General features: G+C 60.3%; 45 protein-coding genes and 3 pseudogenes (1 of these 48 running past the window's edge). 27 read left to right on the top strand and 21 right to left on the bottom strand.

The window, feature by feature from the left end:
* The 3 genes from C0Z18_RS27005 to C0Z18_RS26995 all read left to right on the top strand — a co-directional run.
* Positions 1-886, top strand: the 3' portion of a protein-coding gene (locus C0Z18_RS27005; protein ID WP_102648504.1) for a helix-turn-helix domain-containing protein. 71 nt of this gene lie to the left of the window's left edge; the window shows 886 of its 957 coding nt (coding positions 72-957); its start codon lies off the left edge, out of view; the stop codon is at positions 884-886.
* A gap of 158 nt (positions 887-1,044) precedes the next feature.
* Positions 1,045-2,484 (top strand): APC family permease, encoded by a 1,440-nt coding sequence (locus C0Z18_RS27000; RefSeq protein WP_102648503.1) that lies wholly within the window; start codon positions 1,045-1,047, stop codon positions 2,482-2,484.
* A gap of 62 nt (positions 2,485-2,546) precedes the next feature.
* Positions 2,547-2,936 (top strand): hypothetical protein, encoded by a 390-nt coding sequence (locus C0Z18_RS26995; protein WP_146014109.1) that lies wholly within the window; start codon positions 2,547-2,549, stop codon positions 2,934-2,936.
* Between the two features lie 65 nt (positions 2,937-3,001).
* On the opposite strand, the gene C0Z18_RS26990 is transcribed toward C0Z18_RS26995, so the two are convergent.
* From C0Z18_RS26990 to C0Z18_RS26970, 5 genes are all read right to left on the bottom strand, one after another.
* Entirely contained in the window at positions 3,002-4,540 is a 1,539-nt protein-coding gene (locus C0Z18_RS26990; RefSeq protein ID WP_102648501.1) for a methyl-accepting chemotaxis protein, read from the bottom strand.
* A gap of 33 nt (positions 4,541-4,573) precedes the next feature.
* Positions 4,574-5,542: a WD40/YVTN/BNR-like repeat-containing protein gene (locus C0Z18_RS26985; protein WP_102648500.1), complete on the bottom strand. Its 969-nt coding sequence runs from the start codon at positions 5,540-5,542 to the stop codon at positions 4,574-4,576.
* Positions 5,543-5,571: 29 nt separating this feature from the next.
* Entirely contained in the window at positions 5,572-7,932 is a 2,361-nt protein-coding gene (locus C0Z18_RS26980) for an efflux RND transporter permease subunit (protein WP_102648499.1), read from the bottom strand.
* Positions 7,933-7,993: 61 nt separating this feature from the next.
* Positions 7,994-9,829: a DUF1302 domain-containing protein gene (locus tag C0Z18_RS26975; protein ID WP_102648498.1), complete on the bottom strand. Its 1,836-nt coding sequence runs from the start codon at positions 9,827-9,829 to the stop codon at positions 7,994-7,996.
* Between the two features lie 62 nt (positions 9,830-9,891).
* The gene (locus tag C0Z18_RS26970) at positions 9,892-11,253 is read right to left on the bottom strand and encodes a DUF1329 domain-containing protein (RefSeq protein WP_102648497.1); all 1,362 of its coding nucleotides are present in this window, start codon (positions 11,251-11,253) and stop codon (positions 9,892-9,894) included.
* 472 nt (positions 11,254-11,725) lie between these two features.
* Here C0Z18_RS26970 and C0Z18_RS26965 point away from each other — a divergent pair, with 472 nt between their 5' ends.
* The 7 genes from C0Z18_RS26965 to C0Z18_RS26935 all read left to right on the top strand — a co-directional run bounded on the left by C0Z18_RS26965 (position 11,726) and on the right by C0Z18_RS26935 (position 18,834).
* Positions 11,726-13,171 (top strand): aldehyde dehydrogenase family protein, encoded by a 1,446-nt coding sequence (locus C0Z18_RS26965; protein WP_102648496.1) that lies wholly within the window; start codon positions 11,726-11,728, stop codon positions 13,169-13,171.
* A gap of 51 nt (positions 13,172-13,222) precedes the next feature.
* Positions 13,223-14,566 (top strand): aspartate aminotransferase family protein, encoded by a 1,344-nt coding sequence (locus tag C0Z18_RS26960; RefSeq protein WP_102648495.1) that lies wholly within the window; start codon positions 13,223-13,225, stop codon positions 14,564-14,566.
* 92 nt (positions 14,567-14,658) lie between these two features.
* Positions 14,659-15,222, top strand: a complete 564-nt coding sequence (locus C0Z18_RS26955; protein WP_102648494.1) for a cytochrome b — start codon at positions 14,659-14,661, stop codon at positions 15,220-15,222.
* A gap of 672 nt (positions 15,223-15,894) precedes the next feature.
* Positions 15,895-16,464 carry a carboxymuconolactone decarboxylase family protein gene (locus C0Z18_RS26950; RefSeq protein ID WP_102648493.1) on the top strand — a complete coding sequence of 190 codons (570 nt, stop codon included), beginning with the start codon at positions 15,895-15,897 and terminating at the stop codon, positions 16,462-16,464.
* Between the two features lie 64 nt (positions 16,465-16,528).
* The gene (locus tag C0Z18_RS26945; RefSeq protein ID WP_102648492.1) at positions 16,529-17,305 is read left to right on the top strand and encodes an enoyl-CoA hydratase/isomerase family protein; all 777 of its coding nucleotides are present in this window, start codon (positions 16,529-16,531) and stop codon (positions 17,303-17,305) included.
* Positions 17,306-17,356: 51 nt separating this feature from the next.
* On the top strand, positions 17,357-18,028 hold the full coding sequence (locus tag C0Z18_RS26940; protein WP_102648491.1) for a peroxiredoxin-like family protein: 672 nt from the start codon (positions 17,357-17,359) through the stop codon (positions 18,026-18,028).
* An 89-nt stretch (positions 18,029-18,117) separates the two neighbouring features.
* Entirely contained in the window at positions 18,118-18,834 is a 717-nt protein-coding gene (locus tag C0Z18_RS26935) for an SDR family oxidoreductase (protein WP_102648490.1), read from the top strand.
* Here C0Z18_RS26935 and C0Z18_RS26930 read toward each other — a convergent pair.
* The gene (locus C0Z18_RS26930) at positions 18,811-19,743 is read right to left on the bottom strand and encodes a LysR family transcriptional regulator (protein ID WP_102648489.1); all 933 of its coding nucleotides are present in this window, start codon (positions 19,741-19,743) and stop codon (positions 18,811-18,813) included. The two genes, C0Z18_RS26935 and C0Z18_RS26930, sit on opposite strands and share 24 nt — an antisense overlap.
* A gap of 206 nt (positions 19,744-19,949) precedes the next feature.
* Positions 19,950-20,823: pseudogene (locus C0Z18_RS26925) on the bottom strand (oxidoreductase).
* 244 nt (positions 20,824-21,067) lie between these two features.
* Between C0Z18_RS26925 and C0Z18_RS26920 the strand changes: the two are divergent.
* Positions 21,068-21,697: a glutathione S-transferase family protein gene (locus tag C0Z18_RS26920; RefSeq protein WP_102648488.1), complete on the top strand. Its 630-nt coding sequence runs from the start codon at positions 21,068-21,070 to the stop codon at positions 21,695-21,697.
* 589 nt (positions 21,698-22,286) lie between these two features.
* Positions 22,287-23,246 carry a hypothetical protein gene (locus tag C0Z18_RS26915; protein ID WP_102648487.1) on the top strand — a complete coding sequence of 320 codons (960 nt, stop codon included), beginning with the start codon at positions 22,287-22,289 and terminating at the stop codon, positions 23,244-23,246.
* Positions 23,247-23,251: 5 nt separating this feature from the next.
* Here the strand turns inward: C0Z18_RS26915 and C0Z18_RS26910 are convergent, their stop codons facing one another.
* A complete protein-coding gene (locus tag C0Z18_RS26910; RefSeq protein ID WP_102648486.1) occupies positions 23,252-25,597 on the bottom strand; it encodes an HAD-IC family P-type ATPase in 2,346 nt (781 codons plus the stop codon).
* A gap of 205 nt (positions 25,598-25,802) precedes the next feature.
* Here C0Z18_RS26910 and C0Z18_RS26905 point away from each other — a divergent pair, with 205 nt between their 5' ends.
* A complete protein-coding gene (locus C0Z18_RS26905) occupies positions 25,803-26,189 on the top strand; it encodes a DUF302 domain-containing protein (protein WP_102648485.1) in 387 nt (128 codons plus the stop codon).
* Between the two features lie 233 nt (positions 26,190-26,422).
* Positions 26,423-26,872 (top strand): hypothetical protein, encoded by a 450-nt coding sequence (locus C0Z18_RS26900; RefSeq protein WP_102648484.1) that lies wholly within the window; start codon positions 26,423-26,425, stop codon positions 26,870-26,872.
* A gap of 405 nt (positions 26,873-27,277) precedes the next feature.
* Here the strand turns inward: C0Z18_RS26900 and C0Z18_RS26895 are convergent, their stop codons facing one another.
* On the bottom strand, positions 27,278-28,657 hold the full coding sequence (locus tag C0Z18_RS26895) for a carboxymuconolactone decarboxylase family protein (protein ID WP_233217511.1): 1,380 nt from the start codon (positions 28,655-28,657) through the stop codon (positions 27,278-27,280).
* Between the two features lie 92 nt (positions 28,658-28,749).
* Here C0Z18_RS26895 and C0Z18_RS26890 point away from each other — a divergent pair, with 92 nt between their 5' ends.
* A complete protein-coding gene (locus C0Z18_RS26890; protein WP_102648483.1) occupies positions 28,750-29,667 on the top strand; it encodes a LysR family transcriptional regulator in 918 nt (305 codons plus the stop codon).
* A gap of 802 nt (positions 29,668-30,469) precedes the next feature.
* On the opposite strand, the gene C0Z18_RS26885 is transcribed toward C0Z18_RS26890, so the two are convergent.
* Genes C0Z18_RS26885 through C0Z18_RS26875 form a run of 3 tightly spaced genes read right to left on the bottom strand, consistent with a single transcriptional unit; the run spans position 30,470 to position 32,605 of the window.
* Positions 30,470-31,162: a type 1 glutamine amidotransferase gene (locus C0Z18_RS26885; protein WP_102648482.1), complete on the bottom strand. Its 693-nt coding sequence runs from the start codon at positions 31,160-31,162 to the stop codon at positions 30,470-30,472.
* A gap of 3 nt (positions 31,163-31,165) precedes the next feature.
* Positions 31,166-32,161 carry a homoserine dehydrogenase gene (locus C0Z18_RS26880; protein WP_102648481.1) on the bottom strand — a complete coding sequence of 332 codons (996 nt, stop codon included), beginning with the start codon at positions 32,159-32,161 and terminating at the stop codon, positions 31,166-31,168.
* 18 nt (positions 32,162-32,179) lie between these two features.
* Positions 32,180-32,605, bottom strand: a complete 426-nt coding sequence (locus C0Z18_RS26875) for a VOC family protein (RefSeq protein WP_102648480.1) — start codon at positions 32,603-32,605, stop codon at positions 32,180-32,182.
* A 135-nt stretch (positions 32,606-32,740) separates the two neighbouring features.
* Here C0Z18_RS26875 and C0Z18_RS26870 point away from each other — a divergent pair, with 135 nt between their 5' ends.
* Positions 32,741-33,616, top strand: coding sequence for a LysR family transcriptional regulator (locus tag C0Z18_RS26870; RefSeq protein WP_102648479.1), 876 nt, complete (start codon positions 32,741-32,743; stop codon positions 33,614-33,616).
* Positions 33,617-33,863: 247 nt separating this feature from the next.
* On the opposite strand, the pseudogene C0Z18_RS33675 reads toward C0Z18_RS26870, so the two are convergent.
* A pseudogene (locus tag C0Z18_RS33675) lies at positions 33,864-34,013 on the bottom strand (LysR substrate-binding domain-containing protein); the annotation flags it as partial.
* A gap of 31 nt (positions 34,014-34,044) precedes the next feature.
* A complete protein-coding gene (locus C0Z18_RS26860; protein ID WP_102648478.1) occupies positions 34,045-35,181 on the bottom strand; it encodes a M20 family metallopeptidase in 1,137 nt (378 codons plus the stop codon).
* 174 nt (positions 35,182-35,355) lie between these two features.
* Here C0Z18_RS26860 and C0Z18_RS26855 point away from each other — a divergent pair, with 174 nt between their 5' ends.
* Positions 35,356-36,711: an aminotransferase class I/II-fold pyridoxal phosphate-dependent enzyme gene (locus tag C0Z18_RS26855; protein WP_158244303.1), complete on the top strand. Its 1,356-nt coding sequence runs from the start codon at positions 35,356-35,358 to the stop codon at positions 36,709-36,711.
* Between the two features lie 41 nt (positions 36,712-36,752).
* Here C0Z18_RS26855 and C0Z18_RS26850 read toward each other — a convergent pair whose 3' ends face one another.
* The 3 genes from C0Z18_RS26850 to C0Z18_RS26840 all read right to left on the bottom strand — a co-directional run bounded on the left by C0Z18_RS26850 (position 36,753) and on the right by C0Z18_RS26840 (position 40,274).
* Positions 36,753-38,681, bottom strand: coding sequence for a solute symporter family protein (locus C0Z18_RS26850; RefSeq protein ID WP_233217510.1), 1,929 nt, complete (start codon positions 38,679-38,681; stop codon positions 36,753-36,755).
* On the bottom strand, positions 38,678-39,022 hold the full coding sequence (locus tag C0Z18_RS26845; RefSeq protein WP_158244302.1) for a DUF485 domain-containing protein: 345 nt from the start codon (positions 39,020-39,022) through the stop codon (positions 38,678-38,680). The genes C0Z18_RS26850 and C0Z18_RS26845 overlap by 4 nt, the downstream gene beginning before the upstream one ends.
* Positions 39,023-39,353: 331 nt before the next feature.
* The gene (locus tag C0Z18_RS26840; RefSeq protein WP_233217509.1) at positions 39,354-40,274 is read right to left on the bottom strand and encodes a DJ-1/PfpI family protein; all 921 of its coding nucleotides are present in this window, start codon (positions 40,272-40,274) and stop codon (positions 39,354-39,356) included.
* 317 nt (positions 40,275-40,591) lie between these two features.
* Between C0Z18_RS26840 and C0Z18_RS26835 the strand changes: the two genes are divergently transcribed.
* Positions 40,592-42,133 carry a methyl-accepting chemotaxis protein gene (locus C0Z18_RS26835; RefSeq protein WP_102648474.1) on the top strand — a complete coding sequence of 514 codons (1,542 nt, stop codon included), beginning with the start codon at positions 40,592-40,594 and terminating at the stop codon, positions 42,131-42,133.
* Positions 42,134-42,403: 270 nt separating this feature from the next.
* Positions 42,404-42,920 (top strand): annotated as a pseudogene (locus tag C0Z18_RS26830) (IS66 family transposase); the annotation flags it as partial.
* Between the two features lie 352 nt (positions 42,921-43,272).
* Here the strand turns inward: C0Z18_RS26830 and C0Z18_RS26825 are convergent.
* From C0Z18_RS26825 to C0Z18_RS26810, 4 genes are all read right to left on the bottom strand, one after another.
* On the bottom strand, positions 43,273-44,952 hold the full coding sequence (locus tag C0Z18_RS26825) for a methyl-accepting chemotaxis protein (RefSeq protein WP_102648473.1): 1,680 nt from the start codon (positions 44,950-44,952) through the stop codon (positions 43,273-43,275).
* A gap of 72 nt (positions 44,953-45,024) precedes the next feature.
* The gene (locus tag C0Z18_RS26820; RefSeq protein WP_102648472.1) at positions 45,025-46,374 is read right to left on the bottom strand and encodes a spinster family MFS transporter; all 1,350 of its coding nucleotides are present in this window, start codon (positions 46,372-46,374) and stop codon (positions 45,025-45,027) included.
* Between the two features lie 225 nt (positions 46,375-46,599).
* Positions 46,600-47,820 carry a porin gene (locus tag C0Z18_RS26815; RefSeq protein ID WP_233217508.1) on the bottom strand — a complete coding sequence of 407 codons (1,221 nt, stop codon included), beginning with the start codon at positions 47,818-47,820 and terminating at the stop codon, positions 46,600-46,602.
* A 385-nt stretch (positions 47,821-48,205) separates the two neighbouring features.
* Complete coding sequence (locus tag C0Z18_RS26810) at positions 48,206-49,084, bottom strand: helix-turn-helix domain-containing protein (RefSeq protein ID WP_158244301.1); 879 nt, start codon at positions 49,082-49,084, stop codon at positions 48,206-48,208.
* 367 nt (positions 49,085-49,451) lie between these two features.
* Between C0Z18_RS26810 and C0Z18_RS26805 the strand changes: the two genes are divergently transcribed.
* From C0Z18_RS26805 to C0Z18_RS26770, 8 genes are all read left to right on the top strand, one after another.
* Positions 49,452-50,069, top strand: a complete 618-nt coding sequence (locus tag C0Z18_RS26805) for a hypothetical protein (protein WP_199189562.1) — start codon at positions 49,452-49,454, stop codon at positions 50,067-50,069.
* A 47-nt stretch (positions 50,070-50,116) separates the two neighbouring features.
* Complete coding sequence (locus C0Z18_RS26800; RefSeq protein ID WP_102648470.1) at positions 50,117-51,064, top strand: hypothetical protein; 948 nt, start codon at positions 50,117-50,119, stop codon at positions 51,062-51,064.
* A gap of 141 nt (positions 51,065-51,205) precedes the next feature.
* Positions 51,206-52,861, top strand: coding sequence for a thiamine pyrophosphate-binding protein (locus C0Z18_RS26795; protein WP_102648469.1), 1,656 nt, complete (start codon positions 51,206-51,208; stop codon positions 52,859-52,861).
* A 323-nt stretch (positions 52,862-53,184) separates the two neighbouring features.
* A complete protein-coding gene (locus tag C0Z18_RS26790) occupies positions 53,185-54,165 on the top strand; it encodes an AraC family transcriptional regulator (RefSeq protein ID WP_158244300.1) in 981 nt (326 codons plus the stop codon).
* Between the two features lie 59 nt (positions 54,166-54,224).
* Positions 54,225-55,958 carry a methyl-accepting chemotaxis protein gene (locus C0Z18_RS26785; protein ID WP_102648467.1) on the top strand — a complete coding sequence of 578 codons (1,734 nt, stop codon included), beginning with the start codon at positions 54,225-54,227 and terminating at the stop codon, positions 55,956-55,958.
* 42 nt (positions 55,959-56,000) lie between these two features.
* On the top strand, positions 56,001-56,267 hold the full coding sequence (locus C0Z18_RS26780) for a hypothetical protein (RefSeq protein ID WP_102648466.1): 267 nt from the start codon (positions 56,001-56,003) through the stop codon (positions 56,265-56,267).
* Positions 56,251-56,688, top strand: coding sequence for a hypothetical protein (locus C0Z18_RS26775; protein WP_146014108.1), 438 nt, complete (start codon positions 56,251-56,253; stop codon positions 56,686-56,688). The genes C0Z18_RS26780 and C0Z18_RS26775 overlap by 17 nt, the downstream gene beginning before the upstream one ends.
* The gene (locus C0Z18_RS26770; RefSeq protein WP_102648464.1) at positions 56,685-57,500 is read left to right on the top strand and encodes an NAD-dependent epimerase/dehydratase family protein; all 816 of its coding nucleotides are present in this window, start codon (positions 56,685-56,687) and stop codon (positions 57,498-57,500) included. Before C0Z18_RS26775 ends, C0Z18_RS26770 begins: the two co-directional genes overlap by 4 nt.
* Positions 57,501-57,671: the final 171 nt, after the last annotated feature.

Here is a 57,671-nt window from a genome sequence, read left to right as displayed (position 1 = left end):
CGCGAATTGGACGCAGCGTTACGAGCAGATCAGCCCCGGATCGGCGAGCACGACGCTGCGTCAAATCTCGGGCCGGCACTTTCACGTCTTTCACGAGCAATTGAACCAACGCGTCCTGCAGGAGGGCCGCGCGCCGCACAATCAACTGTGCTTCGCCCTGCCGGTCGTTCATGCCGTCGCGCCCTTCGTGCAGGGCCGCGCCGTCAGTTTGCCCAGCCTGTTGACGCTGCGCGGCGGCGAGGAGTTCGTGGTCCATTTGCCTTGCGATACCGACGTCATCGCGTTTACGATCGACCGAGCGGTCACCGACGACCCCGAGCACGCGGCGCTTTCCCAGTTGCCCGAACGCATCCTCGCGCAACCGGTGCTCCCGGTCTCGCCGCCGCGCTATCGAGCGGCCGTCCACGATCTTCAAGATGTGCTCCACATGGCTTTGGATGACGAATCGCTCGTCAACCGCGAGGCATTCGACGAGAAGTTGCTCGCTCACAGCGTGATTGGGATCGTGTTGAGTCTCGTTCAATCGGATGACGAGGGAAGCCCGACGCTGCCGCATATGTCGACCCAGAGCTACATTGTTCGTAAGAGCCAAGAGATCGCGCTCGACAGCGACGACGATGTGTTGACCGTCCTAGACCTCTGCCATCGCTTGAAGATCAGCCGCAGAACGCTGCAGTACAGTTTCCAGAACGTCGCGGGCACGACGCCTACCGCCTATCTCCGATCGATCCGATTGAATGCCGTCCGCCGATTCTTGATGACCACGCCGCCCAGCGTGCGTATCGGCGACGTCGCCGCGCAGTTCGGCTTCTGCCATTTCGGACGCTTTTCCTCCTACTACCAGCAACACTTCCACGAACTGCCGTCGCAAACTCCGCGCGCATGACAAGCGGCGGCTCGTCGTGCGAGCCGCTGTCGGGTAAGCCCTAACTCGGACGTAGGCACGGATTGCCGATAGCGGACAACATCCGGAATTTGGCCGCCGTACAGTAGTCCCGCCGCGATCGCCGAGACTCGAGCGCGATCCGATTTCCAGGGTGACCTATGAACGAAATTTCCAGCCAGCCTCATGAGGGGCTCAGCAAGAACGCTGTCGGACTGCCTCAAATCGTCTTCTTCGTCGTGGCTGCGGCCGCGCCGCTCACCGCCATGGTAGGCGCGACACCCGCCGCCTTTTCCTTGGGCAACGGAGCGGGCGTACCGGGCGCCTTCGTGCTGGCCGGCGTGATGTACCTGATCTTCAGCATGGGTTACGCGGCCATGAGCCGGCATATCTCGAACGCCGGTGCGTTCTATGCGTACATCGCCAACGGGCTCGGCGCGCCCCTGGGCGTCGGCGGCGCCTTCGTCGCCATCGCCGCCTACAACGCGGTGCAGATTGCGATCTACAGCATGTTCGGCTTCTTCCTCAACAACGGCATTGCGCAGCACTACGGGATCGACATCCCCTGGTGGGCTTTCGCGCTCGCCTGCATCGCCATCGTCCACTTCTGCGGCGCGCGGCACATCGAGTTCAGCGGCCGGCTACTCGGGATGCTGATGATATGCGAGATCGCCATCGTCACCCTGCTCGATCTCGCGATCGTCGTGAAAGGCGGCGGGCCCGGCGGATTCAGTGCGAAGCCGTTCAGCCCCGCAGCCGTCTTTAGTCCCGGATTGGGCACCGCCCTCGTCTTCGTGCTTGGCTCGTATATGGGATTTGAAGCCACGGCCATCTTTTCGGAGGAAGCGCGCAATCCCAAAGTCACCATTCCGCGCGCCACCTATTTGGCCGTCATGCTCATCATGGCGTTTTACGCGTTCTCCGCTTGGGCGATCGTCGAAGCATGGGGCGAGCATCAGATCGTTGCGCAGGCAACGAAAGACCCCGCCAATCTCTGGTTCGCGATGAGCGACAAGCTGCTCGGCAAAGTCGCCACGGATACGATGAACGTCCTGCTAGTGACGAGCCTGTTCGCGGCGATTCTTTCGTTCCACAACACGATCACCCGGTACTTCTATGCCATGGGCAGGGAGGGCGTGCTCTGGAGCAAACTCGGCCACACGTGCCCCACTTATCAGTGTCCGGACGTGGCCGGCAAGCTGCAAACGCTCATTGCTCTCGTGATCGTCATCGGCTCCGCCCTGCTGCGCCTCGATCCGTTCGCCATCGTCTTCTCGTGGATGAGCGCACTCGCGACGATCGGCATCATCGCCGTGCAGATGCTCGTGGCTGCGTCGGTCATCGCGTTTTTTGCCCGCGATCATCGCGATGCCGGGCTCATGCACCGGCTCATCGCCCCAGCTATCAGCGTCATCGCGCTCGGCGCCTGCCTCGTGCTCGTGATTCGCAATTTATCGGTGTTGAGCGGCTCCGATTCGAAGCTCGTCGCGCTGTTTCCGTACTTCCTGCTTGCGATCGGCGCATCGGGCGTGTGCGCCGCGTATCGATTGAGAAGAAAGGATCCCGGGCTCTATGCAGGCTTAGGGCGGGCCGTTCAATAGTGATCGAGAATCTCGCTACCGCTCGTTCGGTGTCCCGTCATTGCGAACCGATGTCACGGCCTATGTCTGTCGAAACTACGCCCATGCTGTTGTACGCCGTCGCGGCGATCCGGGTCGAACCAGCCGGCGAAGCCGGATGGTTCGACCGCTGCGACGATGCTCATGCCGCGATCATTTCAATTTCCGAGGACGTGCTCGACATCGTCCTGCGGCTCCCGCACGTGTGGAATGTGGTGGAGAACGCTCGATTATGCGGGCTTCACGACAACGTGGACGTCATGGAGGGCGACGAGCGATTTGCCAACGGGCCCGATGGGAGCGTCTTCGCGATCGTCGGCTGCGATGGGTTGGAGCGCTACGTCGCGCTGATGCAAGTCAATGCGGCCGAATCGGTATTTTGCGAGCAGCGCCTCTTCACATCGTGCTCCGTATTCGAGCACTGCTTGATCTGATCGATATCGACGCGCTGTTGCGGCGGGCGGGGGCTCTCGCCGGCGGGATATCCCGCCGGCGAATACTAGGCTTCGATCGCGAACGTGCCGACAGCGTGACGCAGAAGCTCGACCTGCTGCTCCAGCGACTTCGCCGCGGCAGCGGCTTGCTCGACGAGCGCCACATTGCTACGCGTCACATCGTCGATCTGAGAAATGGCTTGGTTCACCTGCGCGATGCCTGAACTTTGCTCGGCGGCGGCGCCTTCGATCTCGGCCATGATTCCCGTCATATGCTCGACGGCTCCCCTTGCTTCGCTCATCGCCCCGCCCGCCAACTGAACGAACGACGTGCCCTGCTCCACGTGCGAAGCCGCCTCGTCGATCAACCCTTTGATGTCCTTCGCAGCCGTTGCGGAACGCTGCGCGAGATGGCGCACTTCGGTGGCGACCACCGCGAAGCCGCGGCCCTGCTCGCCCGCGCGCGCCGCCTCCACCGCCGCATTCAGCGCCAGAATGTTGGTCTGAAACGCGATGCCTTCGATCATTCCCGTAATCTCCTTGACCTTGCGCGACGATTCGGTCACGCGGTCCATCACGGAAATTGCCTGCTCGATGACCTGGCCGCCGCGGACGACTATCTGCAGCGCACCTTGAGCTAGCCGATTTGCTTCCTTGGCACTGTCCTCGTTCCGCCCGACCGCAGATGATAATTGTTCGACGTTGTCCACCGTGACCTCCAGCGCGGCGGCCTGCTGCGCTGTACGGCGCGATAGGTCGACGTTGCCGGAAGCGATTTCCTTCGCGCCGCAAGCGATTTCGTCGCTGCTGCCGCGCACTCTAGCCACGGTGTCGACCAGGCTCGCGCGCATTTTCCCTAGCGCCCTGAGCAACTGGCCCATTTCGCCGTGCGAATTGCCAACGACATCCATCGTAAGATCGCCCGACGCAATGCGCTCGAAATGCGCGATCGTCTGATTGACAGGGCGGATCACCGCGGTGGATAAGCTTGCGCGCGCAATCATCCCGACGACGATGGAAAGTGCGCCGATCGCGGCGAACATGAAGGTCGCTAAGCGGAAACGCTCGCCGACCGTTGCGGTTTTGCGCAAGGCGTCCTCGTTTTGCAGGGCCTCGAGTGCGTCGATGGCCTTGGCGTACACACCATAGGATGCGCCCGCCGTCCGCCCCTCGATATCGCGGAACGCATTGACGTCGCCGCCATCGAGCGCCGCGAATTCCGGCTCGATCGCCTTTGTCACCAGTTCCGCGCGCGCATGCACGACGGCTTGAGCGAGTGCGCGCTCGGCGTCGGTCTGAAACGGGCCGCCGGCATAGGCCTCGAAGTTCTTGTTGGACTCGGCCAGCAGGTTGCGTGCGTCGGTTAGCAATGTCTCGCTCTGCTGGCCCACGCTGAACAGCGTTTCGTAGCTCCCGAGCGCCAGTCTCACTTTCAGCAGCTTTTCGGAACTGGTCTTGAGCGTCGCGATGCGTTGTGAGGTTTGCTCGATGCCGAGCAAGCCATCGCGCGCAAACTTCGACACGCCATAGCCGATCGCAATCACCATCAGAATGAGGACGACGAATGCGCCGATCGTCCAAGTCAACCCCGTGCGGATACTCATATTTTTTCTCGGTCAGTCGACCGCCTGCTCTCATTACTCTGGTTTTAGAATGCCGTCCTTCGAAAGCAGGATCTCGTGGCCGGAACGAGAGACCACGAGCCCGGTCAGCGCCGCTCTATCGGGCCTTTGATGGGCCGTGAATTGGTCGGCGGTACTCGTGCCGTTGATGACGAAACCGTCCAAGCCGACACCCTGCACGCGGTCGCCCTTCGTCACGAGACTCGTGATCGAGCCCGTCGAGGCGGAATCGATGGCCTCCCACGTGTCGCCGCCGTCCCTGCTGCGATAGAGATGGCCTAGCAAGCCGCCCACGAAGACGGTACCGTCGGCGCTCGACGCGCCCGTCCACAAGCTGCCCTTGTTGCCCGTCTGCCGGTATTCCCAGCTCGCGCCGCCATCCCGCGAGCGCAGCACCAGGCCTTGTTCCGCTGCAATAAACAGCGTGCCCGAGCGATCCGAAAAAATGTGGAACAGATTGCGATCCGCCTTGCTCGTGCCCGGCGGAGGCGGCAGCTTCGCCACTGTCCATGTATGGCCGCCGTCTTCGGTCTCGAGCAACAACGACCACAAGCCGACTGCCCACCCATGGCGAGCGTCTTTGAAGTAAACCGAAAAGAGCGGCTGGTCGATCGACGTGTCCGATCGCTGCAGCGTCCACGTTTCGCCACCATCTGCGGTAGCCAATATCACCCCCCATTGACCCACCGCCCAACCGTGTTCGGCATCGGCAAAATACACCGCAGTAAGCGTCGACGATGCCGGCACATGCTTGGCCTGCCGATAGCTGACGCCATCGTCGGACAACAGCACGATGCCGTGCTCGCCAACCGCTACGATGCGGCCACCTGCGTGCGCGACATCGAGCAGCATGGCGTGGGTCGGATCGGCCCAGGCATGGGCAGGCTCGATCTTCAGAGGCGTGGCTCCGGCGCCCGCCGTCTGGGCGGCAGCGAACCCGCAAAAGCAGGCGACCGCGGCGCCTACGAGAAGTTTTCTAATCATGGTGAAACCTCGGATATCGGGAGCGGTACTCAGTGGGTCAGCAGGCCCGGGGCGCGCACGGGCTTGCGGCGCGGGAACCAACGCTCCAGCAAGACGGCGATCGCGGGCAGCGCCGTCATCGCCATCACGAGATTGACGATGAACATGAAGGCGAGCAGCTTGCCCATGTCGGCCTGAAACTTCAGTGCCGAAAAGCTCCAGGTCGCCACGCCGATCGCGAGCGTGATCGCGGTAAAGATCGTGGCCACTCCCACTTCGAGCATGGCGTGCTCCACCGCTTTCACGATCGGCTGGCCGCTCGCCATGTGCAATTGCAACCGGTTATAGATGTAGAACGCGTAATCCACGCCGATCCCCACCGCGAGCACCATCACGGGCAATGTCGCCACGGTTAGCCCGATCTGCAGTTCCTTCATGAACCAATACCCGATGAAGGTCGCCACCGTCAGGGGAGCGCAACACGCGATCATCGCTCGCACATCGCGATAAGCGAAAAACACGAGCGCGAGAATCGCCGCATAGACGTAGAGCATCATCGGCAACTCGCTATGCGCCACTTCGTCGTTGATCGCGGCGAGCACACCCGCGTTGCCCGCGGCGAGCCGAATCGATAGACCATGGTAGGGATGCGTCGCGCGATACTGCTTGACGTCGCCGAGAATCCGATTCAGCGTCGTGGCCTTATGATCGGTCAGGAACAGATGAACCGCCGTCATGCTGCAATCCTTGTTCATAAACCCTTTCACGCGGCCGATCTCGGCGGTCAATCCGGCGTAGTTCCCGGCATCGATCGGCACGACGTTCATCTTCGGATTGCCTTCGTTGTAGCCCTCGTTGTACGTGCGCAGCATCCCGGGGTATGACTGAACGGAGACCACCCCCGGTTCGCTTCGCATCGTCGAGGCGAATTCGTCCTCGGCGATGCCGATCGCCGGGTTGTCGCACGCTGCTCCTTTCGCCTCGAACACGATAGTCAGCCAATCGAGGCCGACGTCGTAGTTGCTGGCGATCGACACCGCATCGCGGTTAAAGCGCGCATCGGCGCGCAGCTCGGGCGCGCCGGGCTGTAGCGTACCGATAACACGATCGCGGCTCTGCCACGCGGCCAGCGTGAAGACAGCTGCCGTGATCGCGACGACGATATAGGCGTTGCGTGGCTGCGCCACCCGAGCCAAACCGCGCAGCCACACGGAGCGACGTTCCCGCTTCATGAGCGCGCGATCGGCATACGCTTTGGTGAAATGGAAGCAGGACGCGGCGACTGGCAGCATCACCAAGTTCGTGACGATCTTGTAGGCGACGCCGAGCGATGCGGTGATCGCAAGCTCGCGCACCATCGGAATCGGAATCAACAGCAACGTGATAAACGAGACGAAGGCCGTGATCAACGCAAGCGTCCCGGGCACCAGCAAGCCGCTGAAACTTCGGCGCGCGGCCTCCATCGAGCTATAGCCGTGAGAGAGCTCGCGAACGATATAGTTGACCTGCTGCACCCCATGCGACACGCCGATCGCAAACACGAGAAACGGTACGAGCACCGCTAACGGATCGAGCCCGAAACCCAGCAGCTTCAGCGTGCCGAACTGCCAAACGAGCGAGGTCAACGAACAGACGATCGGAAGCACGGTGAAGCGCACGGAATGGCTGTACCAATACACCGCAAGCGCCGTCAACACGAGCGCGATCAGGCAGAAGCCGAGCACGGCGCTGGCGCCGTCCGCGATGTCGCCGATCTGTTTGGCAAAGCCGATGATTTGAATTTCATAGCCGGCGTCTTCGAACGGCTTGCGGATCTGCTGCTCGAGCAAGCGATTGAAGGCGACGTAGTCGAGCACCTTCCCCGCTCTGTCGCGTTCGTTGAGCTCGGCGGTGATCATCGCGCTGTCTTCGCGATGCGAGACGAGCGTGCCGATATAGTTGCCGTCGACGGTGGACTGTCGAATCTGCGCGACGATCGCCGGCGTCAGCTGTTTCGGCGTAATGGTGCCGTCGATAATGGGGCTCGCGCGAAAGCCGTCTTCCGTGATTTCGTTGACGAAGGCATTGGGCGTCCACAGCGACTCGACGCCCCCTCGGTCGACGTTCGGCAGAAAAGTGACCGCCTGCGTCACTTGATAGAGCCGGGTGAGCCCCTGCGGCGTCCAGATGTTGCCGTTTCGAGCGCGCACGACGACCGTGATCCGATTCGCACCGAATAGATCGTTGCGATACTTCTTGAACGTCTCGATGTACTCGTGCCCGATCGGCATTTGCTTCTCGAAGCCGGCCTCCATTCGCAACTGCACCGCGAATACCGCCATCACGGCTGTGAAGACAACGATCGCCGACAGCACGATCGCGCGGTGACCGAAGATGAGTTTCTCGAGGCGGGTGACGAATCGAGTAAGCACGGAAGCTATCCTTCAAAAGTGTCGGCGCGCGGGCTCGCGCGCCGTTTCCGTCATCGCGGAATCAGAAGTTACGTGTTGCGAACAGCCCAACGAAGTTGCGGTCGGCATAGGGCTGACCCACGCCGCCATGACCGCCGAAGAACGCCGTATAGTTGATGCCGGCTTGCCAGGTGGCCGGGTTCTGGTTGAACAACACGTAGAGGTTCACCGATTTCGCGCCCTGGAGATAATTGCCGGTGAACGTGGGCGTGTAGCCGTACAAAGCATCGGTGAACGTCACGCCCGGCGTGATTTGCCAACCGGGTATCACGCTGCCGTCATAGGTCCAGTTGAAATCGACGGTCGCCCCGACCGAGCTCGACGTCCCCGCTGCCGCCGTGATCGGATATCCCAGGCCCGACCCGTTGTTCAACCAGGTGAAGTACCCCGCCGCCGGCGCCTGATGCACGTCGTGGCCGTCGATCGTGCGCGTGACGCCGCTCGAACTGAGCCCCGGGTAGTAAATCCAGGTCAATTCCGCCGTGAGCACCGCTTGGTCAGCGTGAATGAGCTTCAGGAACGGGTATTCGCTCCGGGTCAGGCTGAGCTGCCCATTGATGTCGTACTGAAACTTCTTCATGTCCATCCACTGCTGACAATTGATGCCGGACACGCCGTTCGTATTCAGGTCGAGCGGCCCGTTCGGCGCAAAGCAGCCGGACAGCGCAACGGCATCATGCGGACGGTACGAAAGCTCGGTACCGATGGCCCAATCGCCGAGCCCGAAGTTCGCACTGACGCCGAACAACTGCCGGTTCTGCAGATACGAAAACTGTCCGGTGCCGTTAGCTAGGCTCGAGAGAACCGGCGACTTGTCCGTATAGTTCTCATAGTAAAAGCCGAAATTGACGTCCAGCGCTTTCGGCCTGTAGTTGAACTTGATACCGAATTGCGGCTTGTATTCCTTCGGGAGGACGGTGTTGACCAATATGCCGAGGGAGTTGTACGGCGGGCCCGCATACTGTCCATTGAGCAATCCCGTATTGATGCTCGCCAGTGTGGCCGCATTACCGCTGTTCGCGCCGGCGATGGTGCCCGCGTCGACACCGGCCGCGTTCCCGTTCGTGGTGCTCACGGTCCCTGCGACGGCGCCGCGCCCGAAGCTGTTGCCGACCGACCAGTAAGTACCGACAGGCGGGTAGCGATTCCCGTTCCACTGGAACTGGTAGTAGGCCTCGGTGCTCAATCCGCGCGTCAGACCCGCGGCAAAGCTCAGCATCGGCGCCGGCAACAGCGCCTGCTTCAGTTGCGTTCCCGGGATGAGAAGCTTTTGAATGTCGACGGAATTCGTCTGGTTGATCCCGCCGGACGCGAAATAGCTCTCGCCCCAGTTGAGCACCTGATTGCCCAGCCGCACGTGAGCCTCGCGCCCGTTGAGCGTGAAGTCCTTCTCACCCCAAAGATCGAGCAACTGCACCGGGTATTTGACTTGCGCCAGGGCAGTGCTCGACAGCGGCGTTCTCGCGGTGTCGCCCACCAAGAAGTCGTACATCGCGGTGCCGCGGATCATGAACTTGTAGCCTTCGCTCGGCATCGTCAGCAGCAACTCGCTCGTTGCGCTGAGGTATGAGCTGAAGGGCTGCCCTTTTTTATAGTTCAGATCACCGTTATCGCTGGAGCCCCACTGGTTGACATTGGCCGCGGCGCCGCAGCCGTACGAGTTCGGGTCGCCCGTGAGCGAACAGCTCGGGTTCTTGGTGCGAATGCCGGCGCCTGCCGTTAAATTCGTCACCCACGAGCCATGCAAATCACCGAGTCCGGTCGTAAAGTCGTAACCATACGAATTGGCCGAAACGGCGCCCATGCCCAGCCCCATCAGCGCAGCGGATACCGATGCGCGAACCGCTTTCGTTTTCATGGATTTTCCTCTAGTCGTCGCGGCCCGGCGATCGTCGCGGATCGGCGGGCCGTCACCGCATATCAGCGTTCGCTAATGGCGCTGAGATTCTCGGGCGTGTAGTAATCCGGTCGGAACGTCGGCGCGCTGGAGGACTCGAAATATTGGACGTCCTGTCCGGCGCCAACGATGTTTTGATCCGCCACGTAACGGCTGGTGGTTAAGTTGTATTGCGAGAAGGGTTCAACGTCGCAGGTGCCGCCCAACTCCCAAATCGGGATCGGATAGCTTTCCTTCGTCTTCCAGAGCTTTCCTTGCGCGTCGTAATCCTCACCCGCCAACGCCAGATAGGTGTCCTCGTCGAGGTAGAGCACCTTCTTCTGCGAGATGTGCCGCATATTCGGCTTGAGCGTCGCCTCCACCACGTAGACCCGATGCAGTTCGTAGCGGCGAGCCGACGGATCGATCTGATCGGGCTTGAATACCTCGCCGATCTTCTTGTTGAAGTCGTACATCGCGAAATCGTTGTACGGGACGTAGATTTCCTTTTTCCCTACCAGCTTCCAATCGAAGCGATCGATGCTGCCGTTGAAGAGCCACGGCTCATCCACCGTGTACTGGCTCTCGAAGCCGATCTGAGGCGCATCGTAGTTGTACGACGGCATCCGGCGCACGCGCCGTTGCCCCGGAAAGTAGTAGAAGACGGGGTTGTCGTCGCTCGCAAAATTGTCCGTCTGCACGAGCGCCTGGCCAGCGAGCGCTGCCGGTGTTTCATAGCCGACGTAGATCGAATACAACCCCTCGTCCGCGCCAAGCGAATTGGCGCCCTTCTTGCCCCAAGGCGTGTACACCAACTGGCGGCCCGTCACGCCGATCCATTCGGAACTGCCCGGTCGCGGCGAAACCATCGTGTTGACCTTGTCCCATTTGATGCCTACGCCGCGATAGCGCGACAGATAGTTCCAAATCGCTTCTTGCCCCGTCTTCGCCGCCGGGAACGGAAGACCCGGGAGCGTTGCGCTCACGAGATGGTTTCCGCTTGCGTCCAGCTTCGCGGCGCCGACGTTCTTTTTGGTGTTGTCCTGAATCCACTCCGGATAACCGCAGTCGCGATGCGACGGATAGACATCCATCCGATAGTTCTTGATCTGCTTGAACATCGCGAGTTGGCCGGGCGTCAGATTCGTCGCGTACTTGTCGACGTTCTCCGCCGTGATCGTGAACAGCGGCTTCTCCGATTTATACGGCGAATAGTCCCCTCTCACTTTGCCCGGCGCCCACCCCGCGGGCGCCGACTGCACGCCCGAATACGCGGGGATACGAGCATCCGCGCTTCCCGCCTTCTCGGCGCCGCTGATCGTCAGTACTCCTGACGATTGCGCCCAGGCCATCGTAATCGCAAGGGAACATGCGACCGCGAGGCCAGCCTTCAGTTGCAACTGCATGAGAGATCTCCCGTGACCGTGAACGTGCTGACAATCGCATTGGCGCGATCGCCACTGACTGACAGGCATCGGGATCGCGTGCTTGTGGATGCAGACTCGCCCAGATGCGTTGAGGCCATTATTCCCAGAATAAAAGATTCGTCAACACGTTTTGCGCATTCTTAGACCTAGGTGCTTTCTCCAATCCCCTATTTCGGAACTGGCGAAATATTGACGCGAGATCGCCGGTACGCACGGGTGATGGGGCGATACACACCAGCAAGTGACATCGACGCAGGGGGAGGAAGGAAGGACAGGCCTCGGGTATTCCCTATTCGACTGCCCATGCAGCGATTGCCAAAAGCGGACAAGCGCGGGCACATCGCGGACATAAAGTAGCGCCGAGAATGAGGTCACGTGCTTTGCCCATTGCCCACGCGTGGGCGAGACGTGGCGCATCGACCCGACAGTCACCTTGAGGATCAAGAACGCAATGATGGAACTCGACAATCTGATCGGCGGCCGGCTCTGCAAGCCGGTGTCCGCCAGCTTTTTCGACAAGCTCGCGCCCGCTACCGGTCAGCGCTTGGCGCGGGTGCCGGCATCGAACCACGAGGACGTCGATCGCGCAGTGAAAGCGGCCCATACGGCGCTGCGCGAAGGCGCCTGGGCGAATGCGGGAGGCGCCGCGCGGGCGCGCTGGCTGCATCGTCTAGCCGATCTGATCGAGCGCGACAGCGAGACGTTGCAAACGTTGCTTGCTAACGAGCAAGGACGGCCGCTTATCGAAATGCGGATGATGGATGTGCCGATGAGCATCGACGTGCTCCGCTATTTCGCGGGCTGGGCGGACAAGCTAGAGGGCCGCACGATCCCCACCGACGGCTTCATGGGCCGCACGACGCTGAACTACACGAAGCGCATGCCTGTTGGCGTGGCCGCACAGATCATCCCGTGGAACGCACCGCTCATGATTGCGGTATGGAAGCTGGCACCGGCGCTGGCCGCCGGTTGCACCGTCGTGATCAAACCCTCCGAAGACGCCCCCGTCGCAGTCGCTCGGCTCGGCGAGCTGGCGCGCGAAGCCGGCATTCCGGATGGCGTGGTCAACATCGTCCACGGCGTGGGCTCCGAAGTCGGGCCTGCGCTCGTCGCGCATCCTCTCGTCAGCAAAATCAGTTTTACCGGCAGCACCGACGTCGGGCGCGCCATCGCATGCGAAGCCGCGAAGAGCTTCAAGCGCGTCACGCTCGAACTGGGCGGCAAAGCGGCGCAGATCGTCTTCGGCGACGCCGATCTGGATCAGGTCGTCCCCGCGCTGCTGCTCGGCATGTTCGTCAATCAAGGGCAGACCTGTGCGGCAGGCTCGAGAGTGCTCGTGCATCGCTCACTGGCGCAGGCCGTGGAAACGCGGCTTGCCGAAGCCGCCCGCGGCATGCATGTCGGCCCCCCGTCGGACCCGTCGTCGCAGATGGGCGCACTGATCAATCAGCGTCATCTTGCGCGCGTGCGCGCCCATGTCGACGGCGCTATCGCCGAAGGCGCGATCCGCCTGGCGGGCGATGAAGCCGTGCCGGAACACGGCTATTTCATGCGGCCGACGGTGCTCGGCGGCGTGCATCCGCGCATGCGGATCGCCAGCGAGGAAGTGTTCGGGCCTGTCGGCATGGTCATACCGTTCGACAGCGAAGACGAAGCGATTCGCATCGCCAACGATACGTTGTATGGCTTGTCCGCCTCGCTGTGGACGCAAGACCTCGCTACCGCCCACCGCGTGGCCGACCGGCTCGAGGTGGGCGCCGTTGCAATCAACTGCTGGAGCCCGCTCGATGCGCGTCTGCCCTGGGGCGGCATCAAGCACAGCGGCATCGGACGAGATCTTTCTCGAGCGGCGCTCGAGTCCTATCTCGAGGAAAAAGTGATTACCGCCGCGCTGTAACGCGCATTGTTTAGCCGCAGCTCCTTTCAAGAACTTCGTGAGCGATACACCATGAACTATCAACAGCGTCAAAAACGTTTCTGGCATCCGATGAGTTCGGCCGCCGCCGGCCACACCACCCCGACCGTCGTGATCGCGCAAGGAGATGGCAACTATGTCGTCGACGTCGAAGGACACCGCATGCTCGACGGTGTCGGCGGGCTATGGAACGTCAACGTCGGCCACAACAGGCCGGAAGTCAAAGCCGCCATCGCGCGCCAGATGGACGTGCTTTCTTATTACCAAACGTTCGACGGCGTGGCGCATCCGCTCGTCTATGATCTCGCCGATCGCCTCTGCGCCATGTTCGAGCAAGAAGACATGCAGCGCGTCATGTTCGGCAGCGGCGGTTCAGATGCTTGCGAAACGGCGCTGAAAATGGCGCGTCAATATTGGGTTGCCGCGGGCGAGCCCTCACGCACGAAATTTCTTTCGCTGCGCAACGGCTACCATGGCGTGCATATGGGAGGCACGTCGGTCGGCGGGAACGGCGTCTATCACTATAACCACGGCCCCCTTCTGCCCGGTTGCATCCTGCTCGACACGCCTTGGCTCTATCGCAATCCTTGGGACTGCGAGGATGCGGAGGAACTCGTCGCGCATTGCATCCGGCAATTGGAAGACACGATCGCATTCCACGGCCCGCAAACCATCGCCGCGTTCATCGCGGAACCGGTGCAAGGCGCGGGTGGGCTCATCGTTCCGCCGGCCACCTATTGGCGCCGTGTCCGCGATGTCTGCGACAGGAACGGTATCTTGCTGATCGCCGACGAAGTGGTCACCGGGTTCGGCCGCACCGGCTGCATGCTCGGCAGCCGCGGCTGGGGCGTGGCGCCCGACATCCTGTGCTTGGCCAAGGGAATCTCCGCGGGCTATGTCCCGCTCGGCGCGACGATGTACAACCGGCGTATCGCCGAAGCGATCGAGCATGGCAGCGGTTTCTCGCACATGGTGATGCACGGCTATACGTATAGCGGTCACCCGCTTGCCTGCGCGGCGTCGCTGGCCGTGCTCGATATCGTCGAATCCGAGGATTTGCCCGGCAACGCAGGCCGCGTCGGCCAGCACTTGCTCGAGCAGCTGCAGCCGCTTGAGCAGCAATTCGAGACCGTTGGGGACGTGCGCGGGAAAGGCTTGATGCTGGCGCTCGATCTCGTGACGGACAAAGCGAGCCGAACCCCGCTCAATCCGATGGAAGGGTTCGCCGCGCGCGTGGCCGATGCGGCGCGTCGGCGCGGTGTGCTGGTGCGCGCCATCGCCAATAAAGTGGTGATGTCGCCGCCGCTCACGCTGAAGTTGGAAGAGGCGGACATGATGGCGCTGGCGCTGCGCGAAGCGCTGCACGAGTGCTGTTGACAGGTGTTTTTGCGTTAGGTACACACGGACGTTCGGGCGAGCGTTCGTGTGCCGCTCCCGGCACGCTCGATCGTTGAGGATGAGGCACCAAGATGGCAATCCATATCGCGCATGATGCGACAGACAAATACCCGCTCGTCGTTCGCCTTCTCCACTGGGCAAGAGCGATCTTGATCTTCGGCCAGCTTTGGATGGGCTGGACCATGGTGAGGTTGAGCGACGACCTCCCCGCCAAATTCGACTGGTACTATCCCACGCACAAGCAGTTCGGGATTCTGACGCTCCTGCTCGTTCTCGTTCAGCTCGCGATCCGCTCGCGCACGACGCTGCCGCCTCCACCGGCGGGCCTTGCCCACTGGGAAAAGAAGTGCGCCAAGGCGGCGCACTACCTGCTTTACGCCTTGGCCATCGTCGTGCCTTTAATGGGTTACTCGATGTCGAGCACGTTCACCCAAAGCGACGGCGTGCCATTTTTCTTCATGCGTCTGCCGGAAGTGCTGCCCAAGAACGATAACTGGTTCAAGGTGTTCCAGTGGTTGCACAAAACGTTGGCGTATACGTTATTAGCGCTCGTCGTCTTTCATATCCTTGGCGCGCTGAAGCATCGCTTTCTCGACAAGGATCGGGACAACGACGTTTTGCGGCGGATGTTGTGAAACGGGATTAAACACAACGCCCGAGAACATCGTCGACCGACACCTCGCACAGCATGCGCCGAAGATTTGGCGTCGTGGGATCGGGAGCGTGCTGATGCCGGCCTTCTCGAGCCCTTCGAAAGATCGAAGTGTAGGTCGGCACGCGCATGCTACCGACTTCGCAGCCCGGCATCACGCAGCCGCAAGGTCGTCAAATCGTTGCGGCAGATGGTAAGCATCGCCCCATAGCTCGTCGAATCGGCGCAGCATCACGCTCACATTCAGCGGTTGCCGCATACGGGTCTCCTCGTCGAGACCAATATATCGCGCTTCCTTTTCCAGAGCGCGGCCGCATTCTCGAATATTGGCACGTCCGGCGACTCCCGATCGGTGCGGTGTCGTGAACGACAGTCATCGACCCTGGACGGCCAATCGCTCCCCGACGACCGTCAGACCGCTTTCGAAGCCGGAGCAGACGGTCATGCGCTAGCGTTGATGTATCGTCCCGCTCGACCAGATTCAGAGCATTTGCTCCGGTTGCGTTGGACCATCTGCCGTCCTCAGACGTGTACCTCAACGGCACAGCGACCGCTTTATGCCTACCGGGAATGAGTGTTATCGACGGCGCCTGCCTTCTTCGAAAAGGCGCCGACCTTCATCATTTGCACACCGTCAACCAACAGGAGCAAAACGATGAGCAACTTCCAAACCTACACAATCGATAACGCACCGGCCGCTTCGAAGTCCAGTCTCGAAGACACTAAACGCGCCTTTGGTTTCGTCCCCAACCTGCAGGCGCATATGGCGGAGTCGCCCGCGCTGCTCGCCGGTTACTCGGCGCTGTGGGATCTGTTCTCGAAGAGCACGCTGACACCGCACGAACAGCAGGTCGTCTATCTGACTTCCAACTTCGAAAACAACTGCCACTACTGCATGGCCGGTCACAGCACGCTGGCAAAGATGATCAAGATGGACGCAGGCGTGATCGCCGCGCTGCGTGCCGGCACGCCGCTGCCCGATGCAAAGCTCGAAGCGCTGCATCGCTTCACGACCCTGGTCGTGCGTGAGCGTGGCTTCGTTCCGGAAGCCGATGTCGACGCGTTTATCGCCGCTGGCTACACCCGTGAGAACGTCCTCGAAGTGATTCTGGGCGTAGCAACCAAGGTGATGAGCAACTACACGAACCACATCGTCCACACCGAACTCGACGGCTTCATGGCCGGTAACGAGTGGACCAAACCGGTCGCCGTCGCTGCCGCCTAAGCCGTCTCCGGGCGCCCTCGCGGCTCCCGTTCCACCCCATATCGAAGCTCACCGAGGAACCGCCATGTCCACGTTCGACCGCTACAAAGACGCCTACTCCAACGCCAGACTGGCCCGTACGCCGGACGGCGTGCTCGAAGTCCGTTTCCATACCGACGGCGCGAAGCTCGTCTTCAATGGCCATACGCATGAGCAGTTCACCGACATGTTTCATCAGATCGGCGAAGACCCGGATAACCGCGTCGTCATCCTGACAGGTAGCGGCGACGCATTCATGGACGCGATCTCGCCGGAAGGCTTCGATTTCTTTACGCCACGTGGCTACGACAAGATATTCCGTGAAGGCCGCAAGATCCTGATGAATATTCTGGATGTCGAAGTGCCGATGATCGCCGCGCTGAACGGTCCGGTGCTGTTGCATTCGGAATACGTCCTGCTATGCGACATCGTGGTGGCGACACCCGAGACGGTGTTTCAGGACATGCCACATGCCGTGTTCGGCATCGCTCCCAACGATGGCGTCCATCTGCTGTGGCCGGAAATGATCGGCAGCATTCGCGGCCGGTATTTCGTGCTCACGCAGCAAAAGCTCGGGGCCGAGGAAGCAAGATCGCTGGGCGTAGTCAACGAGATCGTGCCTGCGGATCAGTTGCTGGAACGTGCGCACGCAATTGCCGCAACGATCGCAAAGCAGCCGCCGCTCACCACCAAATACACGCGCATCGGACTGACGCAGCGTCTGCGTCGCGTGATCGACGAGGGCATCGGCTATGGCCTGGCGCTCGAAGGGATCACTGCGGCCGAAGTGGCCCGCGTTGCAGCCGCGCAGAACGCTGTCTGAATATGCGGCCACCCGCTTCCTCATTTCGCTATTCCCTCAAGGAGAACGCTCATGTCACTGCAAGACAAACTCGATGCATTCCGGGCCGATTTCAAGGCAGGCAAACCACCGTTCAACGCACCGCCGGAGATTCATCCGGTAATGGAACGTGCTACGGCAGAACTGATAGCAAGCGGACAGGCGGGCCGCGCGATCAAGGCCGGCGACCGCGCGCCGCATTTCAACCTGAAGGATCAGGACGGCAACGACGTATCTTCTGCTGCTTTGCTGGTGAAGGGGCCGCTGGTGGTGACGTTCTATCGCGGCGTCTGGTGCCCGTACTGCAATATCGAATTGCAGGCGATCAACGAAGTGCTGCCGAAGATTCAGGCTTATGGCGCGAACGTCGTGGCAATCTCTCCGCAAACGCCGGTCAACAGCCGTAAATCGGTGCGCACCAATGAACTCGGTTTTCCGGTGCTGAGCGACGTGGTTGGCCAGACGGGCGCCGACTTCGGATTGCGATTCGCGTTGCCCGACTATCTGGTCGAGTTGTACAAGAACCTGAAGAACGATCTGCCGGCATTCAACAACGACCCCAGCTGGACTTTGCCGATGCCCGCACGTTACGTCATCGGACAGGACGGCATCGTGCTGTATTCGGAGGTCAACCCGGATTACACGCGTCGTCCGGACCCATCGGACATGTTTCCGGTTCTGGAAAAAGCAACGGCCAACGCCTGAGCCCTGCCGCTCAACGCCAGCCAATTGCCACCTGCGCCGGAGAACCCGGCGCGGCTTTTCTATCCCTTCCAGTTCGTAAAGGACATTTGATGACACAGCGTACATTTCTCGTAACCGGCGCGACCAAAGGTATTGGCCTTGCACTAACAGAACGGCTGATCGCCGATGGCCACCACGTGGTGGGCCTCGCGCGTGACGCAAGCGACTTTCCGGGCGAACTGGTCCGCGTCGATCTGGCCGATCGTGCCGCAACCGGCGCGGTACTCGATGACCTCGTTCGCCGCCATGCGTTCGATGGTGTGGTGAACAACGTCGCGCTGGTCAGACCGCAGCCTCTGGGTGAAGTCGCGTTAAACGATCTGGACGACGTTCTCGCGCTGAATCTTCATCCTGCGGTGCAGACCGTGCAGGCCCTGCTTCCCGGTATGCGTACACGCGGCTGGGGACGGGTCGTGAACATTTCCAGCCTGACGATTCTGGGCATGACGCAGCGCACGGCCTATGCCGCAGCGAAAGCAGCGTTGGTGAGCTTTGCGCGTTCGTGGGCGCTGGAACTCGCGGGCACGGGTATTACGGTGAACGCGGTCGCGCCGGGTCCGACCGAGACCGCACTGTTTCGCGCGAACAATCCGCCGGGCAGCGACGGCGAGAGGCGTTATCTGTCCGCGGTGCCGATGGGGCGCTTCGGCCAGCCGCATGAAATTGCCGCGACGATTGCGTTTCTGCTATCCGACGCGGCTGCTTTCATGACCGGCCAGACGCTTTATGTCGACGGCGGCGCATCAATCGGAAAGGTCGCTTTCTGAGGCCATGCCGTCGGTGCCGCTGCCAGCGGCACCAAGGATCTCTTCAACGAAGGCGACGAACGCTCGCGCCTTCGCACTCATCAGTCGTCCGGCGGGAAACACCGCCCACAGGTCGATCGAGGGCAATTCCCAGTCCGTGAGTACCGCTTGAACCGTGCCATCGGCAAGTTCGGGCGAGAACATCCATTCCGATGCGATCGCGAGACCTATGCCGCCGAGCACCGTCGTGCGGATGCCTTCGGCGGCGCTCACACTGACGCGTCCAGACACGACAACGGCCACTTCCTTGCCTTGCTGGCTGAATGCCCACGACTCGCCACCGCCTCGCAACGAATACACGATCACCTGATGCTGACTGAGGTCCGCAGGCGTTTTCGGCGCGCCCGCTTCGGCGAGATACGCAGGCGTTCCAACGACCAGTCGGCGGCTTTGTGCAATGCGCCGTGCCGTCATCGTCGAATCATCGAGAGAACCCATGCGCAGTGCAACGTCCACACCCATTTCGAGCAGGTCGATGGTTCGATCGTCCAGCACGATATCGATCTGCAGGTTCGGGTGTCGGTCAAGAAACGTCTTGAGCGCAGGCAGGATATGCAGGCGCGCGAAGGTCACGGCGGCACTGATGCGCAGCACGCCGGATAGCCCGGTCGACGCGTCGCGCGCGACATGCTCGGCAAGCTCTACTTCTTCGATTGCGCGCCTCGCGTGCTCGTAGAAGCGCTGCCCCGCATCGGTGGGGGTCAGGCCGCGTGTCGAGCGCAACAGCAGTCGTACGCCGAGCCGCTCCTCAAGTTGCGCAATCGACTTCGATACGGCCGGTTGCCCGAGTTTGAGCCGCTTCGCGGCTGCCGAAAACGAGCCCGCCTCCACAACGCTGATGTACGTTTCCATTGCTGCCATCCGGTCCATGAAGTCGCTTCTCCTTGAAGGACCGTAAAGTCCGTGTTGTAGCCGAGATGTGTGTTCAGCCAGAAGTCTATCGCGCCAGAACATGGCCGATGAAGTCAGTGGTGTTAGCGGCCTTTGCATCGACATCGCAATCAGAATCCGAAAAAGCAAAACGACCCCGCACAGGCGATCCTGCGTCGGAGCCGTCAGCAACGCTCGCTTCTGTTTCAGATAACCGGCGCCGCGCTGTGGAAGGAATAATCGGTGTAGCCGCGCGCATCACCGCCATAGAACGTCGAGCGGTCGTAACGGTTCAGCGGCGCGCCGATACGCAGCCGCTCAGGCAGATCCGGATTGGAGATAAACAGACGCCCGAAGGCGACGAGATCGGCGTCGCCTGCCTCGATGATGCGATGCGCGCTATCCGCAGTAAAACCGCCCGCCGCGATGAGTGTGCCTTTGAACACTTGCCTCAAATCTTTCGCGGAGACCGCCGAGGCCGCTGCGGCGACGTCATCGTTACCGCGCACACGCGGCTCGACTACGTGCAGATACGCGAGCCCATAGCCATTCAGACGACTGGCGACATAGCCGAACGTGGCACGCGGATCGCTATCGGAATTCCTCGATTACGCCGGGAATCTCATCAAGTGCGAGTGCACGCGGGACGACCTGTTCGACTTCGACAACCTGGCCGCTTTCGTCGTGGATTGCCGAGTGTTCATAGGCGCGGATGGCAGAAGGCGCGACCGGCACTTCTCCGCCGATGTTGGCGGGATGCGCCTGTCGTCCCGCGTGCCACAGTTGCAGGAAGATTCGTCCGCCTTCCGCGTGGACGGCGTTCGTGACGCGTCTCCAGCCGCGCGCGTGTGCATCAGTGTAGATGCCCGGTGCGCCCACATAGGCGAAGCCGAGCGGAGAGACGGACGTCGCATCCGAAATCAGCAAGCCGCCCGACGAAGCGCGCTGCGCGTAGTAATCGACCATCAGATCGCCGGGGACGTTGTGCGCATCGGTGCGCATCCGTGTGAGCGGGGCCATGACGACACGGTGACTGACCGGATAAGGACCGACCTGAGTCTGGGTGAAGAGCATGTTCATTGCGCGTTACCTGAAAAATGAAAAGACCTTCCGATTCTCAGGGCAAGCGTGGGTCTGCAGAAGACCGCACCGAGTGATAGCTGCCATTCCTGCGCGGAATAGCGAAAAGCATGAGTCACCGGGCGTCGTGAGCCATTCCTTGCAGGAATAGCGCTTATCACTTCGGCCGGACTTCACCGATGGTCAAATCCCGCGCAAAGTTCGTCTCACGTCAGGCAGTTACCTCTCCCAAAGGATCACACCCATGTACCACGTTCATGCATTCGCTACGCCCAATTCCGTCAAGGTGCCGATCGCACTCGAAGAGCTCGGAATCGACTACACGCTGCATGCCGTCAACGTTCGAAAGGGCGAGCAGAAGAGCGAAGCATTTCTCGCATTGAATGCCAATGGTAAAGTGCCCGTGCTGACCACCGGGGACCGTAGTTTCACACTGACGGAGTCAGCGGCCATCCTTGTCTATCTCGCCGAGACGCACGGCAAGCTGCTCTCGCAAGACCCGTTGCGGCGGGCGCGTACGTTCGAACAGCTCTTCGTCCATGGGTCGGGCCTGAGCCCGGCCTTCGGGCAAGCGGGGTACTTCCTCAAGTTTGCACCGGACCCGATGCCACACGCCATCGAGCGCTTCTCGAGCGAAGCAAATCGTCAATTGAAGCTGCTCGACGCGATTCTTGCCAGGCAGCCATTCGTCGCGGGCGATGAATATTCCATCGCGGATATCGCTCACTTTGGATGGATATGGCGACGTGCCTTTCCGGACCTGACGCTTGACGAGGCGCCGCATGTGCAACGCTGGTACGACGCGATGCTTGCCAGACCGGCAGTCACGAAGGCAATCGGGAAACTCGAACGGCTTGCGAACGCGAACGCGTGATGCGCTTCACGCATGTCGACCGGCAGGAAATCGCACGCCGATCAACTGCTCACTGATCGTCCACAACCGACGGGCCAGGTCCGGGCCGACTGCCCAAGGCGCAGACCGGCCTTGCTACGATCGGACACGGCCAGAGACGCGATATCGCCGCGTGGCGAAATGTCCGCTCCCGAAAGTGGACCGGCCGTTCGGCGTCCCAGCGGATGCTCATACAAACGTCCGAAATTGGCCGACTAGCGCCCGACGACCGAGCCCGGCGATCGCCGCAGGCGCTGCCTCTCATGCACAAGGCACAAAGCGACCCGTTGCGGTCCGTCACTCGCACCCAAAGCGGTCACTCAAGAATTTGTGCCGTATTTGCCGTTGTTGGCTACGCGTTCACATTCCCGCAGGCTCGGAAGGCTTCACCCGGGCCGCCAGCGCATACCCGACGCTTCGCGTGGCGTGCCCGTTCTTCGTTTTCGACGTCATGCGTGGAGACCAAATCGCTACGCTTGCTGCACGACATGCGCCAATCGCCAACGACGGCTTCGAGGTCAGCCGCGTACTGCGGTGGCCCAACTACGGTTGACTTATTCCTCTCCCGACCATGCCCAGAATCTCTGCCGGTACCTCCGACCGGATCGACCACTACTCATCCGACCAGATCAATCCGATCCAGATACACCAAGAAAACCGGCAAGGCAGTGTCACGCCGGCAACACGCCAGGTCTTCTCTCTCGAGCTCAAGTCGTATCGCGACGAACACGGCGAACCCGTCGTCCGCGAGGGGCTCGTCTGCAGCGAATCGCGCCCGCGGCGGTTGGCGATCTTGACCGCGAACGTCGACCGCCGGCTCGAGCCCCGCGCAGGCGAGGACGCATTGCCAATGACCCCTCGTCTATCGGCGCAGTTCGAGGCGATATCGAATCGCCGCCGCGGACTGACCCAGGCGGATCTAAATTCGTACGAGGGTTTCGACGACGATCATAGGGGTCTGCTTACCGACCCCCGAATCACTTTCCTCTCGGCCGCGGATACCAGCCTCCAGACAAACGTGTCGCACGTGAGGTATGGCGACATCCAGACATTGGTCGTCCCACCGGGCGTCGACCTAAAGCTCGGCACAACGGGGGTTGCCGATTGCCTCGCCTGCGGACTTAGGGCGCCGTCTGCTCGCCAACCAGGGCACACCATACTCATACTCGCTCATTTCACGGGTACCGACCCGGACACTGGCGAATATTTGAGCCCGCGCCAATTGCTCGACAAGATGACGGCGAAGGCGATTGAATGCGGAGCCTGGCGCTACGCCGAGATCATGGTGGCTGGCGGCTTGCGTGCACGGGGCAACAGCAGTGCCAATCGCCTGGGGGATGAGGAAGACTTCCTGGACCTAAAGAGTCAATACCCGATCGTCGCCGCACGCGTCCAGGCGAGCTCTGTCGATCTCAATTCGGACAAGGACACCATTGCGCGCATCACCGATGATGACCACTCGTCGTCCGTCAATGTGGTCTTCTCGACCAGAGATTTCATGTGTTCCCGCGCGCCGTTGTACGAAGACTGACTTTTTCATCTCGGACCGAAGTGATCGGGTAACCCCCCCGCCTTGGCAAGTTCGAGGAGAACAAAGAAGCCGACCGTTGCGAGCATCGCCTGCCCGGCGATCGAGAAGCTTAGCGGCGCCATGAATACGCCGTTCGTCGTCAGCGCAACGGCAAGCCCAACATCGAGGACGGAGGACGTAATAAGCCATCGTCCCGGTCGCGTTCGCTCCGATTGCCGCCGTTCGCGAGCGGCATAGACGATGGCCTGGCTCCCGAGCACGAGCGTAAGAAACGCCAGGCTGCGCAATGGCTCAACGGGCATACCGTCATGAACATAGGCGACGGCGATGACCCCCGTGCTGAACGCCAATTGGCCGAGGCCGTAAAGCGCCGCTGCGCGCGTGACGCGAGCAATGTCCCAAGAGGTCGGCCGACTCGACGGCGCTACGCGGTCCGTCGTCAATGCCATCGTGATGAAATCGCCTGTCACGAGCAGCAGCGCCATCAGCATCGGCGTGAGCAACGCTTGCCCAGTCAGCAGCACGCCGGCGGCAAGAAAAAGCACGAGTTGAAATTTCTTGGCTAGCGCATTCGTTGCATACGTGGTGAGTCGCTCGAATGCGCGCCGCCCCTCAAGGATCGCCGTTACGATGCCGTTCAAGCCGGGCTGCGTGAGAACCATGGCCGCGGCCTTTTTCGCCGCGTCGGTAGCCGTCGCAACGGCGATTCCCGCTTGAGCCTGACGCAGCGCGGGCGCATCGTTGACGCCGTCTCCGCACATGGCTACCACGTGACCAGTGTCCTGAAACGCCTTGATCAAATGAAACTTGTCTTCGGGAAATACTTCGGCGAACACATCGAAGTCGTCGCGCGCGCGCTGCGTTTTCCAAAGCGCCGGTGTGGTGACGCGCGCGCCGAGCCCGACCTGCGCTGCCACCACCGCGGCCGTCGGCGCGGCATCCCCGGTGACCATCACGGGCCGAACGCCGAGCGCGCGCAAGCGGGCGAGCAGCGGTGCGGAATCGGGCCGCGGCGGATCGCCGAGGCCGATGAAACCAATGACGTTCGGGTGCCCCTGCGCTTCACCGCATGCGACGGCGAGCACACGTAGTCCTTCCCGGCTGAGGACCTCGGCCTGCGCGTTCGGCGCGCCTTCGCCGCTCGTCACGACGGCGACCGCCGACGGCGCGCCCTTCAGAACGCGCAGCGTTCTTCCGTTGACGGTTTCGATCCGCGCTTCCGAGGTTCGGCTGCCGGGGTCGAATGGTATGAATGCGGTCACTCTCGCATCGGCGAGAAGTGGCGAGGGCCGTTGCGCACTGGCCTGCCGGATAGCGGCGTCGACGGCGTCGAGCGAGCCGTCCGCGCTCGCCAGTGCCGCGTAAGCGAGGACATCGCTTTCGCTCAACTGAGGCGATGCCGAGCGAACCGTCTGGACGCGCACGGTATTGGCCGTGAGCGTGCCGGTCTTGTCGACGCATAGCACGTCGACCGCTGCCGCCTCGTGCAAGGCCGACAGGCGCGTGAGCAGCACGCCCTCGCGCGCGAGTCGCTGCGCGCCGAGCGCCCCCGCGAGCGTGAACGTCGCGGGTAACGCCACCGGAATCGACGCGAGCACAGCGGTTAGAACAAGCGGGAGCGTTTGACTGAGCAGCATGCCGTCCATATGCACATAAACGACGAGCCCCGCGACGACGGCCGCGTTGAAGACGGCCAAATTGCGCACGACCGCTTCGACAGCGCGCTGTTCGGTGCTTTCACTGCTGGCGATTTTGACCAATTCGGCCGTGCGGCCGAAATAGGTACGTGACCCGGTGGCGGTGACCACGCCCGTCGCACTCCCGCGGCGCACAAGTGCACCCGCATAGGCCTGCGAACCGGCGCCCCCTTCGATCGGTACCGACTCCCCCGTAAGCATGGACTGATCGAGCAGCACGGAACCCGTCAGGATCCGCAGGTCGGCCGGTACGACGCAACCTAGCGATAGCTGCACTAAGTCTCCGACCACGATGTCCGCGGAGGGAATCCGGGACCAGGCGCCGTCGCGATGTACCGATGCCATAGGAGCGAGCTTTTGCTTCAACGCATCCAGCACCCCCGTTGCACGCTCTTCCTGAACGAGCCCGAGTACGACATTGAAAACGAGCAGCGCACCGATGAGGAGCGCTTCGAGCAGCTCACCGGTGATGAGCTGCAGCCCGATGGCCGCCTCCAGCATCCACGGTATCGGAGCCCAGAATCGCACCGCGATGCGTTTTATCAACGGGTCGCGCGGCTCGGCCACCTCATTTGCGCCATCCGTCGATAATCGCCTGGCAGCTTCCGCGGTGCTTAGGCCTTGCAGCGCTTGCGCCGCGAACGTCGAATCCATGGCGGTCTACTCCCTTAACCGACGAACTATCGCCGACGAAACCGGATCGCTGATTGACCGGCATCAATTCGAAGGAGATTCGACAGATGAACAATAGCGGCATCGACACGCGGTAGATCGTCTGCGTCTTGCTGGGCTGCGCTCGTTGCATGGCTGATCTTGGGCATGTTCGATGCGCGCTCGTTCACGACTTGGAGGCTCGGCCATGACCTACTATTTTGCAAAAACGCTCGACGCATCGTTCGACGACGCCCTCGCGCGAACGGTGGACTCGCTCAAGAGCGAAGGATTCGGCGTGCTGTCGGACATCGACGTCCAACATGCGCTCAAGGCAAAAATAGGCGTGGATTTCCGCCGCTATCGCATTCTCGGGGCGTGCAATCCCGCGCTGGCACACCAGGCTCTTCAAACAGAGGACAAAATAGGCACGATGTTGCCCTGCAACGTTGTCGTACAAGAAATCCAGCCCGGTCGAGTCGAAGTAGCGGCGGTCGATCCGATCGCATCGATGCAAGGCATCTCGAACGCTGCGTTGGCGGGCATTGCGGAGCAAGCTCGTGCGAGCTTAAAAAAGGTCGTCGACCGGCTGTAGTCGGTACGCGAGCGCTAACGCATTGGTCTCGAGCACGCGCTCGATGTCCCACTCGTCATTTATCTCGGAGAGGCGAACTTCGATCAAGCGCGTAGCTTTTGGACTTGCTCGTCGGCCTCGAGAAGTTTATCTGCGTGCGGGCCAGCCGCGTCGATTAGCCCCGTCGGTGCGGACTGGAGAACGCTCCAAAACGATATATACTGTTTATACCGTTTATCAATCGAGAGGGGATTATGAGCGAAGCCAGCATCCGCAATCCTGCAAAGAAGGTCGTTCGCATTCCCAAGAATGCAAACGGCCATGCGAATGTTGACGGCAAGCAGGCGCATGAAGCAACGGCGCCGACCGCCGAAGTCGCCGTTACGAAACCGGCTCCGGCCAAGGTCGCAAAACAGAAGCGTGCCATAGCCACCGAGCCGACGTCAGTTGCGCCCACCGCTGAGGTGAAAGCGAAGCGCGCGAAGAAAGAAAAGGTCGTGCGCGACAGCTTCACCATGCCGAAATCCGACTACGAAAAAATCGCAGCACTGAAGCAGAAGTGTCTTGATGCAGGCGTTTCGGTGAAAAAGAGCGAAATACTGCGGGCCGGCCTGCTCCTGCTCGAATCGACCACGCCCAAGCGGCTGCTGGCAGCGATTTCTGCGGTCGAAACAGTCAAGACAGGTCGACCGGCGAAATCGTAGCGGGATGACTTCCCCGCCGGACGCGGCAAGCGCGCTTCCCTACGTTGCACGCCGGTTTTGCACCGGCAGCCGCACGGAACGGGGCTTCGTATAAACCACCGCAGCCGACCGGTAAGGGCACATTGCCGCGTCGCGCGCGTACCGCGCTCGACCCGTATTGTCTCCAGAGTCGCCCACCAGTGACGCCCAATCACTGCGCGCCGAAGACGCCGGTGCTCGCGAGCCTCGCCGAGGACGCCGGCACCACTGTTACCGAGGCACGCCTTTTGACGGTGAGGCGGCGTTTCTTCGCGCAGGCGGCCGACGCAACCGCCTGGACAGACCCGCGCCCCGTGTCCCAGTTCGCCCCCAAGCCGACATAGACCGCTCCCAAAACCGAACGTCGAATCCGAGCGAAGCCGGCATTCAGGAAGTTAGCGCGCCTACTTCAGAATCGCTGCGCTTTCTGAATTCCTCGCCGACGACACGCATGCTTTCCTCGACTGCGGGATATCCGCGATAAGGAAGGAGGTTTAGCAGCGTTTCGACGATTTCCGCCTGGGTCGCGCCCGCCGTCAGCGCCGCATTCGCATGGACCCGCAGCGGCGTCTCGGTCGCTTTGCTTCCCACCGCGGCGAGCGCCGAGCATGCGGCAAGCTCGCGCGTTTTCGCGTCGAGCCCGGCGCGGTTGAAGATGTCGCCATAGGAGTGCTCGACGATCGCGCGACCGATATCTGGGGCCAGGTCGTTAAAGCTGTTGACCACGGCCTCACCCGCCTGGGCAGAAGTCTTGGCGAGTGTCGCCAATCCGCGTTCGCTGCGAGCCTTGCGAGGTTCAGAGACGATTGCATTCGCGCTTACCCAGCCGCCTGCCCCTTCTTTCTCTTTTTGCTCCGGCTTCGTGAAGACGGCGTTCGCAACCCCAAAGGCATTGAGAGCGCTCGGGAACCCGGCATAGACAGCCAGTTGCATCAGGGCTTCGGTGATCTCGGTGCGGGACAGGCCCGACTTGAGCCCGGCTTCGATATGAAGGCGGAGCAGATCGCTACGATTGCCGGCTGCCGCGAGCATCGAGATGATCGCGATCTGTCTTGCCTTTGGATTGAGTCCTTCGCGACCGAAGATCTCACCGAACGCAAACTCGACCGACCAACGAGCGAGTTCGGGTGAAGTGCTTTCCAGCTTTTCCATGTACGCCTCCGGATTGGCCATCAAGCCGTCGAGCACCTCGAGACCCCGCTGATATCGCGCAGTGCCATCGTCGGACACTGGGGCTATCGGATCGAAAACTAGACCGCGCTCCCGAAAGATCTCGCGAACGATGCCCACGGCGTCGATCGCGACCGGAAACCCCAGGATAGCAATCGCCTGAAACAGCATTTCGACCAATTCTGCCGGCTCGCCGCCGGCATTGAGGAAGCCGGTCATGTGATATTTCAGTTGCGGTTGCACGCTGCCATGGGCCATCAGCGCGGCAACGGTGGCGATCTGGCGAAGGCGCAGATCCAGCCCCGGCCGCGACAGGATGTCTCCGTAGGCAAATTCAACCGTGAATCGTGCCAAATCCGGAGCAACCTGCGCCAGACGGTGGACTGGGATATCGTAGCCCGCGCCACCGATCCTCTTCAGCACCTCTATACCCCGGGAATAACGTTCGGCACTGGTTCCGGCAGCCGAAACGCCCAAGCGGGCCGTCATGCCTGTCTGATCCGTAGATCCGATCATCTGTGTTTTGCCTTCGGCCGCTGCCGGCGTTCCGGCTGCGGTGATCCTCTGCGGAAAGTCCTTACGCTTGCCCGTATCCATGGCTGATTTGCTCCTTCTCGAAGTCAGTGGAACGGAGCATACGGGCAGGAAGATGCAATGGGCAAAGACCAAATTCGTGATACCTTTTCTGCATGAGGATACGAATCGATCTGCGCCAGTTGGAGTGCTTCGTCGCAGTGGCGGAGGAAGGCACCTTCCGCGCCGCGGCCGAACGACTGCACATGTCACAACCGCCTCTAAGTCGCCAAATCAAACAGCTCGAGAGCGAACTCGGGGTGACATTGCTCAATCGCGATTCGGCGGGCGCGGAACTTACGACGGCGGGCAGCGCACTCCTGAAAGGGGCCAGGAAGACGCTGCTTCAGGCCGCAGAGGCGATCGAAATCGCACGACGGCATTCAAAGGGAACGCCCCGGCAGCTCAGGGTCGGTTATACCAAGGTCTTCGACCCGGAGGTCTTTCCTTCCCTCGAGCCCGCCTTCAAGAAAGCGGTTCCTGACGGGTCGCTTGTTTTCGTTGCCGCCATTTCCGTCGAGCTTATCCGGCGCCTAAAGCGTGGCGCGCTCGATGTCGCCTTGATCGGACTGCCCAGCGCAACAGGGGAGTTGGTGGTTGAACCGCTGCACAAAGAGCCGCTGGTCGCGGTCATCCCCGCACGGCATCCGCTCGCGCGACACAGAGTCCTGTCGATCGCGCAGTTGTATGACCAACCCCTGTTCTGGCCGCAGCGCCGAACAAATCCCGGATTCTTCGATCACTACGAGGAAGTGTTCGCGAAGCTCGGACATGCGCCGAGCCGCAGACTGACGGAACCCGCGGATCACCACCTCCTGCTGGCCGAAGTGGCGAGCGGACGAGGCATCGGCTTCATACCGAAGTCGATGACGAAGGTGCGGCGCGCCGGTGCGACTTTCAGGCCGCTCAAGGAAAGGGAATTCTGGATCGGATTTGGCCTCGCCTACAGGAATGCGCAACACGCATCAGAGTTGGATGCGTTGTTACGCATCGCGCGGCACCATACGGCGTTGCTCCCTCCGGGCATGGAATAGCCGCGGCCGTGCCGTTCGTCCCGTGGCGCTTCTGGCGCTGTGACGGAGCCCAGTGGACCGCCTAGGAAAACCGTGTGCCGGAAAGGAAGACGTCGTGTGCTGGGTAAGAGGACCCCTGAAAGCCTCGCTGAACTTGTAGTCGGGGGGGGCAACAGAATCGGCCGAATTGCGCCGTTGCCGTCCCGATAGTCGCGCGAACAACGTGCTTCGACGATATCGTCAGTCGAACCCAATGGAGCAGCGGGCGCGTCCTTCGCTGCAAATGAGTGGGTTCGCGCCAGCGCGCGCGGGGCGATACTCCTTGTCTTTTCGCGGGCGCCGAGCCCTGGGACGTATGGAGTCGCCCGCCATCTGTTCCCAAGACTGGCTTTATTCTCCCAAGACGGGCTTTATTCCATCGGATCAAAATGATCCGAGAGAATAAAGTCCGTCAAAGGGACAGACTACAACTTCTTGAATCAAAAGACTCTCGCCCAACGCTGTGCTCGAATGCAAAGTCCGTCATGACCCGCGCAAACCAAGGTTTCGCGATCCTGCCGCGGAATAAAGTCCGTCATGCGGTGTTTTAGGCGGCCCAAGATGGCTATACCAGGGCCCTGTGCGGCTCCGGCTGCTTGCTTTGATGGGCAAGGTTCTGGCTTCGAAGTGGTCATAGTTTCCGCACCTTGGGTGCAGGTCGGATAAGGCCACCGCAGAGGCAGCGTGAAGCAGCAGGCGGCCAAGAATTACCGTTTGCCACCCAATTCTCAAAGACGCATGAACGGCGGCTACGTTCGCGTTTACGGTCATCAGACGCTCTAGATCAAGCCGATATATAGTCGAGCACGCCGTGCATCAGGGTTTGCAATGTTGCATAGCGGGATTCAGCCGAAGACCGAATCTGGCTTTCCGATTGCACATATCGCCCGCTTACCAGGTCGGACTTGCAATGGTCCAGCATGCGAGCCACGCTGTCGCGCGTCACTTCCAAATGGAATTGCAGGCCGAGCACACGTGAACCCAGTTGAAATGCCTGGTTCGTACAAGAAGCGCTGCGAGCCAGATTGACCGCGTGCGCGGGAAGGTCGAACGTTTCGCCATGCCAATGAAATACTTCGGCGTGATCGGGAAGCCGGAATGCCGACGTTTCGCGCGACGTGCCGGACACGGCGTGCCATCCTATCTCTTTCTCGTCAGCAGGATAGACCTTCGCGCCTTTTGCCGCCGCGATCAGTTGCGCGCCGAGACAAGTACCCAACACGCCGATTCCGCGGTCGATCGCCGCTGCGATAAGGCGTTTCTCGGGTGCGAGCCAAGGCAGGGTAGCTTCGTCATTGACGCTCATCGGGCCACCGAGCGCGATGAGCAAGTCGATATCGTCCAAGTCGGAAAGGTCGGGAAGTGCCGGGGATTCATACAGGCGGCTAAAGCTCACCTGCGCGTCACGTTCGCGCAACCACGTTTCCATGTTGCCCAACCCTTCAAACGACGCGTGCTGCAGTACATGAACCTTCATGTCTCATCTCTTCATCAAAATGTGTTCGAAATCCTTGAGCGCTGCGGCAGCTGTGGCGAGCGGGCTGGTCCGACAGATCGCAATGATTTCTCCCATGGCGTCGGTCCGAACGCTGATCGCCTTCATCTTCGCGCCGACCTGCGCGAATGGATGATCCTCGGGATAGGTCCGAAGCGCGACGGCGGCGCTCACGCCGTGTTCGCCGAGAACGATTTCCCCGATGAGTTTCGGCACCACGCCGGCTGCTTTCCAGCCGTCGACATCGCCCCGCGTGATCTGGTCGATCCCTTGGCGCTCGACCTTGCTCAACGTAATGTTCGCATCGAACATCGCGTTGGCGATCAACGTGGTCTTGCAGGCAGTGTCCCAGCCTTCCAGGTCGAAACGGGGATCGGGCTCCGCCATGCCGAGTTGCTGCGCTTGCGCTACGGCATCCGGCAACGCGACGCCGTCCATCATCTGGCTCAGCACGTAGTTGGTGGTGGCGGTGAAGATGCCCTCGACCCTGAACACGCGGCATCCAGCGAGGTTGTGCTCAAGGAGATCGATCGTGGGAAGCGCTGCGGCCGTCGCGCCACTGAATTTCAACGCGACGCCGTTGGCGGCTGCGAGCGCGCGCAGTCCCGGGAGATCGAAGATCAGCGCGCCCTTGGAAATTGCGATGGCGTTCAGGCCGCGCGACAGTGCGCTGCGAATGTACACGTAAGCAGCGCCGCCTGTTTCAAAGTCTGTCGGACCGGCATCGATCAGCACATGCGCGTTGGTCTGTTCGATGAATTCCGCGCCAGTCAAACCGGCTTGCAGTGCTTCCCGCGCCGGCCCAGATGGTCCAGGTAGACCTTCGGGCACATACAGGCCCGCGCGTGAACCGCAGACGGCGGTCAGACGCACGTCCGCGCCGTAGCGCTGGGCGTAGTGGGCCTGTCGCTGCAACAGCAAACTGGCGACCGTTCGGCCAATCGCACCGAAGCCAGTAATCGCGACATTCCATCGTTGCATAACGTTTCTCCGTTGGCCCTACTTCGCGAACAGCATGTCGAGGTTAGCGAACGACTTGAATTCAAGCGCGTTACCGCTCGGATCCAAAAAGAACATGGTGGCCTGTTCGCCAGGTTCGCCCTTGAAGCGAATGTACGGCTCGATCACGAACCGCGTGCCGGCGGCCTTCAGTTTGTCGGCGAGCGAGGTCCATTGCGGCATCGTCAGGAGCGCGCCGAAATGGCGCACGGGCACGCCGTGTCCATCGACGGCATTAGTCGAGCTCAGGCCCGCTTCACGCGGTGCGAGATGCGCGACGATTTGATGACCATAGAGATCGAAATCCACCCAATCGGGCGCACTGCGGCCTTCGCGACAGCCAAGCAGGCCGCCGTAGAACGCTCGCGCAGCCTCGATGCTATGGACCGGAAACGCGATGTGGAATGGCAGGAGCGGAGAATTCATGACGATGGAGACTTCCAGAGGTTGACGGAAAGATGCGCTTCATCGAGCGTCTGGGATACATGCTATACACAACAACAGTGGATGAATAACGATATATTTATGCTCTGAGAATCAGATTCATCGATCAATAAAATCATGCTGAAAGAACTCAAAACGTTTCTCGCCGTCGTGCGTCACGGTACTTTCGCTCGCGCTGGTGGGCAGATCGGATTGACACAATCGGCTGTCAGCGCGCAGATCCAGCGTCTGGAAGATGAACTCGGCTTCGCCCTGTTCGACCGCACCGGCCGCTCCGCCAACCTCAACGCGGCAGGCAAGCGTACTTTTGAAGTCGCACAGGAATTGTTCGAGGTGTATGCGCGCCTCGCTACGCAGGGCGCAGCGAGCGAGAGTCGGGGGCTTTTGCGGGTCGGCGCGATCACGTCGGTGCAGAGTTCGTTGCTGGTCGATGCGATCCAGCGGTTCCGCGCCGCGTCACCCGGCTGGCGGATACGCGTGTCGCCTGGAGTGTCGCTGAATCTGCTCGCACAGGTCGACTCTGGCGAACTCGATCTTGCGGTGATCATCAAGCCTCCATTTGCATTGCCATCCGAACTGAAATGGCACTTGCTCGCCAGCGAGGCCTTCGTGCTGCTAGTGCCGCGCAAGCTTGCGCAAGAACCGTGGCGCGCGCTGCTCGCTCGTGAGCCATTGATCCGGTATGACCGCAATTCGTTCGGCGGGCGACTCGTGGACCGATTTCTTAAACGAATGCGGATCAACGTGGACGATGTGGTGGAGTTGGACGAACTGCAGGGTATCGTCGGGCTGGTGACGGCAGGCGTAGGCATTGCCATCGTCCCTCGCGCGGCGACGCTTCACATCCCGTCGAGCGTGCGAACGCTCACACTTGGCGACGACACGTTTTACCGCGAGGTAGGGATCGTCGAGCGTAAGACAGCCAATCAGCAGGGCGCCGCTCATGAATTCGCCGCATACTTACGCGCGACGGTGATTCGCCGGACACTTTAAGCGGCCAATGCGCGGACACTCGCGTAGGCGCGCGAACGGAGGCAAAGCGACCAGAAGCGGTCATTGGTGCGCAGCTTGGTCGGATGACAACTACGGGCCGAGTCACGCCTTTTGCATGAGCGCGGCTTCGGAGGAAAATCGCCACGTTCAATCGTCCGGCACTACCCGGCCACTTGCGGTGTTCGACCGCGCTCTCGGGCGGACATTCGAACGTCAGTTCCACTTAGCTATGAGACTTTGGGCCGCCAAAGAACGGAACCGCGTCCATTCCCGCCCACTGCCCGGTACCACGAACGACGATGGCGTCGACGGCTGACATAGTGAAATCAGGCGCGTCGTCCGCCGATGTGGGGATGCGGAACGCTGTTCCAGGCAACGCGCGATTGATGTCTGCCAAGGGCGTCGGTGAGTTACCGATTACTTCATTCCTACACATCCGGCGCATACCATTCGCTAAGCAATCGCTCATAGATCTCAGTGCATTGCAGTATTCGCTCGACACTTACCCACTCATCAGTCTGGTGCGCACAAGAAGGTTCACCCGGACCGATGATTGCGGCAGGCACATCACCGAACAGCCCACGAAGGACGGGTCCATCGCTGAAGTAAGCGACGGTCGTTTGATTCGTCGAGACCCCGCTGACCGTTGCAACGATGTCCCTTGCCTGGCGTAACCAGGCGTTATCCATTGCGTTCAGCAGCGGCGGCACATCAACGCGCGCGCGCAAAGTGACCTTGTTTCCCAGATAGACACCAAGATCGTCCAGCAGCGTGGCGTGGTCCAAGCCGCCGACCGTTCGGACATCGATCGAAAACGATGCGCGGTCGGGAACCGAGTTAACGTTGAGGCCACCCGAGATCGTACCGACGTTGAAGCTCGGCTTGCCAAGCAATGGATCGCCGGGCGTCCGAAAGTCGAACGTCCGCAGTCGCTGCACAGCATCGGCAGCGTGGTAGATGGCGTTTTCTCCCAATTCCGGCATAGCGCCGTGTGCCGTCCTACCGAAACTTTGTGCATCGATCCAGAGCGCGCCCTTATGGCCAATCGCGCATTGATTCCCAGTAGGCTCTCCGACGATCATCGCGCCAACGCGATGCATCGACCAGTCCAGTTCCGCAAGTCGTTTAGCGCCATCGCACCCGGTTTCTTCGCCTGCAGTCAGCACAAGCAACACGCGAGGCAGTGCCTCGTGACGATCGCGATATCGTTTCAGCGCCGCGATGAAGGCCGCAATGCCGCTCTTCATATCCGACGCCCCTCTTCCGAATAGTCTGTCGCCATCGATGTGTCCGCTTGTCGGATCGCAGCGCCAAGCAGCACCGCCGAAAGGCACCGTGTCGAGGTGCCCGGTGAAACAGAGCCGCGGCTCCGGTCCGGCGGAATCGTAAGCGACCAGGTTGGCTCTTCCGGGCTCGAATTCGTGGATGAATGTTTGTAGGCCGAGGGAATCCAATAGCAACTGAATGGTGCGCGCGAGTTCCAGTTCGTTGCCCGGGGGATTGACCGTTTGCGCCCGCACCATGAGTTGTGTCAGGCGAATCGGATCGAAGATCTCATTTTTCATGCTTCGCTCTCTATGTGAAATCTCAGACGTACGGATGAGGCAAGTTCACCGCAGGGGTTTTGGCTACCATTTTTGTCCCAGCATCGGATAGACTATGTATTAACATCCTTGGCGGTCGCCACTTCGGGCGGCGCAGCGCATCTCCGTCAACCTGAAGTCAACAGAGAGGAATTCGTGGACGACTTTGTCATTGACCTCGAAAGCATCGCAGTGTCCGAAGGCAAGACCGACGCCATTCGGCGCGGGATAGAACGCGCAATCATCGAAGAACGGCTGAAGCCGGGAGACACGCTTCCCACAGTGCGAGCCCTCGCAGACGAGCTCGGCATCAATAAGAACACCGTAGCAGCTGCTTACCGGCAGCTTCGAGACAGTGGCCTGATCTCGGCAGATGGACGTAAAGGATCGGCCGTCGCGCGCCATGCGTTGCTTGCGGCTTCGCGCGAGATAGGCGGCAGCACGTTGCGGACGATGGCGGTCCGGGACGGAAACCCGGATCCATTGTTCCTGCCCGACGAGTGCGAGATACGGGACGCGATGGGCCGTATCAGCGTTGCGCATCGTCTGTACGGAGAGCAGCGCAACGATGCTGGCTTCATCGAATGGGCGCGAGCCCAGTTCGTCGAAGACAAGATCGATGCGAGTCACGGCATTTTTGTTTCCGCCGGTGCGCTCGATGCAGTCGAGCGAGCACTCACCGTGGCGAACCTGTGTCCGGGGGATTCGGTTGCAGTGGAGAACCCGGGATACATGTGCGTGCACGGACTCGTCCATGCGATGCAACTCCAGCCCATCCCGCTCGACATCGACGACAACGGAGTGACCCCCGCCAGTCTCCGCAGGGCAATCAGAGCTGGCGCGAAGGCGGTGATCGTCACCACCCGAAGCCACAATCCATCTGGTGTCGTGACCTCGCGCGCGCGCGCCGCCGAACTGAAAAAGCTCATCGACGATGGAGGCGACGTGCTGTTCATCGACGATGATCATACGAACGTGTTGCGGCTCGCGGGGTATAACCCTTGGCATATGGGGGCTCGCAGGTGGCTCACCATCCGTTCCCTTTCTAAAACGCTCGGCCCTGACTTTCGGATAGCCTATTCGACAGGCGACGCGCAGACGATTGATGAGCTCGAACAAAGACAAAACCTTGGAATGGGATGGGTCAGCAACCTGCTACAACGCTTGGTGTGTGAACTGCTCCGGACATCTTCCGTTCAACGAAAGATTGCCGCGGCAGGAGACGCATACCGCGAGCGTCATCATTTGCTAACCGCGGCACTCAAAAAGCGCGGCTTCGATGTGCGAAGCGGTGCTGGTCTGAACGTATGGATCCCAGTCTCCAACGAAGATGAAATCATCCCGCGGCTCATCGAAGCGGGCTGGCTGGTACGGTCGGGGCGTGACCTCTGTGTTGGAAAGTCCAGTGGGATTCGCGTGACCGCCGCGAGAATGACAGCGTCGACGGTCTTGGGGTTCGCTGACGCCCTCGCGACGGTGCGCAAGGCAGCGTCAACGGCCTTCACTGCTTGATACAAGAAGCCGGTCGATATAAACCAAATAACGCCCGAGCCTCAGTGATCGAGGGCAGTCGCCACGCCGATACCACTATCGCGGCGAAAGACGAGCGCTCGCCAAGCCGGGTCTGATTCGCGACCGCGCCCTGACAACGATCCGATGATCAACAGCAGGAAGCCGAAAGGGACCGATATGATTGCGGGATTGTGCAACGGTATCAGAGGGTTCTCCAGTCCGACGATGCTCGTCGTGCGAGACCCAACAGAGTCGAGCGTTGCCTGCGCCGCAGCCTGCGCGGCAAGCGCTGCTACGCGTTGCCGGGAGACGTCGTCGCGGCGTATTCCACCGGAACCACCCGCCGCGTCCAGTTGCGCGAGGTGCGCATTCGCATCGGCCAGCGCCTTTGTAGCGTTCGCTCGCGTAGTCAGCGGATATTGCATGTTCGGCGAAACCAGGACGAACAAAATCGTCATCACTACGCCCCCAACCACGCCAAACGTCACGCCCCGCGTGTTGCAGCGCTTCCAGTAGAGCGTTGCAAGTAGCGCGGGGAGATTGGCCGACGCCGCGACAGCAAAAGCCAGCCCCACGAGGTGGGCGACATTCTGCCCCTTGGCGAGCAGGGCCGCGCTCGTTGCGATTATCGCGACCAAGATCGACGCGACTTTTGCAGCTACCACTTGCTCCCGGTCCGAAGCAACGCCGCCCTTGATTGCACCTACATACACGTCGTGAGCCAGCGATGAAGCCGCGGCGAGTGTCAGCCCTGCGACCACGGCTACGATGGTTGCGAAAGCGATCGCTGCGACAACACCAACCAGTACGTTGCCCCAGACGGACATGCTTCCGCCTCCGAGATGCTGCGCAAGCAGTAAGGCGGCGAGGTTGCCCCCCTTGTCGGCAGCCGCTATCTTCGCCGGGCCGACGTAGTAGGCGGCGGCGAAGCCGATGACGATGATCAAAAGATGGCAGCCGCCGATCCACAACATGCCCCAAAGTACCGAGCGCCGGGCCGTCTGGGCGTTCTTCACCGAGAAGAAACGCATCATGATGTGCGGCATCGCGGCGGTCCCCAATACAAGCGCGAGCCCCAGCGACAACAGTTCGATCGGATCCTTCAGATACAGCCCTGGCTCGAAAAACGATTGCGTGATCAGCGCCTTGGTGTCAACGGGAGACGATTGAATCGTGAGTAACCATTCGCGCAAACCGGGGCGATGAGCCACCGCCTCTAGCAACGTGGTGACGTTGAAACCGAATGGTGCGAGCGCGAGTATGGCCAACAAGCCGCACATGCTCAACAGCAAGAATGCCTTGATAATCTGCACCCACGTAGTGGCTCGCATTCCGCCAAACGTGACATAGACAAGCATCAACGCACCCACCACGAGCACAGACATCTCGTACGGAACGCCGAGTAATGCGTAGAGCAACACTGCACCGCCAACGATCTGCGGCACCATGTATGAGACCGCGACGATAACACTGGAAAGCGCTGCGAGTGATTTCGAAACGCGAAAGTCATGACGATACGCAAGTACGTCGCCGAAAGTGAAGCGTCCCAAATTCCGGCATGGCTCGGCGACGAGCATGAGAACAGGGATGAATGCAGCGAAAAAGCCCACCAGATAGAGGATACCGTCGAAGCCGTACAGTCCGATCAGGCCAGACACGCCGAGGAAGGCCGCTGCCGACAGGTAGTCCCCAGCGATCGCGAGCCCGTTCTTTCCCTCGGATATTCCACCGCCCGCCGTATAGAAGTCACTAGCGCTACGGCCACGCCTGGCGTTCAGCCAGGTGACAACCAAGGTCAGCGCAATGACGGCCGCAAATGAAGCGAACGCATTGGGACGCGCGGATTCGGGCACCATTCCGGCAGCGTTTGCAAGGTTCGGAAAACACAAGGTGATCGTGGTAGCGGCGAGCGGCAGTGCGATGCTGTCGAGCCACCGCTTGCCAGAGGCTCCGTATCCGATGTATTTCATTTCACTGCTCCTAACGACAGTCCCTTTGCAACGACAGCAATCCGGGCATCGATGACTCGCATGCGGCGAGCGTAATAAACAGCCACCAAAGCACCGAAAAGGTACTGTGACAACGCAAAGACGATCCCGGCATTAATCACACCAAACACCGGCGTGACGAGCACGGAACGAAACCAACCCGCACAAACGAGCAGAACCAGGTAATAAGCAAAAAACAATGCCGTAAGCCCCAGCCTCAAGCGATTCTTGTCCGCTACGCATATAGCAAATGAATCTGCGTTTGAACTGGACCATTCTCCGGACATATGAATAGCATCCGGCGGACGTGTAGCGTTGCGCATCCTTCTCTCCATTTGACACATATCCAAAACGTTTGTACTGGTACAATGATATTTATGTACCACTCAATGTATGCCCGCGATTTGGATTGGTCAATGGGAAAAATATTGGGATTTACCCGCCGCCCGGGCATCCTAGGCGTATCCGGCGAGTAGGACACGCCTGGCCGCTTCGTAAGCGGTCATAGCGCGTACACCCTCTCGCGGAAAGCAGACTCGATCAGCTACCACCTCGCTACGCCAGCAGTGCGCCGCGGCCCACCGGATTCAATGGTAGACAGCGGGCGACGCGACCAGCAACGGTTACGAAGCGCGGTCGCGCTCAAGGGAAACGTCAGACCGTCGCTCGCCGCGCTGCTTTGTACGCTGCACCGCTGGCCAGACGTTTTTCGGTAATGGAACGCGCCCGCTCGGTCACCTTTTCCAGCACCGCCGCCGGTGCGGACGCTGGAGACCCCGCCTGGAACGGCGGCTTCGGGTCATAGGCCATGTAGAGTTGCAGCTCCTGCGCAACCGCCTCTCCCCTTAGCTTCGAAACGACGATTAGCGAACCGTCAATTCCCGAAGTCACACCACCAGCACTAATGAATGTCCCATCAATGACAACACGCTCTTCGCTGGGTATCGCGCCGAAGTACGGCAGCACATTCAACGCAGTCCAGTGTGTTGTCGCGCGTCGGCCTTCGAGCAGACCCGCCGCACCGCACAGCAACGCCCCCGTGCACACCGAGTAGACGTAACGGGCGTGTAGCGCCTGCTGGCGAATAAACCCAAGCACTTCCTCATCCTGCATCAACGCCTCCTGACCGTATCCGCCAGGTACGAGCAAAACATCGAGTTGAGGCGCATCCTCGAACGTCGTATCGGCCAGCAGACGCATGCCCGCCATATCGCGGACCGGCTCTTTATCTTTCCACAGCGTCATGAACGACGAATTGGGTGTCCGTACCAGCGCTTCAAACGGGCCTGTGAAATCGCATTGATCCATATCCGGGAAAATGATCCCGCCAATCTTCAGATGTTGATCCAAGGGAACGCTCACCTCACCTCTCCTTTGTACTAGTACAAACAATTTACGTATAGGTACAAAATATACGGCAAGGAAAAGCCTGTCAAGCGTGACAAAGGCGAGTGCAACAAACTTGCTGGTCTCGATTGAGTTTTGCACTCGCATTTCAATGCGATGTGCTTGTCGAATAAAAATTTGTGGTGTAGGGTCGCGCTGTTCGTTCAGTCTGCGCAACGGCATCATCATTCGCGACGACGCCGAGCCTTGGGAACGCTCAGGCAAAAGGACCGTGCTGAAGAATCGGAAGGGCAGCGGTGCATTGTACCCACCGAACGGAAGCCCTATCTTTCGTCAGACATCTGCAGGTGCAGGCGAAACTACTCTCTCATCTCTACAAACCAGCGCAACAGCATGTCGTAGGAGATCTGCTCCTTCACCTTTCTCCCCCCCTGCTCGGATGACGACTGCGAACGGTATCTCAACGGCCCGTTAAGCGGTGCAACGCCGTGTACCTTGGGGGAAGGGGCACTACCCGAGGCACGTGGCAATTCGGAATTTTTACTATGACTTTGAACAAAAAATTCGGCTTATTGGTGTTGGTGGTGTGGGTCGGGCTGATGCTGATCGGAGCTTTCGGTGCGTGGCATGCGCGTGTTTCGATGATGGCTGGGCGGCGGCAGCAATTGACCATGCTTGTGCAGGAAGCGATGGGCATTGCCAAGCGCTACCATGAACTCTCGCGCCAAGGAAAGCTGAGCGAGTCCGAATCGAAGGAGAAGGCTCTGGCTGACCTCGCCTCGCTTCGCTACGGGGAGGACGGATATCTGTTCATATCCGATTCGCAACCGATCGTATTGTTGCAGCCGATAAAGCCAGAGCTGGTCGGGAAAAATATGTCCGAATTCGTGGATGCCAGCGGTAAGCGCATTTTTCCGGCATTCGTCAAAGCGGGGGACCACGACGGCGGTGGATTTACCGAATACCTTTGGCCGAAGCCGGGGAGCGCCGCGCCCGTCGAGAAGGTCAGCTACACGCTGCGTTTCGAGCCTTGGGGGTGGTACGTTTCGACAGGGATGTACGTGGACGATCTGCAGCGTGAGTTCTACAAAGATCTCATGCATTGGGGCCTGGCCACGCTATTACTGGGCGGGGCCACGTCCATTGCAATGGTGATCGTGCTGCGCAGCGTGAAGTTCGATCTGGGCGGCAACCTTGAAGTTGCGCTCGACGCGACGCAAAGAATGGCGTCCGGCAATCTCGCGAACGATGTACCTGTGTCGCGCGAAGACAAACATAGCCTGCTGCGCGCGCTGCAAACGATGCAATCCGGCCTGATTGAGACGATCTCCCGCGTGCGCACCGGCGCGGAGAACGTCAACGTCGGCGCGAACGAAATCGCCACGGGCAACACCGATCTGTCGCAACGCACGGAAAAACAGGCGGCCGCGCTCCTGCAGACCGCATCGAGCATGCAGGAGATGACCGCGAATGTACGCCGTAGTGCCGAGAGCGCACAGCAAGCCGCGCACCTCGCGGGGCAGGCGGCGGGCGTCGCGACGCGCGGCAATGAAGTGGTGGAGGATGTGGCACGCACGATGAGCGAAATCATCGCGAGTTCACGGCAGATTGGCGAGATCACCGGCTTGATCGACAGTATCGCGTTCCAGACCAACATCCTCGCGCTGAACGCGGCAGTAGAAGCAGCACGCGCGGGCGAGCAAGGCCGTGGCTTCGCGGTCGTCGCCTCCGAAGTGCGCAGCCTCGCGCAACGCTCCGCGACTGCGGCGAGGGAAATCAAGACTCTGATCGAAGCGTCCACGCATACCGTCGAGCAAGGGGCATCGCTCGTGACGAACGCAGGCTCGACGATGACCGAGATCGTGCAGGCCGTTCGGCGTGTCAACGTGATCCTCGAGGAGATCAGCCACGCGGCGCGCGATCAGAGCTCAGGCATCGAGCAGGTTAATCGCGCAGTGCGCGAGATAGATCAAATGACGCAGCAGAACGCGGCGCTCGTCGAGCAGGCCGCGGCGGCAGCCCATTCACTGAAGGATCAAGCAAGCGTGCTGCGCGACGCAATTTCGGCCTTCGCGCTGCCGGGCTGAGTGCAACCCCACCTTTCGTACAACCGTTTGTTTGGCTTTAATGGACCCGCCGCCAACCGGTCTCGCAAGACACTTGAATGGGAGACACCTTCCGGATTTGCTGTTCGGTGACTCATACCGCGTGTGGCGTACTTTCATCGTACGCATGAAGTCATCGAGCTACAGCCGACCACGTCGCCGGCGCCTTTGAACTTTCATAGGGAAGATATCGAGGCAGACATTCAGGTCGGCGACGGAAAATGGCGGATCTCCGCACAGGAACTGAAAGAGCTGCTCGCTGAGCGCGATGCTGCTCGTGTGTTGCGAGAAGAACAGGGGGCCTTACGCGGCGCCCTACGGCTTGTGACAGCCGAACGCGATCTCGCCGAGGAACGACTCCGTGCCTGCCGTCGCGAGTTGTTCGGCGCAAAGAGCGAGGCACGAGATTCAGATCAACCTGGCCTATTCAACGAAGCCGAGGTGCTCCGCGCGAGCAGCGCGCCCGCGCAGGAAGGCACGCCAGAATCGCCAGTCACCGCGCACACGCGCAAGCGGCGCGGTAACCGCAAGCCACTCGATCCTGACCTGCCGCGCGAGCTCGTGCGCCACGAACTGCCCGAAGCCGAACGCTTCTGTGCTGACGATGGTCATGCGCTCGTCGAGATCGGCGCAAAGATCAGCGAGCAGATCGATGTGGTCTCGGAACAGCTTCGCGTACTCCAGCACCAGCGCGTCAAATATGCCTATCCACACTGCGATCTGGGCATCAAGCTCACGCCTGCGCCGCCGCGTATCATCCCGCGTGTGCCGTTCGTGGTCTCTGCGCCCATCGTTGCAGTTGCGACCTGGATTCGGCCCGGCATGACAGAAACTCCCGTTTTCAAGGAACTGAAAAACACCAGGCGCCTGTCGGACTCGCCACTTCGGGACGCGCTGTCGAGCAAATCGTCGTGGAAAGCCATTCTTAATATTTGGAGCGCAGGGCGGCACGTCGGACTCAACGTGGCAGCAAGGCAGGGAAGTGAAGGTGCGATCGAGTAGGCGACGCCCGCAAGCTGAGTGCCGGTCAGGTTCACCAGCGAAAGGCTGATCAAAGGCAGGAAGCCGCCGAACACAAGGCAGCAAATCGACGACGAACACCGATCCGCTCTGCGCTTGGCTCACGCACCCGTGCGGTAAGCCGGCTCATAAGCCAGCATAGGGCCGGCCGCCACCTTCGCCAGGCGTGGCGGCTCCGCACGGGCGAGCATCACGCGATCATGTGCACCGTCGCGCAAATTGAATACGCTGACCGCGTCGACGAGCGCACTGGCCTGCTCGCGCATTGATTCGGCGGCCGCCGCCGCTTCCTCCACGAGGGCCGCGTTCTGCTGCGTGACCTGGTCCATCTGTGTGAGCGCCAGGTTGATCTGTTCGATACCCGTCGCTTGCTCTTCGCTCGCGTTCATAATTTCGCCCATGATCAACGTCACCCGTTTAACGCTCTCGAGCACGTCGTTCATTGTCTCACCCGCTTCGTCGACGAGGCGGTTGCCCACTTCGACTTGCTCGACCGAGCCGCCGATCAGCGCCTTGATTTCCTTGGCCGCCGTGGCCGAGCGCTGCGCGAGAGAGCGCACTTCAGATGCCACCACCGCGAACCCGCGGCCTTGCTCGCCGGCGCGTGCAGCCTCAACGGCCGCATTGAGCGCAAGGATGTTCGTTTGGAAAGCGATGCTGTCGATGACTGCGATGATCTCGACGATCTTTTGCGAGGCCTGATTGATCGCCCCCATCGTCTGCACCACCTCCGAAACGACGTCGCCGGCCCGCTGCGAAACGTGCGAGGCCGTTGCAGCCAGTTCGTTCGCTTGACGCGCGTGCTCGGAGTTAAGCTTGACCGTTGCCGTGAGTTCTTCCATCGACGCCGCAGTCTGCTCTAGCGAAGCCGCCTGCTCCTCGGTACGCGACGACAAATCGAGGTTGCCGTTCGCGATCTGCCCCGCGGCCGACGCGATCGCCCCCGTGCTGACACGAACTTGACCGACGATGCGTACAAGGCTTTCGCACATCGTCCCCATCGAATACATGAGGCTCGTAGTGTCGCCGTGCTTCACGATTACGCGGGTCGTCAGATCGCCCGTTGCAACGCGTTCGGCGGCATCGGCGGCATCGGTAGGCTCGCCGCCGAGCTGCCGGACGATGCTGCGCGTAATCAACCAAGCCGAAACGATGCTGATGAGCAGCGCCGCCATTGCCAGACCGACGATAGCGATGCGGCTCGACGCGTACGATGCCTTCGCATCGGCGGTCAGTTCATCGTTTTGCTTGCGCTCCAGTGCGCGCAGTTGGCGCACATAGCCCCACCATTGGGCTTGAATCGGCCGCAATTCGAAACGAAGCACATGATAGGCTTCGTCGCGCTGGCCGGCCGAGGCGAGCGTTTTCGCCTTCAGCATGAGCGGCAATGCCAAATCGTCCTGCCGCGCGATTTGTTGGAGCAGCCACGTCTCCTGCGCAGTCGTGCCCGGCAGCATGAACATCTTGGCGAGCTTGTCGCTCGTTTCTCTGTAGACCGCCGTTTCCGAGTCGAAGCGCTGCGTTTCGGTTTGCACCTGGTCTTGCTGATCCGCTTGCAACAGAATCATATTGCGCAAGGCAAGCGCCCGATTGGAAATGCTTTCATCCAGCCGATTGGCCAAGCCTGCTTCGACGGCATTTACATCGGTGACATCGACCATCGACGATTCGAGCTGCGATAGGCGCACGAGCGAGAAAGCCGTCACGAGCACGAGCAGGACAGAAACCAGCGAAAAGCCAATTCCAAGCCGGGTCGCCACCTTCATACGGGTAAAGTTCATCTCTACTGCACCTCTGAAAAGAAGACATCGCTGGCCGTCCATCGACGCCCGCAGAATGCGACGAAGCGCAATTCAATCCGGGACACGCCGCAGGCTGGCCGTGAGCGCACGGTAGCCGCCGCGCGCCGATAGAATCAACCCGGCGCCCACCAACGCAGCCGGAATGGTCACGATGGCGATAGCACGTCCGACGGCGGCCTCATTGTCAAAAATGTGCTGTGTCACCAAAGCGATAGCGGTTGGGCCAACGCCCGGTCCCAGCAAATTGATAGTCAACATGAATATCGCCATGGCCTGCCCGCGCATCCAGTCGGGAACGACGTCCTGCATAGCAGTAATCCCCTGACCGATCGCAACGCTTGAAAAGAAATTTGCCCCGGCCAGTGCAACGATTCCAAGGTTTCCGTGTTCCGTAAAAACGGCGAACAGCACCGAAGGTGTCCAGCACAATGCGGCGCCCGCTGCGAGAATCAGGCGCGCATCGGCGCGCCCTTTGTTGCCCCATTTATCGCCGACTACACCACCCGTGAGGACACCTAGCGTGCCGCCGATCGTGACCGCCAGACCGTAAGCAATAGCGGCATGTGTCGCTGTCCAGTGATGCACTCGAATGAAAAAAGCGGGCATCCAGGAACCCATTCCGTAAGCCGCGAGCGCAATCATCGCGAATCCTGCGATCTGGCAAGTCATGACACGCCGGTGGTTCTTGAAGTGGCGAATGGTTTCGATAAACGGAGGCGCTTTCGACGCCTTCACATGGCGGCGCGGCTCTCTGACTGTCGCCAACAGCCCGGCAATGACGAATCCGGGCAGGCCAACGAAAACGAAAGCGGCCTGCCAAGTGCGGATGGTGCCGAAGAAAGGCAGCGTGACGTTTTCGGCATTCCTCATCAATCCCAGAACGATGCCGCCTATGACGATGGACGCGCCGATGCCGAGGAAAATCGAGGTGTTGTAAACGCCCAGCGCGGTTCCCCGGCGTCGCTCTCGAAACGAGTCGCATAGCATGGACACCGAGGCCGGAGCGAGCGCGGCCTCCCCGATACCCACAACAACCCTGGCGGCAAAAAGCTCGGCGAAGCTCCCTGCGAACCCGCAAGCCACAGTCGCAGCACTCCACCATAAGATGCCGACAATGATCATGTCGCGCCGGTTCGCAACATCCGCGTAGCGACCGAGCGGTATCCCCAGCAACGAATATGAAATCACGAATGCAAAGCCATGAAGAACGCTGATCTGCGTATCGCTGATATTCAGATCAGCGCGCACCGGCTGCACCAAGAGGCTGAGGATCTGCCTGTCGACATACGACAGAATGCCGGCAATGATCAGCATCGCCAACAGGTAGGACGCCTGTCCCGCCGATGGATATCCCTCGGCACCGGAGACTTCTGTTTCCAACGTCTGCTTATAGGCCTGCACGTGTGTCCTCCTTATTTCTTTCTGCCGCCCATCGCACCAGAAAAGACATCTTGTATGCGTAGGAGGCCACCACGTCGACGAACGCGACGCGGCTTGGGCAGCACCCTTCTCTCGCGCTCTTCGTGCAAGTCAATCATGCAGGCCCGCATCCAGGCCGTCTTGACCTGACTTCCGGGATCGGTTGACCCAAACGCGGTATATGACGCGCACCGCGTCGCTGTCCGGCTAGAACTGGTGTCTCACGCCGACCGACAGACCGAGTTGCGTGGTACCCGCGGCCGAGGGCAGCCCGTTTACTCCCTGCAACTGGGCACCGACCGTGCCACCGCGGTATTGCGAATAGTCGGCTTCTATATAGGTATCGGTCCGCTTCGAAAGGCTATAGTCCGCAAGCAATTGAAACTGCGTGGCATTGCCGTCCCCGGCGGCGATCTTTCCGGTCTGGATCGTGCGCCACATGTTGGCTGACACGCGTGTGAACTGACCCACCCGCTGCGTCACTCCACCGAAGAACAACTGGCGTGCACTGAAAGCGCTGAACCCAAGCGCAACGAACTGAGCTCGCGAAAACGGGCCGTTCGGAAAATTTCCTACGAACTTGGGATCCTGCCGGTTCACTGCCCAGCCTACGCTGACGGTGGTCCCGCCCAACGTGTACGAGCCTCCAGCTGTCCATGATTTGAAATGCGCTGACGTGTCGACTGCATCTCGTGCGTCGAGGTAAGCAGCGCCCAGACGGAATGGCAGTGCAGGCGAATAGACGATCGATGCGCCGATCTGACTGCCGGCGCCAAACGTCCCCGCCGTTCCGCCGAATGCGTAGGAGACCTCCACGGCAACATCTCGCCACTGCGCCGAATACTTCGCCATGTTGCTGGTCCATGCCCCTTCGGCCATGCCCACCTCGGGACGAAACAGATAGAACGTCGGAAGCCACGCGTTCGTCACGTACGTTCGAACCACGGCAGCGGCGAGCGGATTGAACTGACGGCCCATAGTCAGCGTCCCGAAGCTCGGCGTCTTCACGCCGACGAAAGCCGTGTTGAAGAACGGATATGCCGAATCGGTGGTGCCGGAGTTCAGGAAAAACCTGTCCTCGAGTTGGAAAATGACTGCCGTGCCGCCACCGATGTCCTCGCTCCCCCTCAGCCCGAAATGGCTCTCGCTTGCGCCACCGTTGGCAAGCTGCACGCGATTACCGTTTCCGCCATAAGCATGAGTGGTATAACGCAGTCCCGTATCGACAAGACCGTATAGCGTTTCTGACGACTGAGCATTGGCGGCCATGGAATGGAGCACGGTTGAGGCCGCCAAGACCGTCCAGCCGGTGTTGAATACCACCCCGCGATGCATACCGCGCCAGGGGCAGCGCCGTCCGGCTTGGATGGCGCCGCTTTGCTGATATCCGACCGCCTGCGCCGCGGCATCGCGTGTCTTTCTCTTCACCTTCAAATTCGTCTCCAATATTTATGATTTCGCCTGTCGTTTTTTTAAAACTGCTCTCGACCGCGCGACTGCGGATCACGAAAGCCCATGCGTGCGGCCAACGTGTCGCTTGCCCGAATGTTTCGGCGGGAGGGATTCGGTTGAACGATCGCGAGCGTTCAACCGTCAGTGTCGAAAGGTTTCAGCGATCTGTCTTGACTCTCTTGGACAAATCGATTGACAGATTCGGTTTACTTGCGCCACCAACTCGTGCTGCGCACAGTCATGTCGACGGCCGCCCACGCCCATGTTTCATGTACATGACGGGCGTACCGAAGGAGGCACGGCCTCGAAGGTTGGCTAGGGACGTACTTGCGCGGGCACAGGGCGATGCCAGCCACACGCGTTATGCTCGCCTTGCGATGCGCCACTGGCGGGGGCTGAGGCCGACGATATGACGAAACATTGTCGCGAAGTGGTTCGGTTGGTCGAAGCCGCAGCGTAACCCCACCTCTATGACGGGTAGATCCGTGTTCTCCAGAAGGTCCCGCGCCCGCTCGATTCGCAGATCGCGCAGGTAGCCGTGCGGCGACTTGCCCGTGGCCTCCTTGAACGATCGCGTGAATTGCCTCCGACTAAGCCCGGAGAGCTCTGCGAGCATCGGCAATGGCAGCCGCTCCTCCAGGTGCGCAGCCATGTAGTCGAGCACGCGCTGAACCCGGGTCACGCTTACCGGCAACGATGCAATGGCGTGCTGTGCTGACGCAACCGAGTGGTTCCGCAGCAGATGGATGGTGAGTGAGCGTGTCAGCGCGTCCAGCATCAGCGACGCACCCGCTGTTGAATCCCGAGCTGCATCGAGAATCAGTCGACCAAGACGGTCGACAACGGGGTCGGCCACGGCAAGCCTGGGCACGAGAACTGCTTGACTAGCATCGAGATCCAGCTCGATTGCCGTTTGACGGACAAGATTCGTGGACAGGTGAACGAGCAGAACCTCAGGACGCCCCTTCAGCACGCGCGCCCCAGTCTCGCCCGCCGGGGTGAGGCTCATGTGACCGCTTCCTGCCCATTTTCGCTCCCATCGCCCACGGATTTGACTGTCCTCGATCAGAACGTTGCCTGCGAGGTTGACCACCAAAAGATTGTCGCGCAATGGCGGTGCGCAGATGCGTGCGGGCGGATGCCGGTAGTGCTGAATCACAGCGTGCTTTCGGCTTTCTGTCCCGACGGATAACAACGGATGGCTCGGCAGTAACTGCGCCAGTTGAGAAGGTGAAATCATGCTCACAGTTCCGGAAGACACTTCATACCCGCACATCGAGGACCGTGGATGCTTCTTGAGTGTGCATTCAGCAAGCCACGTTCGTCATTTGTCAAACGAACATGTACTCCGGTCTAAGTGCATGACGCTACATCGTTCGGTTGCACATGTAAATGCGCCCCCCTTCGCGCCGCATGGTCGAAGCCTGACGCGCCGCAGTCAGCAACCGCTGTCGCGCGTGGCCCGAAATCGAAGATTGCGGTCAATTTTCGGAAGAACTTCGCGCCATCTCATCGAATAATCGCTCAACGCGCCGGGGAATGGTCGCTCAAGCGGTCCAATGGCCGCCGTGCCACACGTGAGACAACCCAGCCACAGAGGAGACAGAATGACAATCGATCGAGAAGCTCTCAGGAATCTCATCGAGACAGAAGAAAAGCTCAGAACTCTCAACTTCGGAACGTTTGGCAGGCTGAAGGAACGTCCTCTCGACCAGATGAGCGACGATGAGAAAGAGGCCTATCGTCTCGTCAAGGAAGCCCGTGGCATGGTACCCGGTCCCTACAAGATATGGCTGCAGAATCGCGAGCTGATGGAAGTCATGCTGCCAATGGGCGTTCACTATCAACGTGGGGCCACCCTGTCCAAAGCCGAGATCGAGATTGCGGTCAACCTGACCAACGGCAAGTTAGCCGCCTCTTATTCCAGTTACGAGCATGAATGGATAGCGGAGCATCTCGGTGGCCTGCCCTCCGAAAAGGTTCAGGCATTAATTGCGGGCCTACCCACTTCATTCGAAGACCCTCGCCAACAGATCGTCTACGAAATCACCTCGACTCTACTGCAGCCCAGAATCGTCCCGGCCGGTCTTTTTCAACGAGCCGTCGACGTACTAGGCCACGCGGGCCTGACTGATCTCATCGCCTTCATCGGGTATTTCACCACCGTCTCGCTGACGCTGCGGGCTTACGACGTTCCTGCCAATGCGGTCGGGATCGATCGCTGAGAACTGGGCTGCCATTCCGTCGAGCAACCCGCTAACCGAGGTAACACATGAGCATCCGTACATCTTTCGATTTAGTCGAAGTCGCTTCATTTCCGCCGAACTTTTTTCTTGAAAACTTCGCTATCCGCAGCGACGGCTCGCTTCTCGTGTCCGTGCTGTCACACAAGCAGCTCTGGTACGTCCCGCCCTACAGAGGAACACGCGTCGAGCCCTCCCCTCTGTATACGTTCGACGTCATGCCGATGGGCATCGTGGAACCGGAGCCAGACGTTTTCTACGTAGCAGTGGGCCACGTAGGGCGTGCTCGTATGTGCCGTTTCGATCTGCGCGGCTGGTCGCCGGGTAAACCCGTCACACCCCACGTCGTCGTCGAACTGGAAAAAGGCGTTGGCATGGTGAATGGCAGTTGCCTCGTGGGACCGAGGACGATTCTGGTGGCCGACTGCTTCGCGAGCAAAATTTGGCGCATCGACCTCGACGCCAGCGGGATGTCCGCAACTGCCCGCGAATGGCTCCGACACGAAAGCATGGCGCACGACCCGCAGGGACCCATGCCGGATCAACCGGGTGTAAACGGCGTCCGTTACGCCGCGACCACTCACTACGTTTACTACACGTCGACAGCCCAGCAACTCTTCATGCGCGTTGCCGTGAACCCGCATACGCTGGATCCGGCGGGCGAACCCGAACTCGTTGCACGTGGAATGATGGGGGACGATTTCTGCATCGACGAAGAGGGCGAAGTCGCGTACGTCACCACGCACCGCGAAAACACGATCGATCGAATATCGCTAACGCCAGAGAACAATGCAGGTCCCAGGAACAGCGTGATAGGAGTTCCAGTCGTCGATCTGATGATCGGACCCACAGCGGCCGCGTGGGGACGGAATCCGGCAGAGCACGACCGTTTTGTGTACATCACCACTGACGGTGGCATCAAAGCACCCATGCCGGATGGGCTACGCCCGGCGAAAGTGCTGCGCGTGGCGCTTTAAACCAATACGACTGCTGACGCCAGGCGTTGGCGACAGCATTACCCCGTCGACGCATTCCAGCCTCCGTATGCCGTTCGCCCTGCGATCGGCATACCGCGCGAGTCCTCGCGTGTCGTCAATCAACGTTCAAGCAAAATTCACATGGGTAAAGCATCAGGCAACCGCACTCTGGCCGAATCACTTAAGTCCTACGGTGTCGACCACTTCTTCAACGTGCCGATGATCATTCCACCAGGAATCAAGGAATTGACCGCAATCGGCGTGAAGTCAATCGTCGCACATTCGGAAAAAGCCGCCGCCTATATGGCGGACGGGTATGCCCGTGAAAGCGGGCGCGTTGGGGTCTGTGCGTCACAGGCAATCGGAGCAGCGAATCTCGCGGCCGGCCTGGTCGATGCACTGATGGCAAAATCGCCAGTACTAGCGATCACGGGAGGCGGCACACCCGACACACGTGAACGCAACTTTTATCAGGAGTTCGATCAACGCTCGATCTATGCAGGCGTCTCCAAATTCAGCGCGCGCGTCGAAAAGGCACAACGGCTACCGGACCTGCTCGGGCAGGCTTTCCGGGTAGCAACGACCGGCTCTCCCGGCCCCGTGCATCTCGAACTCGGAGGGTTCTGGGGCGCTTCGCTAACGGAAGAGATCGAGAATCCGATGCGGCCCGAGCCACGTTACGGCTCATCCCCCCCGATTCGCCCTGCTGCGCCTGTAGACGATGTTCGAATCGCCGCCGCCGCGTTGCGCCAATCCGAACGCCCCGTCATCGTGTGCGGATCCGGCATCCGGGCGTCGCGGGCACAGTCTGCGCTGCTGGATTTTGCGCGTCGTGCCAAGGTCCCCGTCGCCACCTCGCTGGATGCCAAGGCTGTCATGCCCGAAAGTGATCCTCTTTCCATCGGCGTGGTCGGCGACTACTCCCGCGATACAGCGAACATGGCGGTATCCGAGGCAGATTTCGTCCTCTTCGTCGGCTCCACCACGGGTAGCATGGTGACCCGGCAATGGTCGGTCCCGTTGCCCGGGGTACCTGCGGTACAAATCGATATCGACCCGCGTGAGTTAGGGCGAAACTACCCGCTAATCGTAGGCTTGCTCGGGGACCCGGCAACGGTCATCCAGCAACTCGATGCAGAACTGGCCGAGCCAGTCGGCAAGCCGGAATGGCTACAACGCATCGTGGCGCTGCGCGAAAAATGGACGCAGCTCGCAGCTCAATATGAGCATTCGACTGCATCGCCAATTCGGCCCGAGCGTCTTTGCAAGATGTTGTCCGACGCACTTCCCGAGGGCACATTGCTGGCTGTGGACACAGGCCACTCCGCTGGCTGGGCCGCCAGAAACATCTATCTAAACCGGCCCGGCCAGTCATTGATTCGCGCAGCGGGCTCATTAGGTTGGTCGTATCCGGCTTCACTAGGTGCTAAATGCGCCAATCCGAGCCGGCCGGTGGTTTGTTTTACAGGTGACGGCGCCTTTTACTACCATCTCGCCGAAATGGAAACCGCCGCCCGCTACGGAATCAATACTGTCACGGTGGTGAATAACAACGACGGTTTCAATCAGGAAAGGCCCCTATGGGACGAATCACCCGCCTTGGAAAAGAACTGGAAGTTTGGCCGCGTCGACTTCGCCGCAGTCGCTGAGAATTTCGGCGTCAAAGCCTATCGCGTGGAGCGAGCTTCGGAATTCACTAGTGCTTTTAACGCCGCATTGGCTGCGCAACGTCCGGCGTTGATAGATGTTCGCACGGATCCATCGGCTCTCGTTCCCATTCCGTGGACAAAGCCATGAATCGCCGAACGCCTATCTGACCCATCGCGTTGTCCACGCACTCCTATAGGGTATCCAGCGAGCCGCTGTCCGCATTCATCTCGGGACCTGATGCAAGCGCCTCGGCTGGATGCCAGTACTGATAGCAAAGGTCCGGTGAGCGGAATGGAATGTCAACGGACATCTGAATTTCGGCGGGTGAAATGACAGCAACAAGCCTCGCTAAGGCGCAAAGCGTTAGGCCGCCATTCTTGCCTCGCGGACAGACGGTCACGCGGGGCGGTTCGTGGTCAGCGCGGGTGAATCGCTCGATCCAGCCAAGCATCAGCGGATGGCGTCTGCGATTGTTGACGGACTATGCCGAGGAGCAAGGACTAAGTGCGGTCGACCTACTCCGGGCCTGCGACGTCGATTTCGAGTTTCTCAACAATCCAGACACGCGGGTTCCCATAGACGACTTCGTCAAGCTATGCGAGTTTGTCGGTGATTACACCGACGTGCCGAATCTTGGCTTGCAACTCGGCGCACGTATGCGGCACCAGTACCTCGGCCCGTATGGCTTTGTCCTCTTGAGTTGCAGCACGACCCGTGAATTGTTGCAGCAATCTGTGCGCTTCAGCGCACTGTCCAACAACACGGGACGTGTGTCGGTCGAAGATCGCGGTGAACTTTGCGTGATGCATTGGAAAGGCTACCTGGCGTCCGGCACGCATACTGCAACATTTCTGGATGAGCTGATCCTTGCATCGTGGACAACGATGCGACGACGATTCGGTTGCGGCAATGGCGCGCCCCCCAAATGGGTGTCGTTTCGACACGCTGCGCCCTCTAATCCAAAGATCTATAGCAGGCTGTTCCGCTGCGAAGTGCGATTCGGCGCCGAAGAAGTGGCGTTGGCGTTCAGCAGCAGCGATCTCGACGAAAAGCTGCCACACGGTAATCCGCAGGTGCTTGCCGTCATGACATCGCTATGCCAGCGCCTTCTCGGTCAACTCGGCGACCCACTCGATCCAACGTGGTTGAGCGAATGCCGGCGCGTCGTCATTGATGAGCTCCAAGACGGAAACCCGGCCATCGAAAACGTATCCAGGATACTCGGCGTATCGCCAACTGTATTGCGCCAGAAGTTTCGCCAACATGCTCTGAGCTTTCGGACATTCACGGACGCATTACGCCGCGATCTGGCGCTGAGCTATCTCGACGACTCGACGTTACATCTGACGGATGTCGCGGATCTGCTAGGTTTTTCCGAGCAAAGCGCCTTTCAACGCGCGTTCAAGCGCTGGACTGGCAAGACACCGGGGGAACACCGGCGAAGTATCTGATGGGCGTCGCCGCTTATCGGAAGATTTACTCAAATCCTCCTCAATTCAAAAAATAATTTATGAATTTGGCCAACCTTCCCATCGCACGCAAGCTATATCTTTCCTTCGCAGCGGTCATAGCGACCTTTGTCGTCCTTGGAGCGGTATTTTTCTCATTATTCTCTTCGGTTGCCGTCGCGAACAAATGGGATGCCCATACTTATCAGGTTATCAATGAAACGCGGGCACTGACCGAAAGTCTCGTCAACATGGAAACCGGCTTGCGAGGATTCGCCATTGTCGGGGAAGAAACCATGCTTGATCCATATCTGCAGGGCGCGACTGCATTCAGGCAACACCTCGCTGGAGCCGAATCGCTGACGCGCGACAACGCGCAACAGCAGGAGCGACTTCGTCGGTTGGAAAATCAGGAAGCGAACTGGGTATCCACGTTCGCCGAGAATTTGCTTGCGCAACGGAAGTCGGTCAGTTCAGGGAACCTGACGATGGACGCATTTATCTCTTCGTTCAAGGAACACACAGGCAAGGCCGACATGGACGCAATGCGGGCAACGATTGGGGAGATTCAGAGTAGTGAGGCGGCGCTTCTGGCGGTTCGTGCCGCCGAGGTCACATCGCTCCAGACGAAAACTCAGATCGCGCTGATCGCCGGTACTTCCATTGGTGCCGCGCTCGCCCTGTTCCTGGCAACGTGGATCACGCGCCTCGTGGCCCCTCCCTTGCACGAGGCGGTGGAGCTAGCCGAAGCTATCGCAGAAGGCGACTTGACACGTACCATCACCTCAGCGACCAGGGACGAAATAGGAACTTTGCTACGGGCGCTGTCCAACATGCAGGACAAACTGATTTCAGTCGTCAAAGGCATCCAGACCTCCAGTGAATCTATCTCGGTCGCAGCAGGCGAAATCGCGCAAGGCAACGCGGACCTATCACAACGCACTGAAGAGCAAGCGGCATCGTTGGAAGAGACGGCCACCAGCATGGAAGAGCTGACAAGCACAGTCCGTCATAACTCAGATAATGCCAGGCAGGCAACCACGGTGGCCGGCTCGGCATCGGAAATTGCCTGGCGCGGTGGCGAAGTGGTGGGACGTGTGGTCGCGACAATGCACGGAATCTCGGCCAGTTCAGCCAAGATGGCCGAGATCATCGGCGTGATTGAGGGTATCGCCTTCCAGACCAATATTCTCGCGCTTAACGCCGCGGTCGAGGCGGCCCGTGCAGGGGAACAGGGTCGGGGTTTTGCCGTCGTGGCTGGGGAGGTCCGCGCGCTCGCGCAACGCAGTGCGAGTGCGGCCAAGGAAATTAAAGACCTGATTAGCGAGTCGGTAAATCGGGTGGACGCTGGCTCGAAACTCGTGGAAGAAGCGGGCAACACGATTACCGAGATCGTCGAGTCGGTGAAGCGCGTGACCGACATCGTGGGCGAAATCTCGTCGGCATCGGAAGAGCAGAGTACCGGCATCGAGCAAGTCAATACGGCTGTGAGTCAGATGGACCTGGTGACGCAGCAAAACGCAGCGTTGGTCGAACAAGCTGCGGCCGCTACGCAGTCAATGGCCAAGCAAACCGACGAGCTCCGTCAGGCCGTGGCTATCTTCAAAATCGCCAGCATGGTGCCGTCCGCGTCACCGCTGGTCGCGCCGCGGGGTCGGTCGCGCCTCCCGGCGCCGGCAACTCGCTCGCCCGCTCACGCCAAGTCGATACCGATCCAGACGACCGAAGTCATGACCGCGGACAGGGCTGGTGAGGTTGCGGCGCATGTCGGCAAGGCCGACTGGCACACATTCTGAAAGGTTTTGAAATTGCACAATACTGACCAAACGCTGAACCAGATGGCCCAGTTGATGACCGCCAACACAAAGAGCATGAGCTTGCTTGGTGCACAGGTGATGGTTTTGGGAAAATTTTTGGATTCTGCCCTGCCACAGCTGACCACGTTGCAGCGCCGCACTGTCGCGCGGTCGTTTAGACAAGGGATCGAAGACGCCATGTCATGTATGGACGATGTCGCGTTGCCAGCCGAATATCACTCGATACTGCTAGCCTTCACAAACGGCATCCTCGCCGCACTGGACCAGGAATATGGCAAGCGAGGATAACCTTCGAATCGGCATTCGCGTTAGCGTGAAATGTGCGTTCGGTTTGGCTGGAATACGCAGGCAGCGTCGTGACGCACGACATCGGTCGTCGGACATCTTCCGGGATGGCGAATTGGCCACGGGCAAATTGATCAGCGCGAGCTACGTGGAAAGAGTGCTGCTCACCGGAATCGTGAGCAGACTCGTTCGAAAAGGCGTCATCGAGCAAATTCCTGACGACGTCGAGCAGTGCCAAAAGCGGCTTCGAATCGCCGCGACCGGATTGAAGCGCCGGGAACAACTGCCTGATCCGATCGCGCTCCTTCAATCGGCCGCATTTGATATTGTCGACGAGTCCGAGCTCGCCTTGGTCGTCGAGGTATTCCAAGCCGCAACGGACCGTTTCAATAACCACCATTTATTCCTGGAACCCAAAAAATGACAGTCTTGATCACTGGCGGAACCGGCCTCGTGGGCTCCCGCCTCCTGAGACGGCTCGTGGACTGTGGCATTACTTGTCGGGCGCTTGTACGCAACGATAAGCAGTTCCCGCCTGGAGTGACGGCTGTAAAAGGCGACATCCTCGATCCAGCTTCGCTCGTCAAAGCCGTGGAAGGCGTGTCTGCGATCGTGCATTTAGCCGCCGTGTTACGCACGCCGGACCCGGATCAGATCTGGTCGGTCAATCGAGACGGAACGCGTAATCTGATCGCGGCAGTGAAGCAATATGCTGCGGACGCGCGCTTTATCATGGCCAGTACCGGCCTTGTCTACAACATGGACGGCGCCAAACCTGGGCGCGAGGACGATGAGGTCGCTCCGACGCTACCGTACCCGGCCAGTAAGGTAGCAGCGGAGGGCGCGCTACAAAATAGCGGCCTCAATTGGTCAGTCCTGCGGTTCGGCTTCGTCTATGGCGATCAAGACGGTCATTTGGAGACAGTTCCCAAACTTGCGGCGATGTTCCAGTGGCATCCGGCGATGAGATTGAGCATGCTCCATCACGCCGATATCATGACTTTCGTCAAGCTCGCCCTGGCCGGTGCGGCAGATAAGCGTATCGTCAACCTTGTCGATGATGCACCGATGTCGATCTACGAGGTCGCCAAGCTAGTAGGTATGCCAATCGAGTCCTCCGCAGAACCACTGCCGAACCCATGGTGGGGACAGCTCGACGGCTCATTTGCACGAAGCCTTGGATTCCAACCGCAGGTTGCAACGGTTCATCACGCAATGCGAGACGGGATGCTCTAAAGCACCTGTCCAGAGCTCCCTGTAGCCGAGCTTTTGATAGACGCTGTCAATGATCGCCGCTATGGAGCCAAACCGGGATCGGCGTATTGGAGCCACCTCAGGATCGGCGTAAAGGAGCCAGCGGATGATCGCCGTAATGGCGCCACTTCAGGATCGCCGTAAAGGCGCCAC

It is taken from the genome of Trinickia dabaoshanensis (assembly GCF_002879885.1).
Taxonomy (GTDB): Bacteria; Pseudomonadota; Gammaproteobacteria; order Burkholderiales; family Burkholderiaceae; genus Trinickia; species Trinickia dabaoshanensis.
The sequence above is the reverse complement of the archived record's forward strand: the minus strand, read 5'-3'. Positions and strand labels throughout refer to the sequence as shown.

Coding starts and splice junctions, on each gene's coding strand:
- C0Z18_RS26880 (WP_102648481.1), bottom strand. CDS start 32,161: ATGCAACGATGGAATGTCGCGATTACTGGCTTCGGTGCGATTGGCCGA.
- C0Z18_RS26960 (WP_102648495.1), top strand. CDS start 13,223: ATGAACTATCAACAGCGTCAAAAACGTTTCTGGCATCCGATGAGTTCG.
- C0Z18_RS26975 (WP_102648498.1), bottom strand. CDS start 9,829: ATGAAAACGAAAGCGGTTCGCGCATCGGTATCCGCTGCGCTGATGGGG.
- C0Z18_RS26940 (WP_102648491.1), top strand. CDS start 17,357: ATGTCACTGCAAGACAAACTCGATGCATTCCGGGCCGATTTCAAGGCA.
- C0Z18_RS26835 (WP_102648474.1), top strand. CDS start 40,592: ATGACTTTGAACAAAAAATTCGGCTTATTGGTGTTGGTGGTGTGGGTC.
- C0Z18_RS26985 (WP_102648500.1), bottom strand. CDS start 5,542: ATGATTAGAAAACTTCTCGTAGGCGCCGCGGTCGCCTGCTTTTGCGGG.
- C0Z18_RS26930 (WP_102648489.1), bottom strand. CDS start 19,743: ATGGACCGGATGGCAGCAATGGAAACGTACATCAGCGTTGTGGAGGCG.
- C0Z18_RS26990 (WP_102648501.1), bottom strand. CDS start 4,540: ATGAGTATCCGCACGGGGTTGACTTGGACGATCGGCGCATTCGTCGTC.
- C0Z18_RS26770 (WP_102648464.1), top strand. CDS start 56,685: ATGACAGTCTTGATCACTGGCGGAACCGGCCTCGTGGGCTCCCGCCTC.
- C0Z18_RS26795 (WP_102648469.1), top strand. CDS start 51,206: ATGGGTAAAGCATCAGGCAACCGCACTCTGGCCGAATCACTTAAGTCC.
- C0Z18_RS26970 (WP_102648497.1), bottom strand. CDS start 11,253: ATGCAGTTGCAACTGAAGGCTGGCCTCGCGGTCGCATGTTCCCTTGCG.
- C0Z18_RS26875 (WP_102648480.1), bottom strand. CDS start 32,605: ATGAATTCTCCGCTCCTGCCATTCCACATCGCGTTTCCGGTCCATAGC.
- C0Z18_RS26920 (WP_102648488.1), top strand. CDS start 21,068: ATGTACCACGTTCATGCATTCGCTACGCCCAATTCCGTCAAGGTGCCG.
- C0Z18_RS26810 (WP_158244301.1), bottom strand. CDS start 49,084: ATGATTTCACCTTCTCAACTGGCGCAGTTACTGCCGAGCCATCCGTTG.
- C0Z18_RS26825 (WP_102648473.1), bottom strand. CDS start 44,952: ATGAACTTTACCCGTATGAAGGTGGCGACCCGGCTTGGAATTGGCTTT.
- C0Z18_RS26945 (WP_102648492.1), top strand. CDS start 16,529: ATGTCCACGTTCGACCGCTACAAAGACGCCTACTCCAACGCCAGACTG.
- C0Z18_RS26780 (WP_102648466.1), top strand. CDS start 56,001: ATGGCCCAGTTGATGACCGCCAACACAAAGAGCATGAGCTTGCTTGGT.
- C0Z18_RS26950 (WP_102648493.1), top strand. CDS start 15,895: ATGAGCAACTTCCAAACCTACACAATCGATAACGCACCGGCCGCTTCG.
- C0Z18_RS26840 (WP_233217509.1), bottom strand. CDS start 40,274: ATGATGATGCCGTTGCGCAGACTGAACGAACAGCGCGACCCTACACCA.
- C0Z18_RS26965 (WP_102648496.1), top strand. CDS start 11,726: ATGATGGAACTCGACAATCTGATCGGCGGCCGGCTCTGCAAGCCGGTG.
- C0Z18_RS26955 (WP_102648494.1), top strand. CDS start 14,659: ATGGCAATCCATATCGCGCATGATGCGACAGACAAATACCCGCTCGTC.
- C0Z18_RS26890 (WP_102648483.1), top strand. CDS start 28,750: ATGAGGATACGAATCGATCTGCGCCAGTTGGAGTGCTTCGTCGCAGTG.
- C0Z18_RS26870 (WP_102648479.1), top strand. CDS start 32,741: ATGCTGAAAGAACTCAAAACGTTTCTCGCCGTCGTGCGTCACGGTACT.
- C0Z18_RS26805 (WP_199189562.1), top strand. CDS start 49,452: ATGACAATCGATCGAGAAGCTCTCAGGAATCTCATCGAGACAGAAGAA.
- C0Z18_RS26995 (WP_146014109.1), top strand. CDS start 2,547: ATGTCTGTCGAAACTACGCCCATGCTGTTGTACGCCGTCGCGGCGATC.
- C0Z18_RS26775 (WP_146014108.1), top strand. CDS start 56,251: ATGGCAAGCGAGGATAACCTTCGAATCGGCATTCGCGTTAGCGTGAAA.
- C0Z18_RS26845 (WP_158244302.1), bottom strand. CDS start 39,022: ATGCGCAACGCTACACGTCCGCCGGATGCTATTCATATGTCCGGAGAA.
- C0Z18_RS26910 (WP_102648486.1), bottom strand. CDS start 25,597: ATGGATTCGACGTTCGCGGCGCAAGCGCTGCAAGGCCTAAGCACCGCG.
- C0Z18_RS26900 (WP_102648484.1), top strand. CDS start 26,423: ATGAGCGAAGCCAGCATCCGCAATCCTGCAAAGAAGGTCGTTCGCATT.
- C0Z18_RS26800 (WP_102648470.1), top strand. CDS start 50,117: ATGAGCATCCGTACATCTTTCGATTTAGTCGAAGTCGCTTCATTTCCG.
- C0Z18_RS27000 (WP_102648503.1), top strand. CDS start 1,045: ATGAACGAAATTTCCAGCCAGCCTCATGAGGGGCTCAGCAAGAACGCT.
- C0Z18_RS26915 (WP_102648487.1), top strand. CDS start 22,287: ATGCCCAGAATCTCTGCCGGTACCTCCGACCGGATCGACCACTACTCA.
- C0Z18_RS26905 (WP_102648485.1), top strand. CDS start 25,803: ATGACCTACTATTTTGCAAAAACGCTCGACGCATCGTTCGACGACGCC.
- C0Z18_RS26860 (WP_102648478.1), bottom strand. CDS start 35,181: ATGAAAAATGAGATCTTCGATCCGATTCGCCTGACACAACTCATGGTG.
- C0Z18_RS26850 (WP_233217510.1), bottom strand. CDS start 38,681: ATGAAATACATCGGATACGGAGCCTCTGGCAAGCGGTGGCTCGACAGC.
- C0Z18_RS26885 (WP_102648482.1), bottom strand. CDS start 31,162: ATGAAGGTTCATGTACTGCAGCACGCGTCGTTTGAAGGGTTGGGCAAC.
- C0Z18_RS26935 (WP_102648490.1), top strand. CDS start 18,118: ATGACACAGCGTACATTTCTCGTAACCGGCGCGACCAAAGGTATTGGC.
- C0Z18_RS26785 (WP_102648467.1), top strand. CDS start 54,225: ATGAATTTGGCCAACCTTCCCATCGCACGCAAGCTATATCTTTCCTTC.
- C0Z18_RS26895 (WP_233217511.1), bottom strand. CDS start 28,657: ATGGATACGGGCAAGCGTAAGGACTTTCCGCAGAGGATCACCGCAGCC.